The 56,760-nt window shown below is 58.3% G+C and carries 50 protein-coding genes and 1 riboswitch (1 of these 51 only partly in view); of the genes, 16 read left to right on the top strand and 34 right to left on the bottom strand.

All coding sequences use genetic code 11. The annotated features are described in order from the left end of the window. Positions 1-1,822: the 3' portion of a cobaltochelatase subunit CobN gene (gene cobN, locus ACVWZJ_RS08105; RefSeq protein ID WP_457395706.1), read on the top strand. The gene continues 395 nt to the left of window position 1, outside the view; only the last 1,822 of its 2,217 coding nucleotides appear in the window; its start codon lies beyond the left edge, outside the window; the stop codon is at positions 1,820-1,822. A gap of 197 nt (positions 1,823-2,019) precedes the next feature. Here cobN and ACVWZJ_RS08100 read toward each other — a convergent pair whose 3' ends face one another. The 3 genes from ACVWZJ_RS08100 to ACVWZJ_RS08090 all read right to left on the bottom strand — a co-directional run bounded on the left by ACVWZJ_RS08100 (position 2,020) and on the right by ACVWZJ_RS08090 (position 6,964). Continuing rightward, positions 2,020-2,343 carry an RNA recognition motif domain-containing protein gene (locus ACVWZJ_RS08100; protein WP_011431969.1) on the bottom strand — a complete coding sequence of 108 codons (324 nt, stop codon included), beginning with the start codon at positions 2,341-2,343 and terminating at the stop codon, positions 2,020-2,022. 246 nt (positions 2,344-2,589) lie between these two features. Continuing rightward, entirely contained in the window at positions 2,590-5,328 is a 2,739-nt protein-coding gene (locus tag ACVWZJ_RS08095; protein WP_011431968.1) for a valine--tRNA ligase, read from the bottom strand. 823 nt (positions 5,329-6,151) lie between these two features. After that, positions 6,152-6,964: a phosphatidate cytidylyltransferase gene (locus ACVWZJ_RS08090; protein WP_011431967.1), complete on the bottom strand. Its 813-nt coding sequence runs from the start codon at positions 6,962-6,964 to the stop codon at positions 6,152-6,154. A gap of 326 nt (positions 6,965-7,290) precedes the next feature. On the opposite strand from ACVWZJ_RS08090, the gene pdhA reads away from it, so the two are divergent. Both pdhA and ACVWZJ_RS08080 read left to right on the top strand, forming a co-directional pair. After that, a complete protein-coding gene (pdhA, locus tag ACVWZJ_RS08085) occupies positions 7,291-8,292 on the top strand; it encodes a pyruvate dehydrogenase (acetyl-transferring) E1 component subunit alpha (protein ID WP_011431966.1) in 1,002 nt (333 codons plus the stop codon). Between the two features lie 253 nt (positions 8,293-8,545). Beyond that, positions 8,546-10,132 (top strand): NAD(P)H-quinone oxidoreductase subunit 4, encoded by a 1,587-nt coding sequence (locus tag ACVWZJ_RS08080; protein ID WP_011431965.1) that lies wholly within the window; start codon positions 8,546-8,548, stop codon positions 10,130-10,132. 191 nt (positions 10,133-10,323) lie between these two features. On the opposite strand, the gene ACVWZJ_RS08075 is transcribed toward ACVWZJ_RS08080, so the two are convergent. Continuing rightward, positions 10,324-10,503: a hypothetical protein gene (locus tag ACVWZJ_RS08075; protein ID WP_011431964.1), complete on the bottom strand. Its 180-nt coding sequence runs from the start codon at positions 10,501-10,503 to the stop codon at positions 10,324-10,326. Positions 10,504-10,834: 331 nt separating this feature from the next. Between ACVWZJ_RS08075 and ACVWZJ_RS08070 the strand changes: the two genes are divergently transcribed. Further along, a complete protein-coding gene (locus ACVWZJ_RS08070; RefSeq protein ID WP_011431963.1) occupies positions 10,835-11,446 on the top strand; it encodes a hypothetical protein in 612 nt (203 codons plus the stop codon). A gap of 457 nt (positions 11,447-11,903) precedes the next feature. Here ACVWZJ_RS08070 and ACVWZJ_RS08065 read toward each other — a convergent pair whose 3' ends face one another. The 4 genes from ACVWZJ_RS08065 to argC all read right to left on the bottom strand — a co-directional run bounded on the left by ACVWZJ_RS08065 (position 11,904) and on the right by argC (position 17,580). After that, positions 11,904-13,028: an FtsW/RodA/SpoVE family cell cycle protein gene (locus ACVWZJ_RS08065; protein ID WP_457395702.1), complete on the bottom strand. Its 1,125-nt coding sequence runs from the start codon at positions 13,026-13,028 to the stop codon at positions 11,904-11,906. Beyond that, positions 12,973-14,415 (bottom strand): UDP-N-acetylmuramoyl-L-alanine--D-glutamate ligase, encoded by a 1,443-nt coding sequence (murD, locus tag ACVWZJ_RS08060; RefSeq protein WP_457395700.1) that lies wholly within the window; start codon positions 14,413-14,415, stop codon positions 12,973-12,975. The genes ACVWZJ_RS08065 and murD overlap by 56 nt, the downstream gene beginning before the upstream one ends. A 577-nt stretch (positions 14,416-14,992) precedes the next feature. Next, a complete protein-coding gene (locus tag ACVWZJ_RS08055) occupies positions 14,993-16,435 on the bottom strand; it encodes a hypothetical protein (protein ID WP_457395698.1) in 1,443 nt (480 codons plus the stop codon). A gap of 38 nt (positions 16,436-16,473) precedes the next feature. Next, positions 16,474-17,580, bottom strand: a complete 1,107-nt coding sequence (argC, locus tag ACVWZJ_RS08050) for an N-acetyl-gamma-glutamyl-phosphate reductase (protein WP_011431956.1) — start codon at positions 17,578-17,580, stop codon at positions 16,474-16,476. Between the two features lie 229 nt (positions 17,581-17,809). Between argC and ACVWZJ_RS08045 the strand changes: the two genes are divergently transcribed. Beyond that, complete coding sequence (locus ACVWZJ_RS08045) at positions 17,810-18,094, top strand: hypothetical protein (RefSeq protein ID WP_011431955.1); 285 nt, start codon at positions 17,810-17,812, stop codon at positions 18,092-18,094. Between the two features lie 102 nt (positions 18,095-18,196). Here the strand turns inward: ACVWZJ_RS08045 and ACVWZJ_RS08040 are convergent, their stop codons facing one another. Next, positions 18,197-18,925: a 2-phosphosulfolactate phosphatase family protein gene (locus ACVWZJ_RS08040; RefSeq protein ID WP_414388265.1), complete on the bottom strand. Its 729-nt coding sequence runs from the start codon at positions 18,923-18,925 to the stop codon at positions 18,197-18,199. Between the two features lie 16 nt (positions 18,926-18,941). Beyond that, the gene (locus ACVWZJ_RS08035) at positions 18,942-19,715 is read right to left on the bottom strand and encodes an ABC transporter permease (protein WP_414350495.1); all 774 of its coding nucleotides are present in this window, start codon (positions 19,713-19,715) and stop codon (positions 18,942-18,944) included. A 62-nt stretch (positions 19,716-19,777) separates the two neighbouring features. On the opposite strand from ACVWZJ_RS08035, the gene purS reads away from it, so the two are divergent. Together purS and purQ are read left to right on the top strand one after the other, a co-directional pair. Beyond that, positions 19,778-20,035 (top strand): phosphoribosylformylglycinamidine synthase subunit PurS, encoded by a 258-nt coding sequence (gene purS / locus ACVWZJ_RS08030; protein WP_457395695.1) that lies wholly within the window; start codon positions 19,778-19,780, stop codon positions 20,033-20,035. A 115-nt stretch (positions 20,036-20,150) separates the two neighbouring features. Further along, a complete protein-coding gene (purQ, locus tag ACVWZJ_RS08025; RefSeq protein ID WP_457395693.1) occupies positions 20,151-20,828 on the top strand; it encodes a phosphoribosylformylglycinamidine synthase subunit PurQ in 678 nt (225 codons plus the stop codon). Positions 20,829-20,845: 17 nt separating this feature from the next. On the opposite strand, the gene ACVWZJ_RS08020 is transcribed toward purQ, so the two are convergent. From ACVWZJ_RS08020 to psbB, 3 genes are all read right to left on the bottom strand, one after another. Beyond that, positions 20,846-21,256, bottom strand: a complete 411-nt coding sequence (locus ACVWZJ_RS08020) for a response regulator (RefSeq protein ID WP_011431950.1) — start codon at positions 21,254-21,256, stop codon at positions 20,846-20,848. A gap of 399 nt (positions 21,257-21,655) precedes the next feature. Beyond that, positions 21,656-21,754 (bottom strand): photosystem II reaction center protein T, encoded by a 99-nt coding sequence (locus ACVWZJ_RS08015; protein WP_011431949.1) that lies wholly within the window; start codon positions 21,752-21,754, stop codon positions 21,656-21,658. A gap of 106 nt (positions 21,755-21,860) precedes the next feature. After that, positions 21,861-23,393: a photosystem II chlorophyll-binding protein CP47 gene (psbB, locus tag ACVWZJ_RS08010; RefSeq protein ID WP_457395691.1), complete on the bottom strand. Its 1,533-nt coding sequence runs from the start codon at positions 23,391-23,393 to the stop codon at positions 21,861-21,863. Positions 23,394-23,753: 360 nt separating this feature from the next. Here psbB and ACVWZJ_RS08005 point away from each other — a divergent pair, with 360 nt between their 5' ends. After that, a complete protein-coding gene (locus tag ACVWZJ_RS08005) occupies positions 23,754-24,050 on the top strand; it encodes a 2Fe-2S iron-sulfur cluster-binding protein (protein WP_011431947.1) in 297 nt (98 codons plus the stop codon). Between the two features lie 85 nt (positions 24,051-24,135). Further along, entirely contained in the window at positions 24,136-24,243 is a 108-nt protein-coding gene (gene psbM / locus ACVWZJ_RS08000; protein WP_071818137.1) for a photosystem II reaction center protein PsbM, read from the top strand. 129 nt (positions 24,244-24,372) lie between these two features. On the opposite strand, the gene ACVWZJ_RS07995 is transcribed toward psbM, so the two are convergent. The 7 genes from ACVWZJ_RS07995 to ACVWZJ_RS07965 all read right to left on the bottom strand — a co-directional run bounded on the left by ACVWZJ_RS07995 (position 24,373) and on the right by ACVWZJ_RS07965 (position 31,243). After that, positions 24,373-24,759: a VOC family protein gene (locus ACVWZJ_RS07995; protein ID WP_457395689.1), complete on the bottom strand. Its 387-nt coding sequence runs from the start codon at positions 24,757-24,759 to the stop codon at positions 24,373-24,375. A 206-nt stretch (positions 24,760-24,965) separates the two neighbouring features. Continuing rightward, positions 24,966-26,333 (bottom strand): phosphomethylpyrimidine synthase ThiC, encoded by a 1,368-nt coding sequence (gene thiC, locus ACVWZJ_RS07990; RefSeq protein WP_457395687.1) that lies wholly within the window; start codon positions 26,331-26,333, stop codon positions 24,966-24,968. 5 nt (positions 26,334-26,338) lie between these two features. Next, a riboswitch (TPP riboswitch) is annotated at positions 26,339-26,439 on the bottom strand. Between the two features lie 112 nt (positions 26,440-26,551). Further along, positions 26,552-27,289 carry a DUF1995 family protein gene (locus ACVWZJ_RS07985; protein WP_414407536.1) on the bottom strand — a complete coding sequence of 246 codons (738 nt, stop codon included), beginning with the start codon at positions 27,287-27,289 and terminating at the stop codon, positions 26,552-26,554. A gap of 40 nt (positions 27,290-27,329) precedes the next feature. Then, positions 27,330-27,794 (bottom strand): GUN4 domain-containing protein, encoded by a 465-nt coding sequence (locus tag ACVWZJ_RS07980; protein WP_414330005.1) that lies wholly within the window; start codon positions 27,792-27,794, stop codon positions 27,330-27,332. A 51-nt stretch (positions 27,795-27,845) separates the two neighbouring features. Continuing rightward, positions 27,846-28,373, bottom strand: coding sequence for a hypothetical protein (locus tag ACVWZJ_RS07975; protein WP_011431942.1), 528 nt, complete (start codon positions 28,371-28,373; stop codon positions 27,846-27,848). A gap of 351 nt (positions 28,374-28,724) precedes the next feature. After that, positions 28,725-30,677, bottom strand: coding sequence for a bifunctional metallophosphatase/5'-nucleotidase (locus tag ACVWZJ_RS07970; protein WP_457395708.1), 1,953 nt, complete (start codon positions 30,675-30,677; stop codon positions 28,725-28,727). 212 nt (positions 30,678-30,889) lie between these two features. Next, complete coding sequence (locus ACVWZJ_RS07965; protein ID WP_414329999.1) at positions 30,890-31,243, bottom strand: MGMT family protein; 354 nt, start codon at positions 31,241-31,243, stop codon at positions 30,890-30,892. A 61-nt stretch (positions 31,244-31,304) separates the two neighbouring features. Here ACVWZJ_RS07965 and ACVWZJ_RS07960 point away from each other — a divergent pair, with 61 nt between their 5' ends. The 3 genes from ACVWZJ_RS07960 (at position 31,305) to ndk (ending at position 33,075) form a co-directional block, all read left to right on the top strand. After that, the gene (locus tag ACVWZJ_RS07960; protein WP_011431939.1) at positions 31,305-31,817 is read left to right on the top strand and encodes a hypothetical protein; all 513 of its coding nucleotides are present in this window, start codon (positions 31,305-31,307) and stop codon (positions 31,815-31,817) included. A 49-nt stretch (positions 31,818-31,866) separates the two neighbouring features. Beyond that, the gene (locus tag ACVWZJ_RS07955; protein WP_011431938.1) at positions 31,867-32,538 is read left to right on the top strand and encodes a HupE/UreJ family protein; all 672 of its coding nucleotides are present in this window, start codon (positions 31,867-31,869) and stop codon (positions 32,536-32,538) included. Between the two features lie 87 nt (positions 32,539-32,625). Then, on the top strand, positions 32,626-33,075 hold the full coding sequence (gene ndk, locus ACVWZJ_RS07950; protein ID WP_011431937.1) for a nucleoside-diphosphate kinase: 450 nt from the start codon (positions 32,626-32,628) through the stop codon (positions 33,073-33,075). Positions 33,076-33,138: 63 nt separating this feature from the next. On the opposite strand, the gene darG is transcribed toward ndk, so the two are convergent. The 6 genes from darG to ACVWZJ_RS07920 form a co-directional block, all read right to left on the bottom strand. Continuing rightward, the gene (gene darG / locus ACVWZJ_RS07945) at positions 33,139-34,149 is read right to left on the bottom strand and encodes a type II toxin-antitoxin system antitoxin DNA ADP-ribosyl glycohydrolase DarG (RefSeq protein WP_457385648.1); all 1,011 of its coding nucleotides are present in this window, start codon (positions 34,147-34,149) and stop codon (positions 33,139-33,141) included. A gap of 148 nt (positions 34,150-34,297) precedes the next feature. Beyond that, the gene (locus tag ACVWZJ_RS07940) at positions 34,298-35,671 is read right to left on the bottom strand and encodes an ABC transporter ATP-binding protein (protein ID WP_457395685.1); all 1,374 of its coding nucleotides are present in this window, start codon (positions 35,669-35,671) and stop codon (positions 34,298-34,300) included. 23 nt (positions 35,672-35,694) lie between these two features. After that, entirely contained in the window at positions 35,695-37,422 is a 1,728-nt protein-coding gene (locus ACVWZJ_RS07935; RefSeq protein WP_457395683.1) for an ABC transporter permease, read from the bottom strand. A 67-nt stretch (positions 37,423-37,489) separates the two neighbouring features. Beyond that, positions 37,490-37,768: a DUF7219 family protein gene (locus ACVWZJ_RS07930; protein WP_414342480.1), complete on the bottom strand. Its 279-nt coding sequence runs from the start codon at positions 37,766-37,768 to the stop codon at positions 37,490-37,492. 82 nt (positions 37,769-37,850) lie between these two features. Beyond that, entirely contained in the window at positions 37,851-38,813 is a 963-nt protein-coding gene (locus ACVWZJ_RS07925; RefSeq protein ID WP_414342482.1) for a PDDEXK family nuclease, read from the bottom strand. A gap of 460 nt (positions 38,814-39,273) precedes the next feature. Continuing rightward, positions 39,274-40,722 (bottom strand): carotenoid oxygenase family protein, encoded by a 1,449-nt coding sequence (locus tag ACVWZJ_RS07920; protein ID WP_457395681.1) that lies wholly within the window; start codon positions 40,720-40,722, stop codon positions 39,274-39,276. A 166-nt stretch (positions 40,723-40,888) separates the two neighbouring features. Between ACVWZJ_RS07920 and ffh the strand changes: the two genes are divergently transcribed. The 3 genes from ffh to ACVWZJ_RS07905 are packed head-to-tail and all read left to right on the top strand — an operon-like array spanning position 40,889 to position 43,930. Next, a complete protein-coding gene (gene ffh / locus ACVWZJ_RS07915; RefSeq protein ID WP_011431929.1) occupies positions 40,889-42,352 on the top strand; it encodes a signal recognition particle protein in 1,464 nt (487 codons plus the stop codon). Between the two features lie 9 nt (positions 42,353-42,361). Next, the gene (locus ACVWZJ_RS07910) at positions 42,362-42,820 is read left to right on the top strand and encodes a tRNA (cytidine(34)-2'-O)-methyltransferase (protein WP_011431928.1); all 459 of its coding nucleotides are present in this window, start codon (positions 42,362-42,364) and stop codon (positions 42,818-42,820) included. A 48-nt stretch (positions 42,821-42,868) separates the two neighbouring features. Further along, positions 42,869-43,930 (top strand): histidinol-phosphate transaminase, encoded by a 1,062-nt coding sequence (locus ACVWZJ_RS07905; protein WP_011431927.1) that lies wholly within the window; start codon positions 42,869-42,871, stop codon positions 43,928-43,930. A gap of 27 nt (positions 43,931-43,957) precedes the next feature. On the opposite strand, the gene ACVWZJ_RS07900 is transcribed toward ACVWZJ_RS07905, so the two are convergent. The 4 genes from ACVWZJ_RS07900 to ACVWZJ_RS07885 form a co-directional block, all read right to left on the bottom strand. Beyond that, a complete protein-coding gene (locus ACVWZJ_RS07900) occupies positions 43,958-48,058 on the bottom strand; it encodes a helicase domain-containing protein (RefSeq protein ID WP_011431926.1) in 4,101 nt (1,366 codons plus the stop codon). A 181-nt stretch (positions 48,059-48,239) separates the two neighbouring features. Beyond that, positions 48,240-49,394: an RNA-guided endonuclease InsQ/TnpB family protein gene (locus ACVWZJ_RS07895; protein ID WP_457395678.1), complete on the bottom strand. Its 1,155-nt coding sequence runs from the start codon at positions 49,392-49,394 to the stop codon at positions 48,240-48,242. A gap of 184 nt (positions 49,395-49,578) precedes the next feature. After that, a complete protein-coding gene (locus ACVWZJ_RS07890; protein ID WP_011431924.1) occupies positions 49,579-49,725 on the bottom strand; it encodes a hypothetical protein in 147 nt (48 codons plus the stop codon). 2 nt (positions 49,726-49,727) lie between these two features. Further along, the gene (locus ACVWZJ_RS07885) at positions 49,728-49,886 is read right to left on the bottom strand and encodes a hypothetical protein (protein WP_011431923.1); all 159 of its coding nucleotides are present in this window, start codon (positions 49,884-49,886) and stop codon (positions 49,728-49,730) included. A 287-nt stretch (positions 49,887-50,173) separates the two neighbouring features. On the opposite strand from ACVWZJ_RS07885, the gene ACVWZJ_RS07880 reads away from it, so the two are divergent. Next, entirely contained in the window at positions 50,174-50,626 is a 453-nt protein-coding gene (locus ACVWZJ_RS07880) for an Hsp20/alpha crystallin family protein (protein WP_011431920.1), read from the top strand. 38 nt (positions 50,627-50,664) lie between these two features. On the opposite strand, the gene ACVWZJ_RS07875 is transcribed toward ACVWZJ_RS07880, so the two are convergent. From ACVWZJ_RS07875 to ACVWZJ_RS07860, 4 genes are all read right to left on the bottom strand, one after another. Continuing rightward, a complete protein-coding gene (locus tag ACVWZJ_RS07875; protein ID WP_011431919.1) occupies positions 50,665-51,447 on the bottom strand; it encodes an SAM hydrolase/SAM-dependent halogenase family protein in 783 nt (260 codons plus the stop codon). Between the two features lie 68 nt (positions 51,448-51,515). Beyond that, a complete protein-coding gene (gene argZ / locus ACVWZJ_RS07870; RefSeq protein ID WP_011431917.1) occupies positions 51,516-53,648 on the bottom strand; it encodes a bifunctional arginine dihydrolase/ornithine cyclodeaminase in 2,133 nt (710 codons plus the stop codon). A gap of 84 nt (positions 53,649-53,732) precedes the next feature. Beyond that, the gene (locus ACVWZJ_RS07865) at positions 53,733-54,485 is read right to left on the bottom strand and encodes a response regulator transcription factor (RefSeq protein WP_011431916.1); all 753 of its coding nucleotides are present in this window, start codon (positions 54,483-54,485) and stop codon (positions 53,733-53,735) included. A 203-nt stretch (positions 54,486-54,688) separates the two neighbouring features. Continuing rightward, on the bottom strand, positions 54,689-56,500 hold the full coding sequence (locus tag ACVWZJ_RS07860) for an ABC transporter ATP-binding protein (RefSeq protein WP_011431915.1): 1,812 nt from the start codon (positions 56,498-56,500) through the stop codon (positions 54,689-54,691). Between the last annotated feature and the right edge of the window lie 260 nt (positions 56,501-56,760).

The following is a 56,760-nucleotide window of genomic DNA, read 5'->3' as shown; positions in this document are numbered from 1 at the left end:
CCTGGCGGTGGCGGATCGGGTGTGGCGGTACTGGCTGGAGGGGGGAGCGGAGAATGTGGCTGCCTGTCTGCTGTTGCTGGCTGGGGAGTTCCTAGGGGGCCAATATTCGGCGCCGGATCCACAAGGGTTGCCTCGTCTTGGGATCTACCAACCTCCCGTAGCCTCGCCGACGGATCCCCAAGCTCCCAAGGTGGGGATTTTACTCTACCGGGCCCATGTTCTGGCGGGGAATACAGAGCCGGTGGATCAATTGGCAAAAGCCTTGGTGGAGCGGGGGCTACAACCCCTTTGCCTGTATACCTATAGCCTTCAAGACCCAGACTTGCCCCCAGCCATTCGGGATCACTTCGGCGGCCAGATTGACCTGTTGCTCAACACCACCAGTTTTTCGCTGGCGCGGTTGGACAGCCACCAGCCCGACGTGAGGCTGTGGCAGGAGTTGGATATGCCTGTTTTGCAGGTAATCCTCAGCGGTGGATCCCGCCAGAGCTGGGAGGACTCCACGCGAGGACTGGGAGCGCGGGATCTGGCCATGAATGTGGCTTTGCCGGAGGTGGATGGGCGCATCATCAGCCGCGCCGTTTCCTTCAAGGCGGTTCAACAGCGGGATCCCCACTTGCAAACGGAGGTGGTGGCCTACGTGGCTGTGCCGGATCGGGTGGAGTTTGTAGCCGATTTGGCGGCCAACTGGGTGAAATTGCGGCGTACCCCCCCTTCCCAGCGGCGACTGGCTTTGATCCTGGCCAACTACCCCAGTCGGGACGGGCGACTGGCCAATGGGGTGGGTCTGGATACCCCTGCCAGTTGTGTGGAAATTCTCAAAGCTTTGGCGGGAGCTGGCTACTCAGTAGATCCCCTGCCCCAGACTGGAGATGAACTCATCCATTGGCTAACCGAAGGCCAGACCTACGACCCCTTGGGATCCCTGCGCCCGGCTCGGCAATGCCTTTCTGCTGCCCTTTATCGAGAGTGGTTTGCCCGCTTGCCTGAGCCCATCCAGACCGACCTCGTCCGGCAGTGGGGGGATCCGCCCTCTCGAGATATTCCCGTGGTGGGACTGCAGTTAGGGCAGGTGTTTGTAGGCATTCAGCCCCCGCGAGGCTATGACCGGGATCCGTCCTTGAACTACCATGCCCCGGATCTGGTGCCCCCCCATGAGTACCTGGCTTTTTACCTGTGGCTGCGGCAGGTCTTCGCCGTTCAAGCGGTGGTGCATGTGGGCAAGCACGGCAACTTGGAATGGCTGCCTGGCAAGGGATCCGCCCTTTCCGCCACCTGCTACCCGGAGGTTGCTCTGGGGCCAATGCCCCACTTCTACCCCTTCATCGTCAACGACCCAGGAGAGGGATCCCAGGCCAAGCGGCGAGCCCAGGCAGTGATTATCGACCACCTCACCCCGCCCCTTACCCGCGCCGAGCTGTACGGCCCCCTGGCGGATTTGGAACGGCTGATGGATGAGTACGTGCAGGCCCAACAGTTGGATCCCAGTCGTTGTCCCCTGATTCGCGCCCAGATTCAGGAGCTGGTTCGAGCCGAGCATCTAGACCAGCAGTTCAACTTGGAAAAAGAAGAAGATTGGAATCGCCTGGATGGCTATCTCTGCGAGCTAAAAGAATCTCAGATTCGCGATGGGCTGCACATCTTTGGTCGAATCCCTGCCGGTGAGCAGCTTGTTGATCTGGTGGTAGCCCTGGCCCGCTACCCTGGCCACGGGCAACTGGGGATTACTCAGGCCATTGCCCGCGATTGGGGATGGGACTGGGATCCCTTGACCGCCGACCTGACAGATCCTTGGCCAGAGGGATCCCCGAACTCGCCGTAACCCAAGCCAAGCGTTTTATTTTCCTCTCTCAGGGAGCAAGGAAGAATCTTAAGAGTAAGTTGATCGGGATCCCTCATCAACTCCTCTGTTGGAACAATGGAAGCAGGCTAGAGAAACAGCTGGATCCTGGTGCTGCGCTTCAAAACAAGCTCAACTGAGAATCCCTTGCCCAGCACCGGGAAGCCTCAGCAGGCGTTTCAATAGCGAGATTGAAAACTCCGCCGCCGCTCGCCGCCACTGTTCGCGTTACCAGAGCGGAAACCTGAGGTGGGGCGTTCTTCCCGGGGACGAGCTTTGTTCACCTTGAGGTCGCGCCCCATCCATTCCGCCCCATCCAGCGCAGCAATGGCAGCTTGCTCCTCTGCTTCAGAGCTCATTTCCACAAACCCGAAGCCCCGAATGCGGCCTGTCTCGCGGTCAGTGGGGATTTGCACCCGCTTGACAGAACCGTACTCAGCAAAAACAGCGGTCAAATCCGCTTCTGTCACCTTAAAGGAAAGGTTGCCAACATAAATCGACATAGACGATCTCCGAAAGAGAGAGTAACAAAGGGTGAGATGTTCGGAGAGCCGTCTGCCAATACAAAACGTGAAAATCCGTCAAGACCAGAAGAAACGAGCACTACAACCGATAACAATCTCAGCTTCTATCCTAACACAGAAGCAGGGGTTCACCACTTCGATTTCGCGAAATTCTGGGGACATTGCCTTCACACCCCAACTGGCCCGGCCCAAACACTCCGCTGCCCTACCTGCGCTGACGCCACCTCAGCCCAGCTTCTCCAGCCTGGATCCCAGTAACCTCATCTGGGCTTCCAGCTCCGCCAGTTGCTCCTGACTGGCTTGCACCACTTCAGGGTTGGCCCGGTTGAGAAAATTGGGGTTCTCTAGGCGAGCGCGGATCCCTTGGGCCTCTTTTTCCAGCTTGGCCAGGTCTTTTTGCAGCTTGGCCCGCAGCGCTTCCACATCCACCAGTCCTGCCAAGGGCATCAGCACCTGCACCGTGCCCACCACTGCAGCCGCCACCTGTTTGGGCTCCGTGGCCAGGGATCCCGTAATCTCCAAAGCCTCGGCCTTGACCAGATCCCAGATATAAGCTTGGGCAGCCGTCAGGATCCGCTGCTCGGCGGGATCGGTAGTGAGCAAAAGGGCCCTGATGGTCTGATGGGGCTTGAGGCCGGCTTCTGCCCGCAGGTTGCGCAGGCTGGTAATGGTTTGGATCACCAAGCCAAACTCCCGCTCCAGTTGAGGGTCGATCCAACTGGGATCTGGGGTGGGATAGGGCTGCACGGAGATAGAGGTGGTTTGGTTGGCCTGGGTGAGCAGCTGCCAGATCTCCTCGGTGATGTGGGGCATCCAGGGGTGCAGCAGCTTGAGAATGGTTTCCAAAACGGTGGCCAGCACCTTCTGCGCTGCGCGTTTGGAAGCCAGGTCTTCTCCCCGCAGCCGGGGCTTGACCAGCTCGATGTACCAGTCGCAAAAGTCATCCCAAATGAGAGAGTAGAGCAGGCGCGCCCCCTCGCCCAGGCCATAGGCTTCCAGCTCGGCGATAACTTGGGTGGCCGTGGAGTGCAGCCGCGACAGGATCCAGCGATCGGCCAGCTCCAGCGCTTCGGGGGCAGGGGATCCCAGTTGGGCAGGGGTTTGCCCCTCCAAGTTCATCAACACAAAGCGGGAGGCGTTCCAGATCTTATTGGCAAAGTTGCGGGCGGCCTCTACGCTGGCGCTCTCGCCGGTCTTGCGGTCATAGGCCAGGCGGATGTCTTGCCCTGCCCCCACCACCTCCTTGACCAGGGCATAGCGCAGGGCGTCGGTGCCGTATTTGTCCAGCAGCTCCAGGGGATCGATGCCATTTCCCTTGGTTTTGGACATTTTCGCCCCGTGCTCATCCCGCACCAGGCCATTGATGTACACATCTTTGAAGGGGATCTGGCCGGTAAATTGGGATCCCATCATGGCCATGCGGGCCACCCAGAAGAAAATGATGTCAAAGCCCGTGGACATCAGGGAGTTGGGATAGTAGCGTTTGAAATCCTCGGTCTCTTCCGGCCAGCCCAGGGTTGAAAAGGGCCACAGAGCAGAGCTAAACCAGGTATCCAGCACATCGGGATCCTGTTCCACCCGCTCAACTTCTGGGCCAAACTTTTCCCGTGCCTTGAGCAACGCTTCCTCGCCGTTGCGGGCCACCACAAAAGCTTGGGGATCCTCGAGAAGCTGGCCATTGAGGACTGGATACCAAGCTGGGATCTGATGGCCCCACCACAACTGCCGAGAAATGCACCAGGGGCGCAGCTTTTCCAGCCAGCCCGTGTAGACTTTGGTCCAGCGCTCAGGGATAAAGCGGGGGCTATTTCGTTGGTATTCCTCTTCCAAACAGCGAGCCCCCATCCCCGAGACATCGCAAAACCACTGAATGGAAAGCAAAGGCTCGATGGGCACGCCGCCGCGGTCGCTGTGGGGAACGGTGTGGGTGTAGTCCTCCACCTTCTCCAGCAGGCCATGTTCGGCAAACCACTGCACCACCTTTTCTCGGGCCACAAAGCGATCTAGGCCGGTGAAAGGATCCCCGTTTTCGTTGAGGGTGCCGTCTTTATTGAGGATGTTGATGAAGGGCAATTGGTGCCGTTTGCCGATTTCAAAGTCGTTGGGGTCGTGGGCCGGGGTAATTTTCACACACCCGGAGCCAAAGGAGGGATCCACATACTCATCCGCAATGATGGGGATGAGGCGATTTTTAATGGGCAGGCGAATGAACTGGCCGATGAGATGGCAATAGCGCTCGTCTTGGGGGTTCACCGCCACCGCCGTATCCCCCAGCATGGTCTCGGGCCGAGTGGTGGCCACCACCAGATACTGGCTGGGATCCTCGGCCAAGGGATAACGAAAATGCCACAAATGGCCCTTGACCTCTTTGTCGTCTAGCTCAATGTCTGACACCGCCGACTGGGTGGCCGGGCACCAGTTCACCAGATATTCCCCCCGGTAAATTAGCCCCGCCTCGTACAGCCGCACAAACGCCTCGGTTACCGCCCGGCTCAGCCCCTCGTCGAGGGTAAAGCGATCCCGCGTCCAGTCTAGGGATAGGCCCAGCCGCCGCAACTGGCTCTTGATGGCTCCCTGCGACTGCTCCTTCCAAGCCCAAGCTCGCTCCAGAAAAGCCTCGCGGCCCAGATCGAAGCGGGTCTTGCCCTCTTGGCGCAGTTGGTTTTCCAGGATGGTGTGCACGGCGATGCTGGCATGGTCTGTGCCGGGCAGCCAGAGCACGTTGTAGCCGCGCATGCGCTTGTAGCGCGTCACCACATCCGGCAGGGTAAAGGCAAAAGCATGGCCCATGTGCAGGTTGCCCGTCACATTGGGCGGGGGCAGCACCATGCTAAAGGCCTCTCCCGGCGCCTTGGGATCCGCCACATAAAAGCCCTTCTCTTCCCAAAAGCGCTGCCACTTCGGCTCGGTCTCGAAGGGGTTGTACTGGCTGGGCAGGTTGACAGAGGAAATTGCAGCAGTCATAGGGAGGATAGGCCAACGGCTGAGAAGGATGAATCACTTTGATGAATCACTTTATAGAGTAGCAGTTCAACCCTTTGCCCTTCGGGGTAGAGTGGCCCATCGGTCTTGACCCTAATCACACGGCTAGAGAGGGATTTCGAGCTAGGGTACTACCATCCTCAGCTTTGGGTACGGCGTTATGTCCAGATCATTGACGGCAACGGTCCTGATGGCTCTGATGGCTCTATCCCCTGGGATCCCTGCCCTCGCGCAACAGGACTGGAAGAGATCAGAGAGAGACATCCTACTTTGTCGTGGGGAGCCTTTTGAACCAGGCTCTCTGGCAGGTTATGAAGCTTGCTTCAGTGCTCGCCTTCATCCGGATGAACAATCCTGGCCGCCTCCACTACCCCTGATAGGCCTGTATTTTACCCCGCACTCTGACTACTTTTTTTGCTTTGTAGGTGCAGGAAAGCCCGGTAGCCTGGAGGCAATTCTCGTCGGTCGAAGTGGAGAGTTCATCTTTGGCCTAGATAGCCCCTCAACCCCTTCTGAACTAGAAGTAGAAACCCCCCAGATTATCCAGCAGAAGGCCCGCATTCTCGAGGTGGAGGGGGATCCTGGGGATCCTGTTGCCAGTTTCAGGCAACTGGTGGTTTACGACGAAACCGAGTTGGATCTGAAGGGGTTTGCCATAGTGAGTGCACCTCCAGGGCACTTCGGGGATTCCATTTTGCCAGAAGTGTTTTTGGAGCGGCCCGAATGCCAGGCAATTTTGAATTGAGGGCCTTCCGCACCTTCGGCTAGTGGGCGCTCCTGGGTTTGGCAAACTTGCAAGCTGGCTCTACAGCCCAGAGTAAGCGTTGAGCCATTCCATAAAATAAAACACCAGCGGCCCGGTGAATACGTAGCTATCCCCCCGATCCAAAATGCCGCCGTGGCCCGGGATCAGATCCCCGGAATCTTTGACGCCGGCATCCCGTTTCATCAGAGATTCTGTGAGATCTCCCAGCAGGCTGGTTAACCCAATCAAAAACCCCAGAATGCCCCCACTCAACCAGCTCCACGGCCAGCCCAGGTAATAGGCTCCAACCACCGCAAGGGTCATGCTGGCGGCAATGCCGGCTACTGCCCCTTCCACCGTCTTTTTCGGGCTGAGGATGGAGAGCTTGGTGCGCCCAAAGGCCCGACCACACAGGTAGGCCCCCACATCGGCAGCGATCACGCAGCCAATGGCCAGCAGCGTAATCCATAGCCCTTCGCCCAGCCCTTGCGCAAAAGACAAGGCCCTGACCCGAATCCAGAAGCTGGGCAGCAACGCACAGTAGAACAACCCCAAAATCGAGGTGGCAATATCGGCAATGGTGGCCACCTTGGGCTTAAAGAGCAAATAAAAACAGATGATGGATCCCGCCACGATAAAGGCAGGGCTGGTCCACTCCGGCCTCACCTGCTGCAAAATCACCAGCACCTGGCTGGAAAACATGGTGGTGCGCATGGCCGGCGCATTGCCTTTGGCTTGCACCAAGCGAAAAAACTCCAACTGGGCCAAAAAAATGATCAGCCCAATGGCTGCAGTAAAATACCAGCCCCCTAGCAGGGTGACCGCCAACGCAAACAACACCGCCGCAAAACCGCTAACCCAACGGGCTCCCATGGGCGCACCCCGTCACGTTGGCTGGCCAAATACCTCTTGCCCCCGGCTCCAGCAGATCGACGTCCAAGCCGAGAGCAGAAGAAACCCCCCCTCTGGTGTTCAAGATTCGCGTTTGCGGGACGGAGTCCTGATGCGGCTGCTGCAATGGAAACGCCTCTTGCCCTAGCCTTTCAGTTTAACTCCCTTGGCCTCGAAACAACCGCTTTCGGCCCTGCAGGATGGGATTTCCAGGTAAGGTGGCAGACAGACTGGAGCATGAGATAATGGGCAAACCGCAAAGCTCACTGCTGACCGCCTAAGATACCTCTGATTCGTTGCACCGCAGCATGGTTCAAGAACTTACTTCGCGCTCCACAACTGCTCGCATTTCTGCCGAAGAGGCTCGTCTTCTTTATGAAGACATGGTGCTGGGCCGCCTGTTTGAAGACAAGTGCGCCGAAATGTACTACAAGGGCAAGATGTTCGGCTTTGTGCATCTGTACAACGGCCAAGAGGCCGTCTCTACGGGGGTGATCAAGGCGCTCAAGCCCACCGACTACGTGTGCAGCACCTACCGCGATCATGTGCATGCCCTCAGCACCGGGATCCCGCCGCGGGCGGTCATGGCAGAGTTGTTCGGCAAGGCCACCGGCTGCAGCAAGGGTCGGGGTGGTTCCATGCACCTCTTCTCGGCGGAGCACAATTTCTTGGGGGGCTATGCCTTTGTGGCCGAAGGGATCCCAGTGGCGACGGGGGCTGCTTTTTCTGCCAAATATCGGGGCACCGACCAGGTAACCGCCTGCTTCTTCGGGGATGGAGCCTGCAACAACGGCCAGTTTTACGAGTGCCTCAACATGGCTGCCCTCTGGAAGTTGCCCATCATCTATGTGGTGGAAAATAACTTCTGGGCTATTGGCATGGCCCATGAACGCGCCACTTCCGACACCGATATTTACCGCAAAGGCCCGGCTTTTGGCATGCCCGGCTACCAGGTGGATGGGATGGATGTGCTAGCAGTGCGAGAGGCCGCCCAACAGGCCATCGCCCGCGCCCGTGCCGGAGAAGGCCCCACCTTGCTGGAGTGCATCACCTATCGTTTCCGGGGCCATTCTCTGGCCGACCCTGACGAGCTGCGCAGTCCTGAGGAAAAAGAGTTCTGGCGGCAGCGGGATCCCATCAAGCAACTGGAACGCTATGCCCTGGAGCACAACCTAATGACCGAGGCAGACTTCCAAGCCATCCACGCGGAGGTCAGCGCCGTGATTGAGGACGCGGTTCTTTTTGCTCTGGAAAGCCCAGAGCCAACCCTGGACGAGCTGCACCGTTTTGTCTTTGCCGAAGACGAGTAGACCCCCCCAGGTACCGGGGGAGTTCAGGAGCCGAGATCTTGCTTGGCCGGAGGATCCCTGGCCAACTCGGGTGGCCCATCCACCTGGCGGAGCGCTATCGCGCCGGATCCCTTGAGGATCCTCGAGGATCGGCATCAGAGAAACTTTCTCGAGATCTGCGCTATTGCGCAGATTTTTTTGTAAATATCGCTTCCCATTTGTTTACACAGCTTCATATCATTGAGGTATCGAGCATGAGTATTTATTCCCGGTCATGAGCAATCCTCTTGAGTTTCCCTGGCTGTCGGTGCTGGTGCTCTTGCCTCTGCTGGCAGCCTTTGGGATCCCCTTGATCCCCCAGAGCCGTTGGGTGCGTTGGTATGCCCTCGCTGTGGGGGCTTTTGATTTGGGCCTGATGGCCTATGTCTTTGCGCGGCACTATGACCTGCAGGACTTTTCTCTGCAACTGGCGGAGCGCTACGCCTGGGTGCCCCAAATTGGATTCCACTGGTCGCTGGCGGTGGACGGCCTGTCCTTGCCGCTGGTATTGCTGTCCGGTTTGATCACAACCCTGTCGATTGTGGCGGCTTGGAATCTCTCCCACAAGCCGCGTTTGTTTTTCTTCCTGCTGCTGCTGATGTACGGCGCCCAGGTGGGCGTATTTCTGGCGCAGGACATGCTTCTATTCTTCCTGATGTGGGAGATTGAGCTGGTGCCGGTCTATCTGCTCATCTCCATTTGGGGTGGGCCGAAGCGCCAGTACGCCGCCACCAAGTTCATCCTCTACACCGCCGCCGCCTCCATTTTTATCTTGGTGGGATCCCTGGCGATGGCCTTCTACGGCGAGGGCTTCAGCCTGGAGATGGCAGAGCTGAGCGCTAAGTCTTACCCACTGGCCTTGGAGCTGTTGGCCTATGCGGCTTTGCTGATTGCCTTTGGGGTGAAGCTGCCGATTTTCCCGCTGCACACCTGGCTGCCGGATGCCCACAGCGAAGCCTCTGCTCCCATTTCCATGATCTTGGCGGGAGTTCTGCTCAAGATGGGGGGCTATGGCCTGATCCGCATGAATGTGGGCATGTTGTCGGAAGCCCACGTGTACTTCGCCCCTGTGCTGGCGGTGTTGGGTGTGGTGAACATCATTTACGGGGCGTTGGCGGCCTTTGGTCAGAACCATCTCAAGCGGCGCTTGGCCTATTCGTCCATTGCCCACATGGGCTTTGTGTTGATCGGGATCTCCGCCTTCACGGAGCTGGGCATCAATGGGGCAGTGCTGCAGATGATCTCCCACGGTCTGATTGCCGCGGTTCTGTTCTTCCTGACGGGGATCACCTACGAGCGCACCCACACCCTTGCCCTCGACAAGTTGGGAGGGTTGGCCAAGCAGATGCCGAAGGCTTTTGCCCTGTTTACAGCGGGATCCCTGGCCTCTCTGGCGCTGCCGGGGATGAGCGGATTTGTGGGTGAGCTGACGGTGTTCTTGGGCTTGACCACCAGCGATGCCTATGCGCCGACCTTCAAAGCTGGAATTGCCCTGCTGGCGGCAGTGGGTATCATTTTGACGCCCATTTACTTGCTCTCCATGCTGCGTCAGGTGTTCTACGGGGCTCAGGATCCCGGCTTGGTTTTGGAAGACTACCTGGGGGATGTGCGTCCGCGGGAAATGGCGGTGGCCCTCTGTCTGCTGTTGCCGATTCTCGGCATTGGCTTCTACCCGCGCCTGGCTACCCAAACCTACGATGTCACGACGGTGGCGGTAGCTGCCCAGTTGCGCAGTGTGTTGGCAACTGAAATCGTGCAGCGGCCTTTCTTCCCCTCGCCAGTGCAATCGGCTCAGGTGGCGGCTTTGCCTCTGGAGGATTAAAGGGGGGTCGAGACTCGGTTCTTCTTTATCTCTATTCCTTACTCTGTCCAGAAGAGCTGGTGTTCGAGGTGCAACCCGACTCAACTTTCAGCTCTTCTTTTGTTTTTTTTAAGTTTTAAGATTGGATTTAGGATCCGGGATGTTCCTGGGCTGGGATTTTCGTGCAGCCGATTGTTCTTGTGCCGTCCATCCTATCGGTGATCGGTGTGGATAGAGTTTTGTTCCATCAGGTTGAGTTGCACCACCAACCACCAGAGGGTTACATCGGAGTAGGTCGCCCGACGCTTGAGCCGAGAAATGGAGTGTACTGGGTTTTGGCTGTCGATCATCCACTCAGAAGCGATGATTTGGCCGCGTTGCTGAGCATTCATTGTTTCTCCCTCCGCTCGCCAACTGCTCAATACTTAGAATGGCTAATATTTAGGATGGCGAATTTGCACGGGAGCGTGTGAAAAAATATATTACGCAGGGATCCCCAAAATCGGCTAACTTTCTTAGCAATGAGGATCTCATAGGCTGTTGAGTTGCCGATTTGCCGTTCGGGGATCGGACAAAACGTTGCAAAAGGGGCAAAATGTTGGGCAAGGGGATGCCCCTATCTTCACAAGTCTTAAAACCTGGAAAAATTCCATTTTCTCCTGACTCCTCTGTCTCCCTCCGTCGGCCTTTGCAGCAGCAACCCTTGAGAAGTCTGAGATCCCGATGAGAGCCCCCCAGCCTGCCTCTGCTTTTGGAGAAGTGGTGGAGGCCGACACCACAACCTTTGTGGCCCAGTGCTTCGAGCCGGAACGCCTGACCTTCCCGCCCATGCCTGCTCTCGGCAGTTGGACGCGCTCCCAAGACGAAGAGACCGGCAACCTGATCTATGGCGTGGTTTGCTATGCCGCCATCGCCCCCATCGACACCGTCCATCGCGCCAGGGCTTTGGGCCTCTCCCCTCAGGAGCTGCGGGAGCAACAGCCCCAGATTTTTGCCATGTTGCGCACCGATTTTCGCGCGGCCATTGTCGGCTTTGTCAGCGGGGGACGGGTCTATCAGTACTTGCCGCCACGCCCTCCCCAGATTCACCAGCCGGTTTATCTCTGCTCCGATACGGAAGTAAGGGAGTTCTGCCGCTCTTTCGAGTTTTTGCGCACCCTGCTACGGGTCAACGGGATCCCAACCGATGAGCTGGTGGCTGCCGTGATCCGCCAGACTTACCGAATCCTGAACCGAGATCGCAACTGGCTTTTACAGGCAGGTCGGCAGTTGAGCTCTCTGTTGCGGGATGATTATGAGCATCTCAGCGCAATTTTACGAAAGATTGAAGCCTAAGCGAAGAAATATTGAGAATGGCCTTGGATCCCTCTGGAATCGAGTCGGGGGGTGATAACCTGAGGCCGTTTCCTATGGAATTGATTCCCTTTGAATCCTCTTTCTGCTGTAAAAATGTTTAACAAATTCAATCCTTCTGACAAACCCTCCAAAGGCAATTGGGCAGGTCGTACCTTTTCTGCAGCTGCGGGCGCTTCGGTGGCAGCCGGTGTTTGCATTGCCCACGGTCAGCCGGCTTATGTGTCGCTGTTGGTGGCCTGTTGCGCGACGGTGTTTACCCTCGTTTTGGATGAAATGGGCTGGATCTAGGCTCGGTTTCAACTTCAGCTTTGGTTTTGCTGCATAAGAAGCCGCTCTAAAGCAGAGACTAACCAATCCAATAGGGATCCCTGGCCCTCTGGGTTTGCTGCTTGCGTGAAAGGATCCCTTTGCTGGGTTGGCAACATGCAGCCTTACTTTACCCTGCTTCGCGGGCTGCCCGCACCAACAATCCTGCTGTGATCAGCCCTGCCAGAATGGAGCTACCCCCATGGCTGAACAAAGGCAGGGGCACGCCTGTGGTGGGCAAAATCCCAGTGACCACGCCGATGTTCATCAGCGACTGACCCACCAAAAACATCAGGCAGCCACAGGCTACTAAGCGAATGGTCAGCTCTCGACAGCGCCCCATCACTCGCCAGCCCAGCAAGGTGTAGAAAGTCAGCAACCCCAGAAAGAACAGGGATCCGGCCAAGCCAAACTCTTCTGCATACACCGAGAAGATGAAGTCGGTGTATTGGATGGGCAGGTAGAACAGCTTTTGCTGGGAGAGGCCATATCCCTTGCCCCACAGGCCGCCGGAGCCAATGGCCAACAGGCTTTGCACCAACTGATAGCCATCCCCTTGGGCGTTACCCCAGGGATCCAAAAAGGCCAAGATGCGCCGCCGTTGGTAATCTTTGCTGAGAATGCTCACCACAGCCGCCAGAATCCCCAGCCCCGCTGTGGCCAAAAGGGTGAAAGCTGGGATCCCGGCGGTCCAAGCCATAGCCCAGAGGGTAAGGCCGCAGATGGCCGTGGTGCCCAGGTTGGGCTGGGCGAGGATCCCCAAGAGCGCAAAGGCGAAGATAACCACCCAGAGGATGCGGAACCAGAGGGGATGGTGAAACCAGCGGCCAAAGATCCAGGATCCCTGCAACACCAACAGGGGCTTGAGCAATTCTGAAGGCTGGATAACAGGGATCACCTTCAAATCCAGCCAGCGGCTGGCCTCCAGGCGGGAAACCCCCAATCCCGGCACCTGGGTGGCCCACACCAAGCCAACTCCCACCAAGCAGAGGATCCCGGCCCAGGGGAACCAGCGCCGCAGCGGGATCTGCACCAGAGCCCAGAAACAGCCCAGACCCAGCCCGGCCCAGAGCAATTGGCGCTTGAAAAAGTAGAGGCCATCGCCGGTGATCCGCTGAGCCACCGGGTAGGAAGCGGAAAACAGCATCATCAGCCCCAGCACCAGCCAGATCAAGGTGAGCCAGCGCAGCCAGCGAGCTTCAGCATTCCAGGGATCCCTGGAGGGCTTGGCAGCAGGCTCGGAAATGGTTGCCACGGTGTTCAAAGCTGGAGTACTGGTCAAAACTGGCACAGGCGGGGGACAGCAAAATGGTGATGGGTTGAGCGGGCTTCCCCAAGCTCTGAGCTTGACGCGAAAGGGAACAAGCCGCTGCAAAGGCTCTTTCCACCGCTACATCTAGGGTTGGCACCAGCTCAACGTCAGTATAGTGGATCCCCTGGAGGGCCTCCGCCAGGGCTGGGGCAGACTCCCCCATCAGCACCACGCGGGCCACCTTGGCCCGAATCAACCGCAACCAGGCGCCGGGATCCCCCTGCTTAGCCCTTCCTCCGGCAATCAGAATAATGGGTGGGGAGAGGGCGTTGAGTGCCACCCAGCCGGCCTCGTAGTTGGTGGCCTTGCTGTCGTTGACAAAGCGGATGGGGGTGGCTCCCACCTGGATTTGCGCCACCCGCTCCAGCCGATGGGGCATGCCGGCAAAAGATCGGATGGCTTTTTGAATGGCAACGTTGGGGATCCCGGCCAGACGTGCTGCTGCTGCCGCCAAGAGCAGGTTTTGCAGGTTGTGTTGGCCAGGGCAGCGTTCTGCAAAGTCCTCCAGCTCCGCCACCATCTCCCCCTGGATGTAGAGGCGGTTTTCCCGCAGGTCAACGGTTGCGGTGGGATCCCGGTCACAACAGCCTTGGGTAGCAACAAGGGAAGTCCAATAGGTATTTTCCCAGTCCTGCCGGCGGCAGCACAGGTAGGGATCCTCGCCGTTGAGCACCCGCCACTGGGCCCGATCCAAAAGGCGAGCCTTAAAGCTGGCATAGCGCTCCAGCGTCCCATGCCGTTCTAGGTGATCGGGAGTGAAGGTGGTCCACACCCCAATGCGCGGCGGCCCTCCAGGAGTGCTGCTCATGAGGCGGCTGCTGGCTTCCAACTGATAGCTGCTCAGCTCCGCCACGATCCAATCCGGCTTGAGCTTTCCCTGGAGCGTTGCCAAAGCCACTTGCGACAGGGGCAGGCCAATGTTGCCGCAGGGGATCCCTTGCAACCCCGCCGCCTTGAACATTTCCGCCACCAGAGCCGTGGTGGTGCTTTTGCCGTTGGTGCCGGTGATCCCCACCCAGGGTAGGTGGTCAAGATAGATCCAGGCCAGCTCCGCCTCTCCCACCACCGGGATCCCCTGTTGACGCACCGCCTGCAGCAGCGGGTGATCCCAGGCAATGCCCGGACTGACCACCACCTGCTTCACCCCTTCGGCCAGTTGAAAAGGCTGCCCCAGCCGAACCGGGATCCCTTCCTGATTGAGCTCGGCCTGCCGCTGTCTGAGAAGAGGGGAATCTTGCTCATCCCAAACCAGCACTTCATAGCCCTGGGCCCGCAACAGCCGCGCTGCCGCCAGCCCCGCAATGCCTAACCCCAAAACTTGATGTTGCACGTTGGTTTCTACTTCTTTCTTTATTTGGGGATCCCTGCTTGGATCTTACCGGTCACGTCCTTGACCCGCATGTTTTTGTTCGACACTCCCCTTGCTTATGGGGGTAACCAGTTGGTGGAGTGGATGGAGTTTTCCTAGCCGCCTGGATGGCTAACTTGGGAATAGGCTGGAGCATGACTCTAGTCAATAATAAGCTCAACTATACTGAAAATAATGTATAATATGTTCAGTACGGATTACTACCAGTTGATCTTTCTGTTTACTTTCGAGTCTGCCAACATGGTAGCCAAAGCAAAGCAGAAAATTGGTAGTAAGACGACACGGAAACTGCGCTTTGGGTATTCTACTCAAAGCTTTGCGGGATACCGCCATTCTGTTTGGAAACAAACAGAATGCTATCGCTGCATAGTTGAACAGTGATGTTCAGCAGTGTTCAGCGTAAATGTATCAGACCAGTCCGCCGGCCACCCTCTACAACCCGTGCAGATTTGTCTTTGGCGTAGAAAAGATTCCACCTAGCCTGCCAGCCTCACTTTGTGGATGCTGTAGGAAATTTTCTTCCCTATGCATCATCTACTCAATCTTCCAAGGGATCCAACTTGGGATCCAGACTCTTGGCCGTTAGACGCAGAGCCTCCGCCTGATCCATCACCCGTGGAGCTTGCACTGCCGTTTCAAGGCCCTGGCGATAGCTCTCCCACAGGGGCATTTCTGGGTAGGTCTGCTGCAACTCGCTGATCTGATCCAGAAGGGCCTCCAGCCAGCCGGCCGTGCTCCAGGTGAGCAAAAACTGGAAGGGGTTCCAGAGGTTGAGCTGCCGCCCCAATTCATTTAGGCTCTCGTTGCGAATGGGCGGATCGAAGATGTCCGCCACGGTCATCAACTGGCGGGCCAGCAGAGGTCTGAGGAGTTTCTCGGCAGCTTCCACCACAGCGGGGATGGCAGCTTGGATCCGGTCGGGGCTGGGAATATTCCGCGCTTGGGGCAAGGCTTGCAGCACCAACTCCAGTCGCCGCTCTGCCTCTGCCGATTCCAAAGCCGATTCCAGGGTGGTGCCCACGCTGAGAAACACTTCTCCCGTCAGTAGCCGCACTGCATCGATGACCAGGTGATACAAGGGGGGGATCACGAGCTTAATCCACTCACTCTGGAAAAACTCCCGCAGCCGCCGTGCCGCATAGTCCCCCACTTGGGTGGTCTGGATCCCCACTTGAGTGAGATTGAGATACCAGTCGGGAGGAGATCCCTTGGGATCCAGCCAACGGCGCAGCGTTTGCCATTCTTCTTCTGTGAGGGCAGTTCGTCCCTGTTTTAAGCCAGTTCGCCGCAGCTTGCCCTCGGCATTCAAGAGCTTGCGCAGCTCCGGTGTGCCCAGCAAGGACAAGGCACCTGCCGAACCCACACTGCCGATCTCGATGGCGATCAAGGCGGCCAACAAGGCGGCTGAGGCCTTTACTTGAATCTGGCCGCTTTTGTCCATCACCAAAGGCAGGCGGCTGTTGCCATAGGCACAGGCACTCATCGCCTCCAGAGCAGAGCGTTGGTCAGAGGTCAGCGTCCGAGCCCAAGAAGGGATCCCGTGGCTTTCCGCCTCTGGATAGGCCGCTTCCTGCAAGCCGTGATACAGCAAGCTGGCCACCCAGGCGCGATCCGCAGCCTGCCGCAAAGAGCCAATGACCACTTCCCATTGGCAGGGGTTAAGCAGGGGCAAGAGCGCTTGCAGCTCTCGGTGGATGGGCTCTGGGGATCCCGCCGTTCTCGACTGTTCCAGAGCGCTTTGCAGCCGATCCCGCGCCTCTCGGCACAGCCCGCCCCACTCCAGTTGCAGGCGAGCCAGGGTCTGTTGCACCGTCTCTTCGGAGCGACGGGGTAGATCCTGCCAGCCCGCTTCCAGCTGCCGCCACAGCTCCTCCCAGTTCAGGCCCTCAGCAGCGCCATTGACGGCATCTGAGGCAACCTTTGAGCTGGGCGAGGCGTTTTGGGGCTCGGAATGGAAAGGGGGATTCAGGGGTTCAGACATGGACAGAATCCGCTTCAAGGGGATCACGGGCATTATAGCTAGGGGTAAAACGCCAGCCGAGGCAAACCCAACGTTTCCGGCCATCCCATCATCAAGTTGAGACACTGCACCGCCTGCCCTGCTTGCCCTTTCATCAGGTTATCGATCACCGACAGGACAATAACGCGGTTGGTGCGGCTGTCCACCTCCACCCCGATCATGCAGGTGTTGGTGCCGGAGACCCATTTGGTTTGCGGGTAAACCCCCCGCGGCAGCACCTTCACCCAGGGAGATTGGCGATAGAAAGCATTGTAAATGGTGAGCAAATCTTCCCCCACAAAGCCGGGATCCCGCAGGGTGGCATACAAGGTGACGTGGATCCCCCGCACCATGGGCACCAGATGAGGCGTAAATTGCACGGTGATGGGGGTGTGGGTCAGGTCGGTGCAAGCTTGCTCGATCTCGGGCGTATGGCGGTGCTGGGCCACTCCATAGGCTGCCAGAGAGCCGTCCACTTCGGCAAACAGGGATCCCACCTTGGGGGTACGGCCTGCCCCCGAAACGCCGGATTTGGCATCGAAAATGAGGCTGTCCAGCTCCACCAACCCCTGCCGCAGCAGAGGGGCAACCGCCAACAACGAGGCAGTGGGATAACAGCCGGGACAGCCCACCAGTTGGGCTTGGGCAATCGCCTCGCGATAAAGTTCCGGCAACCCATAGACCGCCTGCTCATTGGCCTGGCGATAGGCAGGGCTGGGCCAGTTGGGATCCGTCTGACCCATGCGGTACCAAGATTGGTAGGTGGCCAGGTTGCGAAAGCGGTAATCTGCCGACAAATCCAAGACTTTGCACCCCTTGGCCAGCAAGGGCGGGGCCAGCTCAGCAGCCAGCCCATTGGGGAGAGACAAAAACACCACATCGCTGTTGGCGGCAATGCGATCCACCTCTACCGGCTGAACGGTCAGATCCACCGCCTGGGCCAACTGGGGATAGAGATCCCCGTAGCGCTTGCCGGCACTGTCTTGCCCGGCCAGGTAGGTGATCTGCACGCCGGGATGCTCGCTCAGTAACCGCACCAACTGTACCCCTCCGTAGCCGGAAGCGCCGACGATGCCAATGCGGACAGGCTCTGTGGGGTGGGGTGGGCGGGGCGCCATGTTGGCCATGGGGGGGCTGCCTGTGCAAGAGGGTTGCGTGATGGCTTGCCTTAAGTTCTACCGCATTTTTCTGCTGCATTTGACGCTGCATCTTGTCCATTCGCGTTTTCATTCGCGTTAGCGTTGCGTGGTCATCCAGGGGGATTTGTTATGCTGGGTTCACCTGAGCCGCTCGGGCCTTGGCAGCGGCTTCCGTAATATCTGTCTATGTTCTGTGTAGCTTTCTAATCTGCGGTCTATGCACTATGAGCGATTGATCAACATGGTCTTGCGGGCCTACGGCCAAAGCAGCCGCCATGGCCTGGATCAGGAAACTCTGACCCTCTACTCAGAAGGCCCCTACACCCTCTACAAACTCACTTCCCATTTCGATCGCCGCTCCATTTTTGTGTTGGCCCAGAATCAGCGGGATATGTTTGTTTCTGGCGATGCGTTTAACAACAAGCTGATCCCAGGAGAATGGCAGGCGTGGCTGCACCAGAAAGCGTTGGGCATTGCCCCCGACACGGCCCAAGCGGGTTAGCTGCAGACCAGCTCTGCCGGGGAAGGATCCCCAAGCCCGCACCCGGCCTGTTGCTGAGAATGGCTGCTCACTTCCAACTGGCGGGATCCATCTATCCAAAATCTACCCGCCACTGGCCAAAACCCCTGGCTGAACCTGTCGGGGCACCACTGAGAGACGATCCAGCTGGGCACAATAGGCCAGATCCTTATCGTTTTCCGGCCCCAGACCCAACAACCGTTGCCCGTGGCTAGAGCGTCTCAACAAACCCAGCAGATCGTCCTGCCAAGTTTGGTAGAGGGCCAAGGCCGCCAAGGTCTCGTCGTTGCCCAACTGGTTCAAAGAGCAGCCCAGGCGATGCAAGATGGCTCCGGCACAGGCAGTATCTTCCAGCGAAAAGGCCCCTTCCCACCCGGATCCCACCAGCCACACCTCGGCAAAGGAGCCCCGTCTGAGAAAATCCACCACGGCTCCCAAGTTCACCAGGGCTGCTGTGATCACCACCGGGATCCCTTCCAGGCGCTGTAGGCTGCGCGTGCCGTTGGTGGTGCTCAGGAAGATGCGCTTGTCCCGCACGCGGTCGGGAGTGTAGTCGAGGGGGGAGTTGCCCAGATCAAACCCCGCCACCGCTTTGCCCCCCCGTTCCCCGGCCAAAAGCCGCTGGGAAGCCGGCCAGTTTTGGCTTGCCTCTTGGAGCTGCTGCAGGTGGGCAAACACCTGTACCGCTTCTGCTCCTGCTGCCAGCGCTGTGGCAATGGTGGTGGTGGCCCGCAGCACATCAATGGCCACCGCACACTCCGGGATCCCAGATGAAGGCACCTGTTCGGGCGTATAGAAGTGGAAAAAACGCATGGGGGAAGAGGTAACGTCAGAACTCACGCCGGGCGAACACCAACACTGCCAGAATCAGCAGCAAAAGGGTGTAAACCAAGCCGTACAGTGCATCTCCGAGAAGTTCTGCTGGGGGCGGAACTTGGCCGTAAACCGCAGCATCTCTCAAATTGAGGCGCTCCAAATCCGGCAGGATCAAATAAATCACCTCAAACAGTTTGCCAAATCCGGCATCTTTCACCAGCTTGCTCAGTTGCAGCAGGGCGCGGCTGGCATGGCCCATCAGGAACAGGGCAATGGTGTAGAGGGTGGCCAGAATCGAGGAAGTGAAAACCCCGAACAGCAGGGCTGCAGCAACAATCAGCACCAGCTCTAAGAAAGTGAAGACCGTCGCCCAGAGAATGGCCAAAAGGGGGATCGGGGCCTGCACCAGCAGCAGGCTGAGCAGAAACACAACTGTCATCAGCAGCACCAGCACCGACAGCAGAGCCGATAGGCCCAGATGCTTGCCGACAATGAACTCTGCCCGGCTCATGGGTTTGGCGATCAGCACATACACCGTGCGTTTTTCAATCTCCTTATTCACCAGCCCTGTGCCCACGAAAATGGCCACGATCAGGCCGAAGAAGTGAATGGCCGCCAACCCCAGGTCGGCAATGATTTTGTTGTGGGCCTGGTTGGCCACCTGCGGGATCAAAACAGCGGCTCCCAGCATGGCCACCGCAAATACCATCACCAGGTAGAGAATCCGATCCCGAATCGTTTCCCGGAAAACGTTGTGGGCAATGGCCACCACGCGCGACGCATCCATGACTGAACCCAAAGCTGTGATGATCCGACTGATACACTGGTAACAGATCCAGCCTTTATTCTATGCAGTTCCAGGCCCAGATTCAGATTCACCTACGCCCCTCTGTTCTCGATCCCGCCGGGGCTGCGGTTCAGTCCAGCTTGCATCAGCTGGGGCATACCCAGGTACAGCAGGTGCGCATTGGCAAGCATATCCAACTGCAGCTAGAGGCCTCCGATGCCGAGACCGCCCACCGCCAGGTGGATGAGCTGTGCCATCAACTGCTGGCCAACCCGGTGATTGAGACTTATCAAATCCAAGTGGCTGCCATCGGTGGTTAATTTGATGGGTTCACGCGATTTGGGGTTGATCTGATGGCCATTCCAAAAATACCCCCAACCCCTCTTCCATCCCTCTAATCTGACCATCTTCTTTCCTCTCACTTAAGGGATCCCAATGGCTGGCGTGAGGTTTGGCGTTGTTGTTTTTCCGGGTTCCAACTGCGACCGAGATGTAGCCTGGGTAACCCGCGGCCTCTTGGGCTGCCCAACGCGGCTGATCTGGCACCGAGAGACGGATTTGTCGGAGCTGGATGTGGTGGTGCTGCCGGGGGGCTTCAGCTATGGGGATTATTTGCGTTGTGGGGCCATCGCTCGTTTTGCTCCGGTGATGGGATCCCTGAAGGAGCACGTAGCGCGAGGCGGCTATGTGCTGGGCATCTGCAATGGCTTTCAGATCTTAACAGAGGCGGGCCTGCTGCCGGGGGCGCTGGTGCGCAATGCCAACCTGCACTTTATCTGCGACCGAGTGGGGATCCGTGTAGAACGGCAGGATCTCCCCTGGACAAGCGCGTATCCCCAGGGATCCACCCTAACCCTGCCCATCGCCCATGGGGAAGGCCGCTATACCTGCGACCCGGATACCCTCAAGCAATTGCAGGATCAAGGGCAGATCGTCCTTCGCTATGCTCCGGTTGCGCCCAACGGCTCTGTGGATAATATTGCCGGCATTTGCGATCCCAGCGGTCGGATTCTGGGTTTAATGCCCCACCCTGAGCGGGCAGCAGATCCCGATTTGCCAGGGCAGGATGGGATCCCCTTCTGGCAGTCGATTTTGCGCAGCTTCGCCGCCTAACTCTTCTCCAGGAGAACTCACCCCTGCCTCGGCCCTTGAGACAACACCTGGCGAACTTGATTCACCATCTCCTCGTGATCCACCACTGGCTTGGCGATATAACCATCCGCCCCGCTCTGGGCCAAGAATGCCTCGCGGTCGCCCCGCATGGCGTGGGCCGTCACCAAAATAATGGGGATGGAGCGGCTTTTTGGATCCGCCTTCAACAGTTGGGCAATGCGGATCCCGTCCACCGCCTCGCCGCGAAAGGTGCTCTGGGACAGGGAAACATCCAACAAAATGACATCCACCTCGTGCCCCTGGGCCAGCTTCAAAATCTGCTCCACATCCTGGCTGTGAAAGACCTCAAAACCTCCCCGCCGTCGCAACACCTTCTCAAAAACACGGGCGTTGATCGGATCATCTTCCACCAGCAGCACTGTTGCCATCGTTAACCCAATCTTGAATCTGAACCCAAGCTAAGCTGTCTCTGGGATCCCAAAAGCCATCCTAAGGCATCCTTAGCGAGTTCAATTTGAGCAGTAGGACAAGCGTTCTCCTACAGAGTACTGAAGAGTACCGAAAAGGGTCTCAGTAGCTCTGAGAACTCCCCCCTCCTCTCCCAAAAGGAAGGATCCTCAGGTTGCCGCTACTTGACTATTTATTTTGGAATCTTATTTTGGAATCACTCCATTCCGAGTTGCCGCTACCCAACCGCAAATAGGAAAGCCGGAGAGAGCTCCGGCCCCATCCAGAACTAAGCCTAAACCACAAATCTCAAAAGAGACTGACCTTCCCTCTGCCTTGCTTGAGCCCGGCACAGCAGGAACGGCAGCCACTACCCTGGGTTACTTCTTGGTAATTCTCGGAGTTTCCCGAAAGGCGACCGCGAAAAACAGAAGGCCCAACGTCAAAAACAGGATAAAGGTGTAGGTGATGGCTTCCATACAAAACCTCCATTTCTAAGGGGGCTTGATTCCAGATTAACTCGGAGCCGCCAGCACCCCATCTCCAAAGTGAAGCAGAGTGCCGACGGCATCGCCGAAAAGGGCTCTAGGCTTCCTGAACCTTGCGAGTGGTGGGATCCCCTACTTTCTGGAAGACGCCGAACTCCACCATTTCCTCGCTCATATTGGGGTCAATACCGGCGAACACATCGCGGAAGAGAGTGCGAGCGCCGTGCCAAATGTGGCCAAAGAAGAACAGCAGGGCAAAGACCGCGTGAGCAAAGGTAAACCAACCGCGGGGGCTGGTGTGGAAGGTGCCGTCCGCCTTGGGGGTTTCTCGGTCGAACTCAAACAACTGACCCAACTGGGCCTGGCGGGCATATTTCTTGACGGTTGCCGGGTCGGTAAACACCTGACCGTCCAGCTTGCCGCCGTAAAACTCCACCGTCACGCCCACCTGCTCAAAGCTGTAGCGCGACTCCGCCCGACGGAAAGGAATGTCTGCCCGCACCACGCCATCGGCATCCCGCAGAATAACCGGGAAGGTCTCGAAGAAATTGGGCATCCGCTGCACCGTCAGCTCGCGCCCTTCGCGGTCACGGAACACCGGGTAGCCCAGCCACTCGATGGCAATGCCATCCCCTTTGTTCATGGGGCCAGCTCGGAACAGTCCCCCCTTGGCCGGGCTGTTGCCCACGTAGTCGTAGAAGAGCAAAGATTTGGGCAGGGAGTTGTAGGCCTCGCTGCGGGTCATCCCGGCTTCCATGGCCGCATTTACCCGGCGGTTAATCTCCTGGTTGAAATAGCCAGAATCCCATTGGTAGCGGGTGGGACCAAACAGCTCCACAGGGGTAGTGGCGCTGCCGTACCACATGGTTCCGGCCACCACAAAACCGGCAAAAAACACCGCCGCGATCGAGCTGGAAAGCACCGTCTCGATGTTCCCCATTCGCAGAGCGCGATAGAGGCGCTGGGGTGGGCGTACCGTGATGTGAAATAGACCTGCAATGATGCCCACGATGCCTGCAGCAATGTGGTGGGCCACCACCCCTCCGGCGTTGTAGGGGTTAAAACCGGCTGGCCCCCATTCCGGTGCTACCGGCTGGACGTGTCCCGTCGTCGCATAGGGATCGCTCACCCACATTCCCGGGCCAAACACCCCCGTCAGGTGAAAAGCTCCAAAGCCAAAGCAGAGGATCCCGGCCAGCAGCAGGTGGATCCCGAACATTTTCGGCAGATCCAAAGCCGGCTCTCCGGTGCGGGGATCCCGGAACAGCTCCAGATCCCAGTACACCCAGTGCCAGCAGGCCGCCAAGAAGAGCAATCCGGACAAAACGATATGAGCAGTAGCTACCCCTTCAAACGTCCAGAAGCCCGCATTGGCTACGCTCTCGCCGTAGATATTCCAACCGCCCCAGGAGTTGACCACCCCCAGGCGAACCATAAATGGCATGACAAACATGCCCTGACGCCACATCGGATTTAGGACAGGATCCGACGGATCGAAAATGGCCGTCTCATAAAGCGCCATTGATCCGGCCCAACCTGCTACCAGAGCAGTATGCATCAGGTGAACCGCGATTAGGCGACCTGGGTCATTCAGTACAACCGTATGGACCCGATACCACGGTAGTCCCATAAAGCTCGGTCCTCCACGTTCTCCAACACTTGCGCGATATCCAGTCAAAATTAAGCCGACATCTTACCTGGGATCCTGACCTGAGCAGTTTCTTCAGAGTCGAGGGGTGCCGCACCCGCTTGAACCCCTGAGCGCACCCAAGAGGATATCGCTCTCAGAATTTCCATCACGGGCATCAAACAGTATAACGAAACGCTACCGACCTGAGTGGCTTCAGGCAGGATGCCGTCTCACTTTAGGCATCATCATCCCAGATCTCTCGCCAGAGATTAAAAATATGACTTAAAATGTTACAATACTTAGCAACTGTGAGCGCTCTCCTGGCTCAGTCTGAAAGGTGTCGTGGTTTCTGGCAGGGGTATGGCAACGATTCGCTTCGTCAACGAGAACCGAGAGATCTTCGTCGCTGAAGGCGCTAACTTGCGCTTGAAGGCTCTGGAAAACCAGATCGATCTCTACAAAATGATGGCCAAGCTGCTCAACTGCGGCGGCAACGGCCAATGTGGCACCTGTGTGGTGGAGATTGTCGAGGGATCCGAGAACCTCTCCCCTCGCACCGAGGCAGAAAACCGCAAGCTCAAGCGCAAGCCCGATAGCTACCGCCTTGCCTGCCAGACCAAAGTGCTGGGGGATGTTTCCGTCAAAACAAAGCCCTAGCCTTGGCCCGCCTGTTTTCCCTTTGGGCAAGTCGTACTCAAGAGTGGTATGCTGACTGCCAGTTGGGCTTGTGGCATTTGGAGTTATGGAGACGAACTACCTGGGCATCTTGGCCACTCTCTTAGTCGTTCTGGTGCCCGCCATCTTCCTGGTGATTTTGTACGTGCAAACCTCCAGCAGATCTGGCGACTGACCGGGCAACTCCCACTGGCTCAAGTCGGGTAAATGCTGGTCAAAAGGGGGGATCCCCTGTGTAGGAGGGGATCCCTTCGTCTTTTGTCGTCTAGGCTGGGCGAATTAAGGGTATTTGGAGCTCTATCGGTCAAGCTGTTGCTTGAGCTGACCTAGCCCTGTCGAAAGTCCCCGCAGGCTCATACAAAAACTCAAACAGGTTGCCGTCGGGATCCTTGCCATAGAAAGAGGCAGTGCCATCCCGGTGGCTGTGGATTTCCCCCACCAGGATCCCTTGGGATTTCAGGCGCTGGTGCTCTTGCCGAAGCTCCTCTATGCTGTCGAAGACAAAGCCAAAGTGAGGCCCTGCCGCGCGGTAGCCCGGCCCCAATAGCGCCAGCCCATCCTCTCCTGCCTTCATGTAGGCCCAGTCGGGATCCTGCCAGACGTTAACCATGCCCAGCTTTTGGTAGAACTCCACCGCCTTGGGAATGTCCTCTACCCGGATGGCGACATGCCCGAGTTGTCTAAGTGCCATGTCATCCTCTGTGCTCAATTGAGCCAACTGCAATGGTTCTTCTACAGATCAGCTTGACACACTCCCCGCCGCAAAGGGCAGGGATCCCTGCAGCAAGACAGGGCTCTAGACCTGACTTCTTGAGAACTTGAGACAGGGATCCCAACCCAGTCCATAGGCAGGACAGAAGATGGTTTCAACCCATTGGATTGGGGATGAACCAAGACTTATCCTGTTGGCTGCGCGGCCAAGAACCGCTCCAGCTCGCTCAAAGCCTCTGCATCCATCTTAGTTTGCATAGGGCAAAACTTTGGCCCACACATGGAGCAGAACTCTGCCGTTTTGTAGATATCTGCCGGCAAGGTTTCGTCGTGATATTCTCTGGCGCGTTCTGGATCCAAAGACAATTCAAACTGCCGGTTCCAGTCGAAGTTATAGCGAGCTCTGGACATCTCATCATCGCGATCCCTGGCCCCAGGCCGGTGACGGGCAATGTCGGCAGCATGGGCGGCAATTTTGTAGGCAATGAGGCCGTTGCGCACGTCCTCAGCATTGGGCAAACCCAAGTGTTCCTTGGGGGTGACGTAGCAGAGCATTGCCGCACCATACCAGCCAGCCAAGGCCGCCCCAATGGCGGAGCTGATGTGGTCATAGCCTGCCGCAATATCGGTTACCAAAGGCCCCAAAACGTAGAAGGGAGCTTCGTCGCACTCCTCCATTTGCTTGCGCACGTTAAATTCAATTTGATCCATCGGCACGTGCCCCGGCCCTTCTACCATCACCTGCACATCGTGCTCCCAGGCCATGCGGGTCAGCTGGCCCAGGGTTTTCAACTCCGCCAGTTGCGCCTCATCAGAGGCATCGTGCAAACATCCCGGTCGCAAAGAATCTCCCAGACTAAAAGAAACATCGTATTTCTTGAAAATCTCGATAATGTCGCGGAAGTGGGTATAAAGCGGGTTTTGTTTGTGGTGGGCCAACATCCAACGGGCCAGGATCCCACCCCCACGAGAAACAATTCCCGTCAGGCGATGGCGCACCAACGGCAGATATTCGATCAGGATCCCGGCATGGATGGTCATGTAGTCCACCCCTTGCTGGGCCTGCTTTTCGATAATATGCAAGATATCTTCTGCCGAGAGTTTTTCGACATTGCCATGCACGCTTTCTAGGGCCTGGTAGATGGGCACCGTGCCAATGGGCACTGGAGAAGCTTGGATAATGGCTGTGCGAATTTCATCCAAATCGCCCCCGCCGGTGGACAGATCCATAACGGTATCGGCGCCGTATTTGATGGCCAATTTCAGCTTTTCCAGCTCTTCGGCCAAGCCGGAAGAAGTAGGGGAAGCGCCAATGTTGGCATTGACTTTGCACCGGGAAGCGATCCCAATGCACATCGGCTCGAGGTTGGTGTGATTGATGTTGGCAGGGATGATCATGCGACCCCGGGCCACTTCCGAGCGGATCAGTTCCGGCGGCAGGTTTTCCCGCCGGGCCACGTACTCCATCTCTTCGGTAATCGCGCCCTGACGGGCAAAGTGCATCTGCGTTACATTTGCTTGCCCACGGCGACGGGCAACCCATTCGCTGCGCATGTTGTCAACTCCAGTGCTCGCTTTCCTACGCTGGTATGAACCAGATCAGGTTCTGAGGATGTAATCTCAGCCTGGGGGGGATCCCCAGACACTCCTAGCGTGGTGTGATCATATCACCGAAATAGAGATGAGGCGGGGAGCTTTATAGTCTTTATTAAAAGAGTTTGAGATAGTACTAACCCTCACCCCTGGCCTCTCTCCCCATGAGATCCTGACCCTCACAGGGATCCCAGCCAGCGCCGCCAGCTCCACCAGGGATCCTTTCCCTTGCTGGCCCTGAACAGTTCGGCCACTTCCTCGCCGGTGGGCTGGGCAATAAAAGTCTTCAAGACGCTGTAGAGGCCGGGCTCTTCCTGCTGCCACACGCTCCAGGGATCCGGATAGGCCCGAAACAGGGCCCCCTCCACTAGGGAGCGCAGGTAGTAGCTGGTCTCAAAGGTGCTCAGGAACCGCTGCCGCAGCCGGCGACCGGCCAGACCCACACCCACGGTGGCGGCATCCTGCAATTGGGGGTTGAGCAGCACGACGGGTTTGGGATCCCGTCCTTTGGAAGCCAGCCCAGAGGGATCCCCGCCGCTGACCGCTTGGCAAACCCGCTCCACCTGATCCAAGCTGTAAACCGCTGGCATCACCAGCAGGAGGCTCTGTTCTGGGGTAGGTTGAGTCCGGGAAGTCAAGCTCTGTAATTCAATCCCTTCTGGCAGGGATCCCCATTCCCGCTGGGCCAGGGCTGCTCCGCCGGCATCGCTGAATAGCACCAAAGCAGGCGGTTGCAGCAGCTCCAAGAACGGGCGGGACAATACTTCTGGCTTGATGTCGGGGGCCAGGATCTCGATGAGCAGGCGGCGATATCCTGCTTGCATAGCCAGCCGTGTAGCCTGGATGGCCTGCTCACAGGCCTGGGCCAGGTCGATGGGCAAGTTGGGAAATTGGGTTAGTTGCAGTTGCTCGGCCACAGTCTAGTCCAATTATGATTCAGCCAGTAACCAAGGATGCTCAGCCAGACACTTCTTCCCAAGCCTTGTGGGTGAGCAACTCCTCCAGAACCCGCACCCCCCGCAGTTGGTTGGAAAGGGGCAGGTGGCCCTTGGGGGCGGAGAGATCCCAGATGAACTCGTCAGGGTAGCGAGTCCAGTGGTAGCCCTGCTTCCAGCCAATGAGCGGCCAGAGGCGCTCCCAGTTGCGGTTCACCCCCAGCCACAGTTGCCGCTGCACCGAGTAGCCAAAGCGATCCCCGGAGGCCGCCCGCCACAGGCGATCGATCGTGCGCAGATCCTCGACCGGGATCCGGCTCACCTCGGAAAAATACAGCCAGCCCCGCCGCGCCGCCCCCTCTCCTGCCGCCCGACATAGCAGTTGTAGGCTCAGCCGATCCGCCTCCAGCCAGGCTCCCGCCGATAACAGCTCCTGTAGAGGACGATAGTCGATATTCAGGGCTGAAGTCAGAGGGACGGTCACCATTGCCAAGTTGCAAAAGGTCTCCCTTGATTTTAGTCCCTGCTGTCCGTCCCCTCAGGTTTCAGGCGGGTACTTGGGCGGATCCCCGAAGATGATGCGATAGCCGATGTACGCCACCCCCAACAGCCCTGCCAGGATCCACAAGAAAGCCGAAAAGGGCATGTAGGAAAAAAAGACAAGATAAACCCGGCGACTGAGCCAAGAAAAAATAAGATAGACTGCCGCCAAAATGCCGATCCCTTGCAAGGTGCGAAAAGCCGGCACCCGCGAGAGAGGCATGCGCTGCCGCGCCACCCAGATGGAGCTAAGAAAAGTCCAGGGAGGCACCAGCAGCAAGAACATATCCGCCTGCTTCACCACCGCCTGCCAGCCGGCGGTGTTGGTGGCATAGGCCAAGTAGCCCGCCCAGAGGACAAGAGTTACCGCTCCCAAGCCGATACTTAAGCTGAGCAAAAAAGGCTCCTCCCATTGGCCTGGGATCCAGTCGCAGAGAACCCAAACCACCCAAGGGGTGGCAAAGAGCAAAAGCGCAATGGCTAAGCCATTGGCGTTGAGCTGGGTAAAAAACGTCTCCAGGGTCATGAACAGCAAAAGGAGCGAACGTCACCCTTGATGGTAATGATTCCTCCTTCAATCTGCAATTCGATTCGTATACAGAATCCATGAATTTGTTGGGAGCAATGCCCAAAAGGTTCACAGGCCGTCCGGGCATTCGTGTAAGCCTTGCCAAGCAACAACAGCGGGGATGGAAGTGGGAAAAAGAAAAGGGATCCTTGACACTGGCCAGGGATCCCTTCCTAAAAAGCTCAAGACATTTCTCCGGCACGCTGCTGAGGCAACTCATCCAAGCCAATCTCCCCTTTTGCAAGAAGTGAGTCTGGCATCGGAATCCCTACTCCTCCGGATCCATCCGCCTCAGTCCATTAACCCAATCTACAGCCCTTGCAGCACCGTATCCTGGCGCACCGAGAGGTTCTGGATGCGGGTATCCTGGGCCGGCGGGGTGTCCGGTTCGGTGAACACGCCGATCTGCCGCAAATACCGAGCCAAGGCATCTTGCTCGCTGCCGGGGGTATCGAAGGTAATGCCAGAACTGGGGGCCAAGTTCACCCGGTTGGGGTTGGACAGGCGAGGGAAGGGATAGTCATCCCCACCGTTGGCCAAGAAGTCCAGGGTCACCAGGCGGAAGGTGCGTCTGGGATCCCCTTGCACTTGGCCGTTGCGCACCACCACATCCCGACCTGTGGGCGTATCCACCCGCAAGGAGAGGACGCGGGATCCCGGTGGCCGCGAGGGATCAAAGCTAAAGGCAAAGCCGCCAATTTGGGGGAAGCGGCCCGGCGTAGCTCCCGGCTGGGTTTGCGCCACCCCGTGTTCCACTATCTGCTTCAGTTCCTCAGCGGTGACGGTCAACAGAGAGAGGCCGTTGTTAAAAGCAAGGGCCGTTTCGATGTCCAGCTGAGAGATTTGACCGGACTGCTTGCCGGCTTCAGGGTTAGCCACCGGTGGGATGCGCCGCACCGGCTCACCGCCGCCGCCGCCGGTGGTAGCCCCAATGGGAGCGCGAATGCCACCGCCATTTTTCAGGGAGATAACCGTAGAAGGATCGACCGTTCTGGCGTAGGCCAAGTTGGCATCGGCAGTGAGGTTGCCCAGGTTGGTTTCCTCGGTGCGCACCTCTGCCCGCAGGCCGTTGAGAAATTGAGTGGTGGAGCCAAAGGTGCGGCCATCCTTGGTGCGGATGATGTTGCCGATCTCATTGGCCACCCGAACCACGTCAGGATTGGGGGTGCCCCTGACAGCTGCTACCCCTTGGTCGTCGGTGGCATAGGCACCGCTCACCGGGTCAATGCGGGCAATAACCCCGTTGGCGTCAAAGCTGACCACCAGGCGGCCCACGTAGCGATAGTTGGAGCCGGTGTTGACCACCGCCACCGGTTGACCACTGGCGGAGGAGCGCAAGATGGGGTAGTCACCCCTGCGGGTATCGGGCAAATCAGTGCGCAGGCGATCGGTGGGCTTGGCGATCACCTGGTGGGATCCGCCGGCAATGATGATGTCCACATTTCGCAATTGGCTGGCCAGGGCTACCTCGTTTTGCAACTGTTGCAGATGGGCTAGGAGGATAATTTTGTTGATGCCCTGAGCGGTGAGTTGATCGACGAAGCCCTGGATTAGAGCGGCACTCACCTGGTCAGTATCGTCCACCCTGCCTTCTACCCTCACCTCGGGGCCGGGGCTAGAGATGGCCGCCAAACGGGTGGTGGTGGCTCCCACCAGACCGATCCGCTGCCCTCCTACCGTGATCACCGCCGTCTTGGCGATCTTGCCGCGGATAGAGCTGGCCTCTTGACCATCAGCAGCAAAGTCAGAGCTAGCCAATTCGCCGGTACCGCTGAAGCTGAGGTTGGCGCTCAAGTAGGGAAAACGAGCCCCAGCGTAGCCGCGGCCAGTGTCGGGCCGGATGAGGTCGCGAATTTGGCGCGTGCCCTGGTCGAACTCGTGGTTGCCGAAGGCAGCCGCCTCAAAGCCAATGGCGTTGATGATCTCGATATCGGCTTTGCCAGGGGTGAGGTTGTAACGGCCTTGCAGAGACCGATCCGTGCTGGCGTTGTAGAAGGGGCTGGGGATATAGTTGTCCCCACTGGAGAGCACCACCGTATTTGGGAATTGGGGGCGCAGAGCATTCACCACCGCCGAGAAGCGCGGCGCATCTTGTACGGCAGCGATCGAGGCTTCCAAGTCGCTGGCATGTAGGATTTGCAGGGTAAAAGCGGGCGGCTGAGTCGAGAGAGCCACATTGGGATCCGAGGCGATAAACCCAGCCCCTCCGCCGGTTGGGGGAACCGAGCTGCTGCTACCGCAGGCGCTGGCCAGGCTCAGCACCAAACACCACAACCCGACCCACAGGGACCTGGCCAGAGGGTTCAGCCAATCCGGGAGCCATCTCTTGGCAGGGGCAGACCCTCGAGCACGGCAAGCTGGTTTCATGACAATTCCTTCACTCCATCCACAAGAGAGGACGCATCCGCGTTCACGTTACCAAGGCTGGGATTGGGGTTTCGCTATGACCTGTTTAAGGTTAGGTCAAGCCTAGGTTAAACTTCCCCTGGATCCCAGCCAAATTGTTGCAAGTCCACCTGGCCCTCGGCGTCGAAGTGGATCCCTTCGGCTTGCAGCAGCGCTTTCTGCAGGTCGTCGTAGCCCAGGCGAAAAGGGGAGTAGGAAATGCAGCCCTGGGCGTTGATCACCCGGTGCCAAGGGATGTCGGTGTTTTGGCCTTGCAGGCGAAACAAAGCATAGCCCACCTGGCGAGCATAGCCGGGGTAACCGGCAACCCGCGCCACCTGCCCATAGGTGGCCACTCGGCCCGGCGGGATCCGCCGCACCACTTCGTAAAAGCGCTGGTAGAGGCTAGTAGATGGAGCGCTAGTGGAGCCAGACTGGGTCACAGGGATCCTCGCTCAAACTTGGCAGACAATAAGATGTGGAACGGATTGGATCCCCGGGTCCATGAGCTATTTAATCGCGGTACTGCCGGATCGCATAGCCGCTGAGGCGGCCTACAGCGCCCTGGAACAAGCCGGCTTTTCCCTGGAGCGATTGCATCTGCTGGGGCGGGGCTACAAGAGTGCCGACGAGTTTGGGCTGATTGACCCGGCCCAAGCGGCCCGCCGTCAGATGCGGCGCCTGGCCATTTGGTTGGTGCCCTTTGGCTTTTTGGCCGGGGTGGGGTTCAGCGTTTTGAGTGGTTTGGATACCTTTGCCTGGGCGGGACCTATAGGCAACCACCTGATCGGCGGCCTATTGGGCGCGATGGGCGGGGCCATGGGCAGCTTTTTCGTCGGCGGCGGAGTGGGCTTGTCTGGTGGCTCCGGCGATGCTTTGGCTTACCGCAACCGCCTCGCTGCGGGCAAGTACGTGCTCATTGTGGAAGAAGAGAACGAAACCCGCCTCCGCGAAGCCACGCGGATTTTGCGCCAGTTTGAGCCGGAAAATCTGCAAGGGTACAGAGAGCGCCCCTAGACTGGGAGATCTGGGCAGCTATTGAGAGAACTCAGGGAGGTCCAAAAGCATGTCTTGGCTGTGGCAGCAAGTCCCATCGCCGCTTGGGCGGTGGCGGAAGGAAGGGATCCCCAGCTTTGCCGCTGCTGGGGGTGCACTGGCAGTTACGGGGTTTTTTTCGCCGGCTTTTGCCCACCACGCCCTGGGAGGGAAACTGCCTGCAACGGCCTGGGAGGGATTTCTCTCCGGGCTGGCTCACCCTGTCATTGGCTTGGATCACCTGGCCTTCGTCGTGGCCATCGGTCTTGTGGCGGCGGGGCAGCCCTGGCGCTACGGGATCCCTTTGGGCTTTGTGTTGGCAGGTTTGGTGGGCACTGGGATCCACCTGGCCGGCTGGGATCCCCTGGGACTGACGGAGCTGGCCATTGCCTCTTCCGTGGTTCTCTTCGGCTTGCTGCTGGTGCAACCGCGGCAGATCCCAAGTTGGCTCTTGCTAATAGGGGGATCCCTGGCGGGGCTATTCCATGGCTATGCCTACGCCGAAACCATTATCGGCGCCCAACCCATGCCTTGGGTGGGATATCTACTGGGGTTGAGCACCGTCCAGTATGGGGTAGCTCTCCTGGCCCTTTGGGCAGCAGAACGCTGGGGGTTGCGGATCCCTGGCTTAACTCGCTGGGCCGGCTGGGCGATTACAGTGGTGGGGGCTGCCTTCCTGACCTTGGCAGTGGTGGGCGCGTAAAAAGCGCTAATTTTGCTCCCTTGCGCTCGGGATCCCCGATCCGGTACAAGGATAGCGGTGAAGATCTGTAAAACGAGGGGAGATCCCATGGAGCGCACCTTTATTGCCATCAAGCCAGACGGCGTGCAGCGGGGGCTGGTGGGCACCATCATCCAGCGCCTGGAGAGCCGGGGCTACCAATTGGTGGGCCTGAAGCTGGTGCAAGTGAGCCAAGAGCTGGCGGAAGCCCATTACGCCGAACACAAGGAGCGCCCCTTCTTCCACAGTTTGGTGAAGTTCATTACCTCGGGGCCGGTGGTGGCTATGGTCTGGCAGGGCAAAGGGGTGATTGCTGCCGCCCGTAAGCTCATCGGCAAGACCAACCCCCTGGAGGCAGAACCGGGCACCATTCGCGGCGATTTTGGCATCGACATTGGCCGCAACCTCATTCACGGCTCCGATGGAGTTGAAACCGCGCAGCGGGAGATCGCCCTTTGGTTCGATGAGTCGGAATTGGTGAGCTGGACACCGGTTGCCCAAAGCTGGATTTATGAGTAGGTACTTGCTGCAGGCAAGGGGTAGTCGTGTTCGCAGGTTCCAGACCGGAAGTAGTGCAGAGCGCTAGGGCCGTGTTTCGAACTGGCTTCGGCTGGCCGCAAGCGGCTCTGTTGGAAGTGCCTTGAACCACCCCTTCTCTGCCAAAACTCGAGCGGCAAGCAGGATCTGTTTGCTACTGAATTGTTGTTTTCTATCTCCCCAGGCGTAGAAGCTTTCCACCAACTCTGCCGTCGTAGAAGGGTGCCCACGAGTCACGATCCAGTGGACAGTAGCCAGCAATTCTAGACCATAGGGCGACTCAAAGCCCTCCACGAGGTCGCTGACACGCTCAAAGCGTTCTCTCGTCTCTGGCTGTCCAGCGAGATATCTATGGGCTTCCTCGACAGCACCGGGCACCAGTTCCAGCTTCTTGTCTGGTCGATCACCGCCCGAGCCGTACCCAGAGATGTAATATCCCTCGATTTCTTTGAGAACATGCCGCAAGTTCTCGGCGTAGGGTCCATGAACGCCCTTTGTAAATCGCAGGCGAAGCGGCTCCCCGGCTTCCTGCAGGAAGTACATCAGCTTGTGCAGCTCAAGCAAAGAGACAAACGGAACAAGTAGACCGTTTACATAGCGCTCCATAAGGCCCACCAGCACCGCTCTTCCCGGCGTCAAGGAAGGGATCTGGCCGCGGCGCATGCTCTTCGGTAAAGGCTGAGGCCCGGTGGGCTCAAAGACAAGGATGTGGACGTCGGGAAGTTCTGCTAGCGCCTGCTCGATGCGGGAGCGCACATCGGGCCAATGAAGACCCCCGAGGCCGCAGCCTAGGGGTGGCAAAGCGACTGAGCGCAGACCAAGATGCCTGATCTCCTCGGCAAGGGACTTCAGCCCAGCTTCTATATCCTCGATCCGCGACTTCCCCCGCCAGTGGCGTTTTGTGGGGAAATTGATGATGTAGCGCGGATTGGTCAGGTTTCCGGTCTCGAAAACGAACATTTTGCCCGGTTGGACTTCCCCCCGCCGGCAGGCTGCGGCATAGGCCTTGAAGTTCCCAGGCCATGATTTCAAGTGCTGTCGCAGAACCAGTAACAAGAATCCCCTGCCTTTAGGCAGGGGGGTATGTCAAAATCCCTTGCAAGTTGTCTACATGAGTAATGTGGTAGATTTTGGGACTTTCTGGAATTGGCGCCATACCTCCGCTCTACGATGCAGCTTTGAAAAAGGCAGAGCCAGATGCGCTTCAGTCGGAACGAGAGTTGAGACCGACAGGCTTTTGAGCAGTGGAGCTCTCGCTTGGCTCGGGCAGATAGAGACGTTCTTCCGAGGCGTCGTACTCAAACAGCTCTGCATAGCGTCCCCAGTCAATGGCGGTGGCAAACTGCCGTTCGGCTTCAGCGTGGGGGAAGTGTTCGTCCCAAAGATCCAAGAAGAAGTCCGCTCGCATGGAGCGGCTGCCTTTTTCTTCCAGGGTCTGCAAGATGCTGCGGAACACGGGCACCCGTGCCAATAGCTGTTGTCGGAAGAGATCCTTGCTGCGCAGGATGGTGGTGTTGGCAAAGTCCTGGCCAATTTCGGTCAGTTGCACCACCCCGCTGGCCACCTCGGCAAAGCCCAACAGCACCGCCGCATCCAAAATCGGCAGCAGATCGTCCACGGCCAGTTGCAGCCGCTCGGCCAAATCGGCAATCTCCGCCCGCCCTTGCGGCCACTCCACGATCAACTCCAGCAGACCGCTGATCCCGCCCACCCGCGCATGGGGCAGAGGCAGGGCATAGGGGGAAGCCGCCTTATCACCGACCGGAGCAGGCAGAGCCACCTCTCCGGTAACAGCAATTTCGGGGTTGGTCATGATCTCGTAGATGTAGTCCACCAAGGACTTAAAGCGGGGATCCGTGCGCTCGTGGGGCCGCGGCAGGTCAATTCTCACCTCCCCCCGGATCCGCCCTGGGTTGGATCCCAGAATCACCACCCGATCTGCCAAAAACACCGCCTCTTCGATGTTGTGGGTAACGATGAGGATGCTTTGGGAAGGGAAGGCTTGGGCGTTCCACAGCTCATCAATTTCCCCCCGCAGGTTTTCGGCAGTCAGCACATCCAAGGCGCTGAAGGGCTCATCCATAAACAGCACCTTGGGCTCTAGGACAAAGGCGCGGGCAAAGCCCACCCGCTGCTTCATCCCCCCCGAAAGCTCCTTGGGGTAAGCGCTCTCAAACCCATCCAAGCCCACCAAGTCAATGGCCTTCAGGGCCTTTTGCCGGCGGATCTCGCGGGGGATCCCTTGGGCTTGCAGCCCCAGCTCCACATTTTCTTGCACGGTCAGCCAGGGTAGGAGAGCAAAGCTCTGAAACACCATCGCCACATCGGGGTTAGGCCCGCGTAGAGGCTGGCCGTTGCTCAGCACCCGCCCTTGGCTGGGGGGGATCAGGCCCGCCATGATGCGCAAAAGGGTGCTTTTGCCACTGCCGCTGCGGCCCAGCAGAGCCAAGACTTCCCCAGCCCGCACTTGCAAATCAATTTGGCTTAAAACGGTAAACTCCCCCTTGCCCTCTGGCAAAGGAAAGCGCTTGTAGACTTTCTCGACCTCGATCAAAACGGGGGAAGCTGCAGAGCTCATATTGCCTCAGAAATTGATAAAGACTAAAGGTGATACTTTTCTTCCGCCAACTGATACAGCCGTCGCCAGAACAGACGGTTAATGCCCACCACAAACAAGCTCATCATGCCAATGCCCAAGGTAATGCGGGGCCAGTCTCCCACCGCCGTTGCCTCAGCAATGTAGGTGCCCAACCCCGTAGCCGTCAGGGTGGTGGATCCCCAGGCCACAATCTCCGAGACAATGCTGGCGTTCCAAGCGCCGCCGCTGGCCGTGACTCCCCCGGTGACCCAGGCGGAAAAGATCCCTGGAATGATCAGCTTTCGCCAGCGCTGCCATCCCCGCAGGCCCACATCCACGGCCATTTCTCGCAAGTCCGTGGGGATGCTTTGGGCACCGGCAATGGAGTTGAAAAGGATGTACCACTGTGCCCCCAACGACATGAGCAAAATGCTGCCCCACTCAATGCTGATCTGGGCGCGGATAAAAAACAACGTGGCAAAGGGAAAAAGGAAATTGGCCGGGAAAGCTGCCAGGAATTGCACCACCGGCTGCAGCAGTTTCGCCAGTTTTGGATTAAAGCCAATGGCCACCCCAATGGGAGTCCAGATCACCGTGGCGAACACCAGCAACACGCTAACCCGCAGCAGGGTGAGGATCCCTAGCCCGAAGGTCAGCATCACCTCTCCAAAGCCCACAGTGGTAGCCACAAAATAAACAATCCAAATCCCAATGCCGCCAATAGCTATCCAGGAAAGCTGAGTCAGCAGCCGCTCGCGGCGTCGCTCGACCTCAGGACTAAGGGGATCCACCCAACGGGGGCGAGTTAAGTGGGACAACAGCCGATCCACCAACTCTGCCAAGGGGGACAGCCAACTGCCGATCAGCCGCGGGATCCGCGCCGTGGTCAGCAGATCGTACAGCCAGGATTCGGGGGCAGCAGCCCCGCTGCTCTGTTCCAGGCGAAACTTATCCGACCAAGCCACCAAAGGCCGCCAGAAGAGCTGATCCACCAGCAGGATCACCCCGGCCATGGTCAGGAGCGCCCAGCCCAGCTTGGGCAGATCCTCCGCCTGGACGGCCGCTTCCACATAGGATCCCAGGCCCGGCAGCGTGTATTCCTGGTTGAGCACGCTGATGGCTTCGCTGGCTGCCACAAAGAACCACCCTCCGCCAAAGCTCATCATGGCGTTCCAGATGAGGCCCACCATTGCCGCCGGCACTTCCAACTGGGTAAAGCGCTGCCACCCCGACAGGCGATACAAGGTAGCGGCTTCCACCAACTCTTGAGGCAGAGTGCGCAAGGATTGGTAGAAGGAAAAGGTCATGTTCCAGACCTGGCTGGTGAAGATGGCAAAGATAGAAGCCGCCTCCAGCCCCAGCAAGCTGCCGGGAAAAAGGGCAATAAAGCCGGTGACGGTAATGGAGAGAAATCCCAACACCGGCACCGATTGCAAGACATCCAACAGGGGGATCAAAATTCGCTCGGCCCAGCGACTTTTGGCAGCAATGTAGCCATAGATCAAGGTAAAAAGGGTGGAAAAGGCCAAGGCAATGAACATGCGCAAGGTGGAGCGGGCCGCATAGTAGGGCAGGTTGCGCGGATCCAAGTCGATCCGGGGCACCACCGCCGGGGGCTGAAACCGCTCAAAAGCCCCTACCCCCACCTGCGCCACCAAGGCCAGGAGAACCAACGTGCCCAGAATGATGGCCCCATCGGCAGCCCCCGCTGGCAGCCGACGCAGCGCCTCCGGAGAAGGAAAAGTCCTCATCTTCCCTGACCAAGCCCGGCATCCGCGCCCAGTGTACACCGTTTGCGGTTAGCCAGGATCCAGCCGGCTACTCTTCCGGCAAGTCGGGGGGAGACTCCTTCCACTGGGGATCGTCCAAGATGGCTTTTTTGGTCTGCTTGAGTTGTTTCCACAGCTCTTTGATTTGCCGGTAGGCTTCTTCCGGGGTAATTTTGCCCCCGGTTTCCAAGCTACAAATCAAGGACACTTTATTGCTAAATTCCTGCAGGTTGGCATCAAAAACTAGGTTCTGCGGCTTCACTTCGCCCCAGTAGGGATAGCGAGGCGAAATGAATTCATCTTTGTTGGGAGGAGTTGGTTCTGCCACGGCCTAACCAGGGTAAAAGAATGGTTCACAACAAGAAGGTCAACATGAAAAGCTCCATTAAAGCAGGATCTACTAGCCCAGTTTATGGGCGTTTTCTCTTAACCGGCTTGGGTACTTTTGTGGGATCTCGCAGAGGATAAAACGGCTCTTGAATAGACGCTTCCCCACGTGTCGAGGGGGTGGAACTCTTCCTAGCTTTGGGTTGGGGGGGGGAACGCTTCAGGCGTGGGCGCGGCGGCGTTTTGAGCACAGGGCCGATGGGAGTGCCCGCCTCCACATAGAGCAGGGATCCGCGGCGGCGCACCTGCAGATCCCAGAAATTGCCTACCCCTTTGCCCGGCAGGGATCCAATCAGGCGCAATTTGAAGGCTTGGGGCTTGGGGGCTGCGGCTCCATCCTTCTGGACTCGCTGAGAGGGAGAGTTGGCAGAAGCTTTTTTGCCCGATTGACGGATCTTGACAATGATGAACCCTTTCTCCTGCGATTGAAAAACGACCTCGCCCCGGATGGAAAACCAATCCGGCACCACTGTTGGACGGGATCCCTCGGGGAGAGTTCGCCCCATTTCTTCTGGGGCCCACACCCCCAGCAACTGCACGTGCAGATCTTCGGTTTTGTCGCGGGTGCGAGGATAAACCACCCACAGATAGTTGCGTTCCGGCCGTAGATGCTTGCGTACCAGGCTCATCACCCGGCCCAGCAATACGGCATTCAGATCCAAGCCATCCGAGGTGCGCAAAATCCCGCGGGTAAAGTGCTCTGGGGAGGGGATGTATTGCCCTTCGATGAGGCCGATGGCTCGGTATTGCATCTTCTCCCCAGGCGGGGGGATGGGTTCCAAACAGACTCGCTCTTTCTTTTCTTCCAAGCTAGCAGTGGTACTGACAACGGGCTGCAAGGACTCCGTCCCGCTGTCGCGAACAGCACCAGGAGCTGCCGCAGGATCCTGAGCTTTCGCTGATGACAGGGATCCCTTGGCCTCACCCGTTGAGCTGGGTCTGGGGGGCCGTACCGGTCGAAAGGGAGGTCTCAGATCGGAGGACATTGTGACGGTTCCGTTGCAGTCAGTCCAAAATGCTCAGCGGCAAACATTTACTTTACCGTTGCAAAAACAGGCTATAGCTTTAGCTTTGCTCTTGACCCAAGGCTTGCTCAGCACACCACCCATTAGCCTAACAATGCCCAACAGCGTTTTTCCATTCTGCTTCTATTGGGAAACTCCTAGCAGCTGCCCTTGCCCGCAGTTGTCAACACTGTAGCCGACCTGTAGCCAATGGTAGCAACTGTTCCAAGGGAATGGTTCTCAGGCTGCAGGATGTCTATTCCCCAGACAGGGCCATTGATATTGATGAGTATCTGTAGTTTTTTCCAGCAACGCTGACTGGAGCCAATAGAGGTGTTTTTGCACAGCCGGGATCCAACTGGCCGATCCCCAGGGCTCTCTAAGGGCTGGATTGCATTCCCTCAGCCAAGGGGATCCATTCAGCCATCTTGAAGCTCATCGCTTAGGCAGGCGTTACCCACACCTGGGGAGTAAAACTGCCGTGTAGGCCATAGGGAATGTGGTGCCGCAATGGGATCCGCGCAACCGGGCCGGCTGTCAGGTCGGCTGCTTCTAGGATCACCACTTGAGAGCGCTGGCTGGCCGCATCAAAAACCACCGTCACGATCCACCCTGCCTCTTCGCCCTGGTCTTCTGGATTGGGGATGAACACCGGCTCTCCCACAAAGCTGCGGGGGGCAAAGCTGTACTGCTGCGTGCGGCCTGTGGCAGTATCCAGCTTGAGGATGGCTTGCAGAGGAGCATTGGGGCCAGGAGCATGGGTGGCCCCGATGTAGATGTAGCGGTGGGATCCCCCCATTCGAGCCGGGTGGATGGCCGGAAACTCCACCGAGCGATCCAGCAGCAGTTCCCGCTTCACGCTGCCCCCCTTGGGATCCAGATAAAACCGCCACAGCTTGCCCGCTGGAATTTGGGCAAAGTCAATCTGCAGGTAATCGGCATCCGGCTCCAGGGCAGGGTAGCTCTCATAGAGGACGGCATCCACCACAACCCGATCCCCGACTCCGTAGCCGTTGACAAAATGGAAAACAAACCCCGGCTCCGTTTCCAGTTGCAGCGGCTCGTCGCCCTGGGGAAAGAGCCAGATGCGGGTCGGCTCCCCCGGTTTCAAGGTCAGACAGGTGCCCGCCGGTTGCCAGCCCAACACAAACGGCAGGGGATTGAAAGCCAAGGGATTTTGGAAAAAGATGCGGTAGCGGGGTGTCCAGACAAAATCATGCAGAAAGGCAAAACCGGGCAGGCGGTAATCCCGCTTTTCCACCAAGCGCCCGCGCGAGTCCAGACGGTAAAACAGCAACGTGGAGTTCTGGGCAGCCCGCACCCCAAAGGCGATGAGATCTCCCGTGTGGGGATCCCGCCGGGGATGGGCAGTGAAAGGCTGGCTGGCCGAGATCCCTCCTGCAAACGTTTCGATCCCCTCGGTGGCCAAGGTGGCCGGGTTCAGCCGGTAAGGGGCACTGGCCTCCCACAGGGCCAGCAGCTTATCTCCCTGGTAGATGACGTTGGTGTTGGCGGGATTTTTAAACCGCAAGTCGAGAAAGTTGCTCCACCAGCCGCCCGGCTTTTGGGTGCCAAACACCCCTCGGTAAAGCACCCGACCGGCTTTTTCCTCTGCTTCAAACTCGCGGGTGCGCACAAACCGGTTGCGAAAATGAACCTTCCCCTCCACAAAGGTGATGGCGCAGACCATGCCATCGCCATCGAACGGGTGCCCGTAGCGCTGGGATCCCGCCTCCAGCTTGCCCGGGCCGTTGCGAAACAGGGTTCCCCGCAACCCTGCCGGGATCCGTCCTTCGATCTCCGTAATCCAATAGTCGTACTCCTGGGATAGGGAGCGATAGCCCAATTGCCAGTCGGTGGTGCTGTAGGGAAGGGAAGCGACGCTGACCATGGAAGATCTGCATGCAACGCCCTCTATTGTTGCTTAAACTTTTGTGAAGTCGCCAGTTTTTCTGGGCCGGGATGGTCTCCTGGGTGGGGATCCCCAAGATGGAGTCGCCCCGATTCGACTATGGTAGGAAATGCCCCCAAAGCGCCTGACAGGATCCACAGTACCCATGTTTGATGCCCTCTCCGAGAAGTTGGAATTGGCCTGGAGAAAGCTGCGCGGCCAGGACAAGATCACCGAAACCAACATTCAAGAAGCTCTGCGGGAGGTGCGGCGAGCCCTGCTGGATGCGGATGTCAACTTGCAGGTGGTGAAGCAGTTCATCGAGGATGTGCGGGAAGCTGCCCTGGGATCCGAGGTCATCCTGGGGGTGACGCCGGATCAGCAGTTCATCAAGATTGTCCACGACGAGCTGGTGAAGGTGATGGGAGAAGCCAACGTGCCCATTGCCCAAGCGGAGCAGCCTCCCACCATTGTCCTCATGGCCGGTTTGCAGGGATCCGGGAAAACCACCACCTGCGCCAAGTTGGCTTTGTACTTGCGCAAGCAGGGCAAGAAGTCCCTGATGGTGGCCGGAGACATCTACCGTCCGGCGGCCATCGACCAGCTCAAGACGCTGGGCCAGCAAATTCAGATCCCCGTTTTCGACCTGGGCAAAGCAGATCCCGTCGAGATTGCCCGGCAGGGGGTGGAGACGGCCCGGCAGCAGGGCTACGACTACGTGATTTTGGACACTGCCGGTCGTTTGCAGATTGACCTGGAGATGATGGCGGAGCTGGAGCGGATCAAGGCGGCGGTGCAGCCCCACGAGATCCTGCTGGTGGTGGATGCCATGATCGGCCAAGAGGCAGCCAGCCTTACCCGAGCCTTCCACGAGCGCTTGGGCATCACTGGGGCCATTCTCACCAAGCTGGATGGGGACACCCGCGGTGGGGCCGCCCTTTCCATTCGCCAAGTGTCCGGTCAGCCCATCAAGTTCATCGGTGTTGGCGAAAAGGTGGAAGCGCTGGATCCCTTCTACCCGGATCGCATGGCCTCCCGCATTCTGGGGATGGGGGATATCCTCAGCTTGGTGGAAAAAGCTCAAGAGGAAATCGACCTGGGAGATGCCGCCAGCATGGCGGAGAAGATGATGACTGCCCAGTTTGATTTCACCGATTTCCTCAAGCAGATGCGCCTAATTAAACGCATGGGATCCTTGGCAGGGCTGCTGAGACTGATGCCGGGGATGGGCAAAATCAGCGAGGAACAACTGCAAAAGGGACAAGACCAACTGGCCCGCGCCGAAGCCATGATCAACTCCATGACCCCCGAAGAGCGGCGCAACCCGGATCTGTTGGCCCGCAGCGTCAGCCGCAAACGACGGGTGGCCCGCGGATCTGGCCACAAGCTGGAGGATGTCAGCCGACTGGTCAGTGATTTTCAACGCATGCGCGACATGATGCGCAACATGGGCATGGGTGGCGGTTTTCCCGGTATGGGTTGGGGGGGTGGGCGTACCTCTCTTCCCGGCGGGGATCCCAGTTGGCGCGGACGTTCAACGGCCTCTCCCTCTCGGCAACAGCCCAGCCGCAAGCCGGGCAAAGGTGGGGGTAAAAAAGGGGGCGGCAACCGCGGATTTGGGGGCAAGTAGGATAGGACTATGCCCTTCCACGTTGTTTTGGTTGCCCCAGAGATCCCGGCCAATACGGGGAATATCGCCCGCACCTGTGCAGCCACCGATACGCCTCTCCATCTGGTGGATCCTCTGGGGTTTCGCCTTTCGGATCGCTACCTCAAGCGGGCGGGGCTGGACTACTGGCAGCATGTCCAACTGTATCGCTACCCCTCTTGGTCTGCTCTGGTGCAGGCCCACCCTGAGGCCCGGTTCTGGTGTTTTAGTGTGCGCGGCAAAGCCCTCTATACGGAAGTAACCTATCAGCCGGGAGACTGGTTGGTGTTCGGCAGCGAAAGCCGGGGGTTGGATCCTCTCTTCTTGGAAACCTATCCCAGCGTGCGCATCCCACTGCGGGGGCCGGTGCGCAGCCTGAACCTCAGCAATGCCGTAGCGATTGCCCTTTTTGAGGCGCTACGTCAGCAGGGATCCCTGACCAAAGAATAGGGGGTCGGGTTGACCCTGTTATGATAGGTGTTTCGCCCCGTCAGGAAGATGTGTGCCTTGCAGTATCTGCGCCCCGACTTGCTCTACCTCAAGCCCTACGACGCTGTGCCAGCCCCGGCTGCCGACAAGCTGGATGCCAATGAGTTCCCCCTCGATTGGCCGGCGGGCTTCAAGCAGAAGCTCTCCCTCCTTTGGGAAAAGGGGATCCCCAGCAACCGCTATCCCGATGCCCACCACCGGGGCCTGAAGCAGGCCATCGCCGCCTATGCCGGAGCGGAGCCAGAGCAGATCAGCCTGGGCAATGGGTCGGATGAGCTGATTCGCTCGCTGCTGATTGCCACTTGTTTGGGCGGGCGGGGCGGTATTTTGGTGGCAGAGCCCACCTTCTCCATGTACGCCATCCTGGCCCAGAGCCTGGGGATCCCAGTGGTGCGGGTTCCCCGCGACCCGGAGACGTTTGCTCTGGATCTAGAGCGATGTCAACAGGCTTTGAGGGAGCATCCGATTCGGGTGGTGTGCCTGGTGGATCCCAACTCGCCGACGGGGAATGGCCTGACGGCTGCAGAGTGGGAGTGGGTGGAAGGGCTGCCCGAAGAGATTCTGGTGATTTTGGATGAGGCCTATTTTGAGTTCAGCCGGCACACAGCCCTGCCCAAATTGGCGGAGCATCCCAACTGGGTAATCTTGCGCACCTTCTCCAAAGCCTTTCGCCTGGCGGCCCACCGGGTGGGCTATGCTGTGGGTCATCCACAGCTTATGCAAGTGCTGGATGGGATCCGCCTGCCCTACAACCTCACGGCCCTTTCTCAGTGGGCGGTTCAGATGGCTTTGGAGCATGCCGAGGAGCTTTTGGCCGACGTGACGCTAATTTGTCAGGAGCGGGAAGCCCTTTACCAAGCTCTGCAGGAGCTGCCGGGGGTGCGGGTGTGGCCCAGCCAAGCCAACTTCCTCTACTTCCGGGTGGCCGGCTGGGATCCCCAAGAGCTGCAGCGGGCCTGGCAGGAGCTGGGGACTGGTGTGCGCTACACGGGTGGGGGGCTGCGTCTGACGGTGGGCACCCCTGAAGAGAACCGACGGGCCTTGGAGCGCCTGCGCCAAATCCTGCAATAGGCCTCCCGGCCTGCGTTCGGAGCCAGCCTAGGTGGATGGGTCGGCGCGCGAAAAGCGCTGGATCAAGCTGTGCACCTGCTGCAAGTGTCGTTCGTCCAGATGCTCCAGCGCCTGGGCGATTTCCGCTCTGAGTCGGCTCTGGGTGTCGGTTTGGGCCCGCTGCAGCAGCCAACTTTGGACAGGGCTGGGGTGCTCCACAAAGTCAAGCGCCCAGGGATCCCGTTCGTCCAGCTCAGGTTCTGCCTGGGGCAGCTGCTCCCTCCAACGCTCTTGAGCCTGTCGAAACTCCTCCGCCAAACGATCTGTTGGGCGCCCCTCCGCTTGGAGAACCTCTTGATACCTTTGGTGGGTCACCAGCCAGCGCTGCCGAATTTGAGAGCGTTGCTGCCTGGTCAGCCTGCCGGTTCTGCTTTCGGTGAAGCGCTCGTAAAACCTGAGCGTGTCTCGGTAGTGGCCCAATCGCTCACAAGCCAAGCCTACCTCCAGGGGCTGTAGCCACCAGGCCCGCTCCATCTGTGTGCTGGTAACCACTTCCTGCAGAAAATCTCGCAGCCCAGGGGATTTGCGCCTTAAGTCTTCCCAGTTGGTCCGGATATCCCGGGCCATGGCAGCCACCAGCTCGTAGTCATGTCCCCGCTGCCACGCCTGAGGATGGGCCTGCACCGTTTTCCAGAGCTTCTCCCACTCTCGGCACTGGATCAGAACTCGCAGCATCAGCGGCCAGTCTTTCAAGCGCTCCAGACTGGTGACGACGTCGCCGATGTACTCTGCCCACTCGCCTGTGAGGGGACGTCCTGCCTCTTGCCATCGGTCCAGCACCACCGAGTCTTGGCGGTCTTTGGATAGCCACCTCACCTTGCCGGGAAGGGGTTCCAGGTGGATCTTGGCCCGGTAGTAGGGGGAATGCTCCGTTTGGCCCCCCTGATCCCAAACCTCTACCGCCCGCTCAAATTCCTGCCGATAGAAGTGACAGATACCCCAAATCTTGTAGTACTGATTCGCGAACGGCTGCCGCTGGCCGAGAAAGGCCAGACGTCCCTTCAAAGCCTCAAGGGTCTCTTGCAAAAACCGGCTGCGGGCCTCTTCCTGGGGGCAGAAAGTTCCCAAGTTGTTGAGAACTTGCTCAAGCTCTGCCAAAAATTGCTGTACACACTCTTTCCAGGTGGAATCCGTTCGTGTAAGCGGGACGAAGTCCCTATCTTTGGGGCTGACTTCAACGCTCAGCCAATCTCGCACCCGCACCACCTGTCGGAAGCGCTCCATAGACTTGACAGAGGTTCTTTGGGTCGCCACCATCAAGTCCACCAAGGGGCTGTAGTCTGGGATCCCAGGACATCCAGCAAAGTAGGCGGCGTTACGCTGCAGCTCCAACCAGGCCTTCCCTCTCCAAAAGCACTCCCAGGCTTCTCGTTTAAGATTTTTGTTGGGCAAAGCAGACTGCTCCAGGCTCAGGAACTTTTGCCCTGCGGAAACGTAATCCCTCTGGAGCTTGAGGAGCCAGGCCTGACATTCCTGTTCTAGAGGTGGTTTTTTTGCCTTCCGCGCCAGAGTTTGAACATCCTCCAGAAGTTTAGGGTTGCCCTCCTCGATGCCGCGCCTGAGAAGCTCAAGAGCTGCCTCCTGCAGATCTTCCAAGCTTGTATTGGTCCAGTACTGGATATTGATGCCTTTGACAGGGTAACCCAATACCGGTGGGTCGGTCTCCCATTCCGACCGATCCGGTTGCAGAGAAGGATGATCGAGCCAAGAGTTGGATTCTAAGCTTGGATCCCAGAACTCCCGCCAACCGGCAGAGGTGTCCACAATGGCCAGGGCCTCGATGGGGCGGGTAATGCCGACATACAATTGGTTGAGAAAATAATGGAGTTGCAGGGATATCGCCTCCCCAGCTCCTCGGGCGTAATAATTAAGCTGCCGGTTAAAGTTTTGTCGATAGGCGTTTCCAAACTTGTAGAGGATAACTTTTTTGAACTCCATTCCCTTAACAGACGTAGCAGTTTGCAGGAGCGGTGGTTTAAGATTCTGCTTCAATTCCTCGGCAAAGATCTTCTGGAGTTCGGGATCCTGACGCACGTAGTTCAGCTCCTCTCCCACAGGACAGGGTAAGATACAGACTGTTCCTGTGAGATCACTAAGCATTTTTCTAAGCTCATCTTCGATTAAGTTTCTTTCCTGACCATCCAGCACAAACCTTTGAACCGGCATGCCCTGCTCATGGGGACGCCAGGGCTGTTGGGGATAGATTTCTCGACTCTTGCTGAGAACTCGCCGCCACAGGTTGACTACATTGCTAAAACGAGTAACTTGTGGATTGCTGCGATAGTTGTTTCTCAGCTCCTGCGGGCCTGCAATCTCAAAGGGATGGCTCGGCAACAAGTAGGCGCGGATATGCTCGTAGAGATATTTTTTCAGAGCAGCCCAACGAAATCCCGTTGGGTTAATGGTTTGCAAGGGATCCCCGGCAAAGGCATAGGGCAGGTGCTCAATAGCCCAATCCAACTTGTATTTTCCCCAAGGAGATAAGCAAAAAATGATATTCAGCTCAAGTTGGGTAAAGTCCTGAACCTCATCGCAAAAAATGACTGGATGAATAGGATTAAGAGTGCCATTTTGCAGCACATCTCTGGCCAAATCTTGGTCATCCCAGTAGCCCTCATGGGTGGTTCGATCCCGGTAACCCGGCCAAATCTCTTCGTAAATCCGCTCGAAGGCTTCTTCATCCACACTGCGGTCGGCCTCAGGCAATTCTCGGTAGCTATCGGGATCCAAATAGTCACTGACCTCATAGCCTTTGATCAGCGTGCGAATGGTGTGCCAAGCCAGCTCTACATCGCGGCGACCACAATACCAGCTCTGAAATCGATAAAAATTGACATACCGATCCGGTTGGTAGCGTTCTTGCCGCTCGGCAGGAAGGCAGTTCAGCAGGTAATCCTGAAAAGTGCTAAAAAAAGTTTGACATTGCTGAATTTCCTCCGTGGAGAAGCTGCACCCCTTCTCCCGATAGCGGTGGCTGATGCGCAAAATTGAACTTACCCTGTCGCGGGCTTGCTGCACCAAGCTTGGGCTGTAGGTCAAAAAGAGAGGGCGGTACTCAAGAGGTCTCTGTTTTGAAGTTTTGAGGTAGTGGCTGCAATAGTCGGCAAAGCGGTAGTACAACATCAGAGATTTGCCACTCCCGGCCCTTCCGTTGATCAGTAGGGGCATGGATGTACTCTGCAGGATTTCTTCCTCCTCCATGGACAAAGCCAAATTTCCCTCTGTGATCTCCTGCATTTCCAACCAAATGGTCTCATCCATCACCATGTAGTCGGGGTAGGCGCGACGGGCGTACCGCTTCCACACCTCCAAAGGTTGCGGGTGCTGGAGAATGTCTGGCTGCTTGGCTTTCATCCCAAAGAGGCAGGTTTGGCATCCCAGCTCAAACCGTTCCTTTTGCTCTGGGGCGTGGTCGTAAACTCCAATGAGAAATGGAAACAATCTCCCCGGCTGCTCGCACGCTTGTACCAAGCTGACGGCCAGATACAGGGATTCCTCCTGCCAGCATTTGACCTCTGCCTCCAGATAAAACGGCGGGAGCTGCCGGTAGAGCCTGCCTTCAATTACCAAGCGGGATACTGCTTGGTAAGCCTGGCGCCGCTGCTCTGGAGAAAGGGCCCGTACTTGCCGAACCCATTCCCCGCTTTCCAACACCAGCCGCTCCTGCGGATTGGGAGCATTCAAGAACTGTGTCCATTCATACAGCTCGTCGGGCAGAGGGGGGAGATGGTTTGGCGGATCCCCTGGTTCGTGCCGCTGCGCCAGCCACGCCTGCAAACGGTCATCGGGCACCCAGCTCCGCACCCGTTCTTGATAATCCGGATCTCGCCGTCGGTCTAAGAACTCCCGGTATTCGTGACTGCCTCTCGGCCAGAGGCCAAACAAAACCAGAACGGGTACCTCGCCTACATAGCGCAGCTCCCCCACCAAGCGAATGTTGTTGCGGAGATTACGCTTCCAGTAAGGGTAACGAACGTCAAACAACTGGCTCAAAAGGGTGCGACCCCCCTCTTCCAGCCGTTCTATCAATGCTTCTAGGTTGCACTGGGTTTTGCTTCCCAGAAATTCCTCCGGGCAATATACATACATGGGATCTCGCTGGGTATACTTGGAAGCTATCCTAGTGCCGGACTACTGGCGAAAATTGCCGCTGTGCCAAAAGTCTTAATTTTTTTCATAATCCCCACGTAGCCCACAACTACCTATGTAGCCATTTGCAAACTCACAAAACATCTCGATTCAAGCTTTTGTAAACTACCCGACACCCGCGCTATGCGCAGGGTGCGAGCTTTATCCCAATCCCTAGCGGCCCCAGAGGACAGCTAAGTTTCGGAATTTCAGGCGAGTTTACAGTCGCCCCAAGGAGAGAGATTACTTGAGCAGCGTTATGGTCAGCATCCCCTTCCCACCCGCAGTGCCCACACTTGAACGACTTACCATTGCGGTAGGACTTACCCCGCTCAGGATGGATGTGCAGGCATTTGTGGCAGGTCTGACTGGTGTAGGCAGGCGGCACCAGTACCACAGGCACTCCAGCAATAGCAGCCTTGTAGGCCACCAACGTCCTGAGCTGGTAGAACGCCCAGTTGTTAGTCCTGCGCCGCTCAGCCTTACTTCGAGGCTTCTGATTCAGGCAATCTCTGATGCCTGTCAAGTCTTCAAAAGCCAGTGCCGCACCAATAGCCTGGGCATCCCTGACCAAGGTTTTACTGATGTTATGGTTCAGCCATGTCTGGTAGCGCCGTTCTCTCCCAGAGAGCCTTCTCAGCAGCCTCCTAGAGCTGCGAGTGCGTTTGGATTGAACCTTGGCGCGTACACGGCTGAACCGGTCACGGACGGCCTGGATGTGCTCTCCACTCCAAGAGCGTCCGTTGCTAGCGGTGGCGATATCCCGCCTGCCCAAGTCAACTCCGATTACCTTTGGAGTTTTGCCGGTCGGGGGAGTGTCCAGCTCAACAGCAATGTTGATGTAGTAGTCCCCCTGCTTGGTCTTGGACAGGGTTGCGCTGGTGGGCGTTTGCCCCCGCAGGAGCGCTATCTGGTAGCCACCGATCTTGAGCTTGAGCCAAACCCGTCCGCTCATCAGGGTCACGCCCACGGCTTGGTCGGACTCTCGGTACTTAAAAGTACGAGCGTCCAAAGTCAGACTGGTGGGGCGGAACTTGTGGACTTGCTTCACCGCCTTGGCATTGCTAATCACCCGACGGAGCGCCTGACAGACGTGGTTGGCTTTCAGCCCCGTTGCTGCCCTTACCGGCCGATAGACCAAGTGGTGCAGCTTGGCGGTGTTCCAGCAGTTCTTTTGTTTGGCGGTGTCGAGAATCTGGTTGCAAGCATTCGCAAAGCCCTGCAAAGTGCGGTCAATTTCTTGACGCAACTCTTGTGGGACTATCAGCTTGCAACGTACAGAGATAGTCTGGCTCATGGGCTTATTGTAGTTTATCCAGACTTTTGACCAGCAAACCTATATGGAGGAGGGCTTTCCTCCCGACACCAAGCCTGCGGCTATGGTGCGGGCCTCCAGCCCGAAAATTTGGTGAAATGCAAGGACTCCGTCCCGCTTACGCGTTCGCGTTAGCGTCGCGTAGCGACAAAGGACTCCGTCCCGCTTACGCGATCAGCAGCTCAATCTGGCCGGTTTCCATATCCACTGCCAATTCCACCCCCGCCACGGCAAAGGAGACGGAAGATTCGTCGGCGGCATGGTGCAGCTCCACCTCGATGGGATCCGAAGCCCTTTGGGCCAGCTCCGGCAAAGTCAGGGATCCCTGGGGAGCCGAAAAACGCCCCTGCGCCGGCGTACCCCCACCCAGCCCAGCTCCCGCAACAAGCTCAGCAGAGTGATCCCCGGCGGAACCACCTGCCCATAGGGTTGGCCGTTCACCTGAAATCGGATGGGAATGGGAGTGGGATCCATAACGGTCTTCTTTTTTCACTCACATCTACCCCATTCTGTTTTGAGCAAAATGTTTCGAGTGAACCATTGGATTGCCCTGTTTGTTTTCATCCCTCTTCCCCATGAGGTGAGGGGATCCTGCCTATCGCAGATCGGTTTGCCCTCCCTCGCTGGGATGGCTTTCTTGGATGATCAGAGCAGGATTTTGTGAATTCAAATCCCAAGTGCAGGCCAAGCCTTCTTTGCCGAGATCTCTTCGCTTCCCTCAACTCCATTGATGACTTAGCCTATTTACCCTAGGAGACACTATGGCAACTCTTTACTTCAGCCCGCTTTTCGAGGTACAAGCTCTGCAAGCGGAGCCCAACCGGGGACGCTCTCGCTCCTTCCTGCCCACTCCTCTGCAGGTTTGGGAGAGCGGCGAAGCCTACACCGTCCAGTTGTGGGTGCCCGGTGCCAATCGGGAACGCTTCCACATCGAGGCCACGGCTCAACAGCTCTCCATCAGCGGCGAGATCCAGGTTCACGGCCCTGAAGGTGCTGAATTGCGCTACCAAGAAGTGGAGCCCCAACCTTTTCAACGCATCCTCAAGCTGGCCCGCCGCATCCAGCCGGAGAAAGTCTCGGCCACCTATCGCGACGGCATCCTCACCCTCACTCTGCCCAAAGCCGACGCAGCGCGGGTGATCAAAGTCCAAGTGGGCGCCTCAAACCCCACTACTCCGACGGAAGCCGTGACGGTGGAAAGCCAACCTGCCTAGGATCCCCAGTCTCTCCCTCTCTTTTCAGGCGAGGGGATCTAGCCGCTCCACTGCACGCGCACCTCATCTCCCACTTTGAAACCCAAGGCACGGCTGGCATTGCCTCGGTTTTGCACGATCTCCACCCAGCCGGAGCTGCCCACCAGGGCCAGCACTTCCCCAACTTCTCCCTCAGCAAAGGTGGCCACGGAGCGGACGGGGATCCCTTTGATCCAGGCGCTCCAGCTTCGACCTTCCACCCAATGTCCGGGCAGGTTGGTGATGCCGTTGCCGAAGTGGTCGATGGCCTGGACCAGGCCGCGACAGCCGTTGGTCTCCATCTGGGGTGGCGGCCACTCCCAGCGGGTTAGTTCTGCTACGTCTAGGGGATCCCCCAGCTCCGCCAAAGGGATCCCGTTGGCCAGATGAGCGGCAACCGGGGCAAAAATATCCCGCCCATGAAAGGTGCGGCTGGGAGAGGGGGTGCGCCAATAGCGGGGCCGGTTGAGTTCCACAGCAGCCAGCGCCGGAGTTTGGGCCAAAACGCCGCTGAACAGGCCATTGTCAGGGCCAACCAAAAAGCCCGTCTCGGTTTGGATGGCTACCGCCCGGCGGCTACTCCCCACCCCTGGATCCACAACGGCCAGGTGAATGGTGCCCGACGGCAGATAGGGGTAGGCCGTCATCAGGGCAAAGCGAGCCGCCGCCACATCCTGAGGCGGGATCCCATGGCTGAGGTCGATGAGTTGAGCCTGTGGGGAAAGGGTATGAATCACCCCTTTCATAATGCCCACATAGGGATCCTGCAGGCCAAAATCCGTCAACAGGCTAATAAAAGGCATACCCTTTTGAGGCTTGAGGATCCCAGTTTAAGGATCCCAAAAGATAACAGCGCTTATGGATGGGGTGGCTAGCGGGCAGCAAGAGCAGGTTGCGGGCGCTCATACACCTGCCCCAAACGCGCCAACTGCTGCACCAACAAACTCAAGAACAGGCCCACATCGGTAACAATCCCCACCGACTCCAGGGATCCCCGATCGGCCAGCTTGGTCACCACTGCCGGGTTAATGTCCACGCAGATCAGCTTGACCCCGGCAGGCGTCATGTTCCCGGCTCCAATGGAGTGCAACATGCTGGAGAGCATCAACACCATGTCGGCCCCCTGTAGCAGCCGCGCGTAATCCTGCTGGGCCTTGATCAAATCCATCTCCGTATCCGGCAGCGGCCCATCGTCACGGATGGATCCCGCCAGGGAGAAGGGCACCTGAGCGCGAATACACTCGTAGAACACCCCGCCGGTAATCACGCCCGCTTCCACCGCAGCTCGGATACTGCCATACTTGCGGATGAGGTTGATGGTTTTGAGGTGATGCTTGTGGCCGCCCTTGACCGGGGTGCCCCGCGACAGATCCACCCCCAGCGAGGTGCCGTAGAGATTCTGCTCCAAATCGTGAACGGCAATGGCATTGCCCCCCAGCAGCGCCTGCACATAGCCCTCCCGAATCAGGGTAGCCAAGTGGGATCCACCGCCCGTGTGGATGACCACCGGCCCTGCCACCACCACCGTTTTGCCGCCCCGCTCCTTGATTTGCCGCAGCTCCCAGGCAATCTGCTCCACCAGGATCTCCACCCGCCGCTCGCTGGAGACCCCCGATCCCATAAAGGTGAACTCCTGGGAAGAGCGCTCTTTGCTGGCCTGGCGCACGGTGCGGATCCCTTCCACCCCACACACCACGGCATCCCCCACCTGCAAATCTCGAATCAGGGTGCAATAGGCTGAAAACTCCGTCTTGCCATTGCAATCGGATCCCTTGACCACGATCACCCCATCCATGCGCTGCCGCTGCACCGGGATCCACTGGCCGGCCACCCGCACCTGCGTGGGATAGATGGTGGTGACATAAAAATCGTCGGGCGCTACCCCTGCTTTCTCTACCCGCTCCAGACGGGCATCTTGCTGGGTTTCTTCCGAGAGACGGGCCCCCTGCTCGATCAAGGCGCTGAGAATAGTATCCAGGGTCTCTTCGGTGGGAGCGGAAACGGCCAGTTCCACCGTGGAAGTGCTCTGCCGTTTTTCCCCAAGCTGAAACTTGAGGATCTGGAAGCTGCCGCCATTGTCGACAATGCAATCGACGGCTCTGGTGAGCAGGTCGCTGTCCACCAAGTGTCCCTGGAGGGTCACCGTCCGGCTGAGCACCGTGGCCACCGGATCGGTTTGGGGAGCCACCGTCTCGTCGAGGCGCAGCGTCAGGCACTTGGCCGCCCCACCGGCTTTCAGGAACTCCGTCAGCTCCGTCTGCACCACCGCAAATCCCCGCTCCTGTAGGGTGGCTTCCAGCTCTGGGCTGACCCGATTCACCAAGATCGTGCCGTTCACATCCACGGCATTGCAGGCAAAGTGAATGGCATCCGCCTCCTGAACCGGGATCCGCTTTTCAGGGGGCACCCGCATCTCGATCAAACGGTTGGAATAGGCATCAAAAGCCGGTGGATAGTAAAGCAAATAGCCTTCGGAGAGGGGGCAAAAGCAGGTGTCTAGGTGGTAGAACCGCTCGTCCACCAGCCGCAAAGACAACACCTCGATCCCCAGCCACTTGGCCAAGTAGGGGTGAGACTCCAACATGGAGCGAAAGCCGTAGCCCGCCCACAGCCAGCGCCCTGCCCGATCCAACAGAGCATCTCCCGCCCCCTCAAAAGCCAGGGCCGGCGGCAGCTCATAGACGGTGTAGCCCTGTTCCTCAAACCAAGCCTTGAAATGGGGCTGTTCCCCCTGCCGCTCTGGGTGATAAAAACGGCTCAGCACCACCTTGGATCCCAGGATGAGCCCAGCATTCGCCGTAAACACCATATCCGGCCATCCCGGCACCGGCTGGATTAGCTTCACCTCCGCCCGCTGCGAGAGATGCCGATAAAGAGCCTGCCACTGCTGCAGCGCCCGTTCTCGCGAAGAGCGGTGAACATTCCCCACCATCCAGGGGTTGATCACATAGTCCACCTCGTAGTGATCGGGTGGGCACATCAAATACCGAATGGCACCAGGCATAGATCTCAGAGCGCAATCTGCAGCAGGGCATCCCCTAGATTAGCAGTTGCGTGAGCAGCATCCTCAAGAATCATGAAAGAATCATTATTTGTGGGAATCTTTCGCCAGCTCTGGCTGCGGTGGGACGGGATCGGCAATGTTGGGCAACTCCAGACAGTAGCCCGCCCCATAGACGGTTTTGATGTACTGGGGGTGGCGGGGATCCGGCTCCAGCTTGGTGCGCAGGTGGCGGATGTGAACACGGATGGTCTCGATGTCGTCGTCGGGCTCGTAGCCCCACACCTCCTGCAGGATTTCGCTGGGGGAAACGGTCTGCCCATGTCGCTGCATCAGACAGTGGAGCAGGTCAAACTCCAGGTGGGTGAGCTTGATCGTTTTGCCGAACCACAACGCCTCAAAGCGCTCCGGCACCAGCGTGAGAGGGCCATAGGTGAGGATCTCCCCATGCTTGGCCGCCTGTGGGATCCGGTCTGAGCGACGCAGCAGGGCCCGCACCCGCACCAGCAGCTCCTGCACCTCAAAAGGCTTGGTCAGGTAGTCGTCGGCACCGGCATTAAAGCCCTCGATCTTGTCCTGGGTTTGGCCGAGGGCGGTGAGCATCAAAATCGGGATCTCGCTGGTGCGCTCCTCCCGCCGCAAGCGCTGACAAACGGTCAGGCCATCTACCTGGGGCAGCATCAGGTCGAGGATGATCAGATCGGGGAGAACTTGCAGAGCCAGTGCTTGTCCGCGCACCCCATCGGTGGCCTTCACAACCTCGTAGCCCGCCAACTCCAGATTGATGCGCAGGATATCCAGAATCGAAGGGTCGTCCTCAATAATGAGTATGCGAGCCATAGCCGGTTGCAGCCCAAACTGCGGATAAAACGTTTTGTTAAATGTGCTAACAAAGAGCCGAAGCTTTACGACTGGAAGTTTACTTAATTTTAGCCTCATTGCAAATCTTACTGCGAAGTTAACCCGCAGGGTTGCCCAGCCCGGAGCCGGATGCAGGGGAAACTTTTCAACCCGTTTGGGGCAAATGGGTGCGTTTTTAAGGCCTACGGCCCGCTATCGCGAACGGATCTCCCTTTGGGGGAAGTGCTCCGCACCGCTGGCGCGAACGCGGCGATGAGGCGGCGGGTGTAGTCCTGCTGCGGCTGCTGGTAGATCTGGGAGGCGGGGCCAAGCTCTTCGATGCGGCCCCGGTTCATGACCATGATGCGGTCGCTCATGAACTTGACCACGCTCAGGTCGTGGGAGATGAACAGGTAGGCCAACCCCAGTTCCTCCTGCAGATCCTTGAGCAAGTTCAGCACCTGGGCCTGCACGGAGACATCCAGGGAAGACACTGCCTCATCGCAGACGATCAGGCGGGGCTCCGAGGCCAGGGCGCGGGCAATACAGATCCGCTGCCGCTGTCCTCCGGAAAACTGGTGGGGCAGGCGATCCAGCGCTTCCGGATCCAACCCTACCCGTTCAAACAGGCGTTGGGCCCGTGCTCGTCGCTCAGCAGCATTTCTCCCAATCCCGTGCAGGGCCATTGGCTCTATGACGCTGGCTCCCACACTCATGCGCGGATCCAGTGAGGCTGCCGGATCCTGAAAGATCAGCTGAATCTCGCGGCGGAGACGACGTAAGCGTTGGGGCGGCAAGCGGAGCAGCTCCTCGCCGTCGTAGATCACCTGGCCAGAGCTGGCACGGACCAGGCGCAACAGGGTTCGCCCCAGGGTGGTTTTGCCGCAGCCGGACTCTCCCACCAGCCCCAAGGTCTCTCCGGGGTAGAGGTCAAAGCTGATCCCATCCACAGCTCGGATCTCGCCCACCTGGCGGCCAAATGGCCCTCGACGGACGGCGTAGTGGGTTCGCAGATCCCGCACCTGCAGTAGGGGGGGCTGACTGTACAGCCGGCGCAGCCGTTCTTCCTCTAAGGACTCCGTCCCGCTTACGCGAACGGCAGCCGGGATCTCCACCTGCTGCCACTGCTCCTCTGGGGATCCCCCTTTTTCCAGAAAATCCTGGACGGTGGGCAACCGCCGCAACCGCCGCTCCAACACCGGGCGACAGGCCAACAGGCCGCGGGTGTAGGGATGCTGGGGATCCCGAAAGATCTGCTCCACCGATCCCTGTTCCACAGCTTGGCCCCGGCGCATCACCACCACCTGATCTGCCAGTTCGGCCACCAAATTGAGATCGTGGGTGATGAAGAGGATGGCCATCTGCCGGTGCTGCTGCAGCTCCCAGAGCAGGCGCAGGATTTCCGCTTGCACCGTAACATCTAGAGCGGTGGTCGGCTCATCGGCAATCAACAGTTGGGGATTGGAGGCGATGGCACAGGCAATGGCCGCCCGCTGGATTTGGCCGCCGGAGAGCTGATGAGGATAGCGCTCCAGCATCTGGGGAGAAAGCTGCACCTCCTCAAACAGGCGAATGGCTTGGGCGCGGATCTCCGCCGGGCTCAGGGAGGTGTTGGCCCTCAAGGTTTCCTGTAACTGCTGGCCACAGGTGTAGAGGGGGTTGAGGGCGGTGCTCGGCTCCTGGAAAATCATGGCGATCTGGGATCCGCGATAGCGCCGCCGTTGCCGGGGATCCAACTGCAGCCAGTCCACCGTTCCGTCAGGGCCCTTGAAGAGGATTTTGCCCTCCACCCGAGCCGAGCTGGGCAGCAGATCAATCAGCGTCAGGGCGGTCATGGTTTTGCCGGATCCCGACTCCCCCACCAGGCCTAAGGTCTGGCCGATCCCGATCTGGAAAGACAGCCCGTCCACCACCGGGGATCCCGAGGGCTCGCCAGCTGCACGGCTGGGCAAGAAAACCCGCAGCCCTTGTACGGTCAGCAAGGCAGAATCGGCAGTAGAGACAGCCTCAGTCATGGCGACGAAAGTGCTCCGCACCGCTGGCGCGAACGCATTAGGGGAATTGGCAGGATTATAGACTACCGCCCCCGCCTTGGCCTCCAAAGTGCTCCGCACCGCTGACCAAAAGGCGCGGCAAGCCCCGTCCTTCAGGGCGGGGAAGGATAGCGCGAACCGTAGCCTATATCGTTGTCATCACGCATAGGTCAAGAATACGATTGAGCGGTGCAACGACTTCAAGCCTTCAAGTACGAATTGCTGCCCAACGGCCAGCAGGA

It is taken from the genome of Thermostichus sp. OS-CIW-29, from assembly GCF_054058195.1.
This window is presented reverse-complemented; position numbering and strand designations above follow the sequence as displayed.

What these genes read in the sequence shown, in the direction of transcription:
- ACVWZJ_RS07885 (WP_011431923.1), bottom strand. Translation starts at nt 49,886, where the DNA reads ATGGATCCCACTCCCATTCCCATCCGATTTCAGGTGAACGGCCAACCC.
- ACVWZJ_RS07900 (WP_011431926.1), bottom strand. Translation starts at nt 48,058, where the DNA reads ATGTATGTATATTGCCCGGAGGAATTTCTGGGAAGCAAAACCCAGTGC.
- ndk (WP_011431937.1), top strand. Translation starts at nt 32,626, where the DNA reads ATGGAGCGCACCTTTATTGCCATCAAGCCAGACGGCGTGCAGCGGGGG.
- ACVWZJ_RS08020 (WP_011431950.1), bottom strand. Translation starts at nt 21,256, where the DNA reads ATGGCAACAGTGCTGCTGGTGGAAGATGATCCGATCAACGCCCGTGTT.
- ACVWZJ_RS07995 (WP_457395689.1), bottom strand. Translation starts at nt 24,759, where the DNA reads ATGGCACTTAGACAACTCGGGCATGTCGCCATCCGGGTAGAGGACATT.
- ACVWZJ_RS07895 (WP_457395678.1), bottom strand. Translation starts at nt 49,394, where the DNA reads ATGAGCCAGACTATCTCTGTACGTTGCAAGCTGATAGTCCCACAAGAG.
- ACVWZJ_RS07905 (WP_011431927.1), top strand. Translation starts at nt 42,869, where the DNA reads ATGTGTGCCTTGCAGTATCTGCGCCCCGACTTGCTCTACCTCAAGCCC.
- ACVWZJ_RS07875 (WP_011431919.1), bottom strand. Translation starts at nt 51,447, where the DNA reads ATGCCTTTTATTAGCCTGTTGACGGATTTTGGCCTGCAGGATCCCTAT.
- ACVWZJ_RS07910 (WP_011431928.1), top strand. Translation starts at nt 42,362, where the DNA reads ATGCCCTTCCACGTTGTTTTGGTTGCCCCAGAGATCCCGGCCAATACG.
- ACVWZJ_RS07925 (WP_414342482.1), bottom strand. Translation starts at nt 38,813, where the DNA reads ATGTCCTCCGATCTGAGACCTCCCTTTCGACCGGTACGGCCCCCCAGA.
- ACVWZJ_RS07865 (WP_011431916.1), bottom strand. Translation starts at nt 54,485, where the DNA reads ATGGCTCGCATACTCATTATTGAGGACGACCCTTCGATTCTGGATATC.
- psbB (WP_457395691.1), bottom strand. Translation starts at nt 23,393, where the DNA reads ATGGGACTACCGTGGTATCGGGTCCATACGGTTGTACTGAATGACCCA.
- psbM (WP_071818137.1), top strand. Translation starts at nt 24,136, where the DNA reads ATGGAGACGAACTACCTGGGCATCTTGGCCACTCTCTTAGTCGTTCTG.
- ACVWZJ_RS08095 (WP_011431968.1), bottom strand. Translation starts at nt 5,328, where the DNA reads ATGACTGCTGCAATTTCCTCTGTCAACCTGCCCAGCCAGTACAACCCC.
- ACVWZJ_RS08045 (WP_011431955.1), top strand. Translation starts at nt 17,810, where the DNA reads ATGCACTATGAGCGATTGATCAACATGGTCTTGCGGGCCTACGGCCAA.
- ACVWZJ_RS08100 (WP_011431969.1), bottom strand. Translation starts at nt 2,343, where the DNA reads ATGTCGATTTATGTTGGCAACCTTTCCTTTAAGGTGACAGAAGCGGAT.
- ACVWZJ_RS08080 (WP_011431965.1), top strand. Translation starts at nt 8,546, where the DNA reads ATGAGCAATCCTCTTGAGTTTCCCTGGCTGTCGGTGCTGGTGCTCTTG.
- ACVWZJ_RS07975 (WP_011431942.1), bottom strand. Translation starts at nt 28,373, where the DNA reads ATGACCCTGGAGACGTTTTTTACCCAGCTCAACGCCAATGGCTTAGCC.
- ACVWZJ_RS08035 (WP_414350495.1), bottom strand. Translation starts at nt 19,715, where the DNA reads ATGGATGCGTCGCGCGTGGTGGCCATTGCCCACAACGTTTTCCGGGAA.
- ACVWZJ_RS07935 (WP_457395683.1), bottom strand. Translation starts at nt 37,422, where the DNA reads ATGAGGACTTTTCCTTCTCCGGAGGCGCTGCGTCGGCTGCCAGCGGGG.
- ACVWZJ_RS08075 (WP_011431964.1), bottom strand. Translation starts at nt 10,503, where the DNA reads ATGAATGCTCAGCAACGCGGCCAAATCATCGCTTCTGAGTGGATGATC.
- argZ (WP_011431917.1), bottom strand. Translation starts at nt 53,648, where the DNA reads ATGCCTGGTGCCATTCGGTATTTGATGTGCCCACCCGATCACTACGAG.
- ACVWZJ_RS07960 (WP_011431939.1), top strand. Translation starts at nt 31,305, where the DNA reads ATGAGCTATTTAATCGCGGTACTGCCGGATCGCATAGCCGCTGAGGCG.
- ACVWZJ_RS08015 (WP_011431949.1), bottom strand. Translation starts at nt 21,754, where the DNA reads ATGGAAGCCATCACCTACACCTTTATCCTGTTTTTGACGTTGGGCCTT.
- ACVWZJ_RS07920 (WP_457395681.1), bottom strand. Translation starts at nt 40,722, where the DNA reads ATGGTCAGCGTCGCTTCCCTTCCCTACAGCACCACCGACTGGCAATTG.
- purS (WP_457395695.1), top strand. Translation starts at nt 19,778, where the DNA reads ATGCAGTTCCAGGCCCAGATTCAGATTCACCTACGCCCCTCTGTTCTC.
- ACVWZJ_RS07880 (WP_011431920.1), top strand. Translation starts at nt 50,174, where the DNA reads ATGGCAACTCTTTACTTCAGCCCGCTTTTCGAGGTACAAGCTCTGCAA.
- ACVWZJ_RS08070 (WP_011431963.1), top strand. Translation starts at nt 10,835, where the DNA reads ATGAGAGCCCCCCAGCCTGCCTCTGCTTTTGGAGAAGTGGTGGAGGCC.
- ACVWZJ_RS08055 (WP_457395698.1), bottom strand. Translation starts at nt 16,435, where the DNA reads ATGTCTGAACCCCTGAATCCCCCTTTCCATTCCGAGCCCCAAAACGCC.
- ACVWZJ_RS07940 (WP_457395685.1), bottom strand. Translation starts at nt 35,671, where the DNA reads ATGAGCTCTGCAGCTTCCCCCGTTTTGATCGAGGTCGAGAAAGTCTAC.
- ACVWZJ_RS07860 (WP_011431915.1), bottom strand. Translation starts at nt 56,500, where the DNA reads ATGACTGAGGCTGTCTCTACTGCCGATTCTGCCTTGCTGACCGTACAA.
- ACVWZJ_RS08040 (WP_414388265.1), bottom strand. Translation starts at nt 18,925, where the DNA reads ATGCGTTTTTTCCACTTCTATACGCCCGAACAGGTGCCTTCATCTGGG.
- ACVWZJ_RS08090 (WP_011431967.1), bottom strand. Translation starts at nt 6,964, where the DNA reads ATGGGAGCCCGTTGGGTTAGCGGTTTTGCGGCGGTGTTGTTTGCGTTG.
- ACVWZJ_RS08005 (WP_011431947.1), top strand. Translation starts at nt 23,754, where the DNA reads ATGGCAACGATTCGCTTCGTCAACGAGAACCGAGAGATCTTCGTCGCT.
- purQ (WP_457395693.1), top strand. Translation starts at nt 20,151, where the DNA reads ATGGCTGGCGTGAGGTTTGGCGTTGTTGTTTTTCCGGGTTCCAACTGC.
- thiC (WP_457395687.1), bottom strand. Translation starts at nt 26,333, where the DNA reads ATGCGCAGCGAATGGGTTGCCCGTCGCCGTGGGCAAGCAAATGTAACG.
- ffh (WP_011431929.1), top strand. Translation starts at nt 40,889, where the DNA reads ATGTTTGATGCCCTCTCCGAGAAGTTGGAATTGGCCTGGAGAAAGCTG.
- ACVWZJ_RS07955 (WP_011431938.1), top strand. Translation starts at nt 31,867, where the DNA reads ATGTCTTGGCTGTGGCAGCAAGTCCCATCGCCGCTTGGGCGGTGGCGG.
- ACVWZJ_RS07980 (WP_414330005.1), bottom strand. Translation starts at nt 27,794, where the DNA reads ATGGTGACCGTCCCTCTGACTTCAGCCCTGAATATCGACTATCGTCCT.
- argC (WP_011431956.1), bottom strand. Translation starts at nt 17,580, where the DNA reads ATGGCCAACATGGCGCCCCGCCCACCCCACCCCACAGAGCCTGTCCGC.
- pdhA (WP_011431966.1), top strand. Translation starts at nt 7,291, where the DNA reads ATGGTTCAAGAACTTACTTCGCGCTCCACAACTGCTCGCATTTCTGCC.